Consider the following 48,507-nt stretch of genomic DNA (forward strand, 5'->3'; position numbering starts at 1 on the left):
CCCCCGGACGCCCCTGCGGCCCGTCCGGGGCCCGCGGCGGGGCGTTCCGGCGGACCTGCGGCCGCCCGTTGCGGTCCGGCTGTGTGGGCGGGCGCCCCGGACGCGGCGGCCGGGCCGGGGAAGGACGCGTGACCACCGCCGGTGCCGGGGGCGGGGGTGCCGGGTCCGGCCGCGGGCGCCGTGCCGGGAGGCCGGGGGGTGTCCGGCGGGGTCATGCGCCCTCCCCGGCGGGGGTGAGGAGGTCGGCGATGTCGAGGACGTGGCGGCCCGCCATCGCCGGCAGGCAGCTGCCGCGGACCGGGCCGATGGGGGCCGCCCACTCGTCGGGGATGGCGGAGATCCCGCAGGTCGCGCCGGCCAGCGCGCCCGCCACGGCGGCGGTGGTGTCGGCGTCGCGCCCCATGTTGACGGCGGTGAGGACGGTCTCCCGGAAGTCGCCCCCGGCGGCCGCGTACGCGCCGAAGGCGAGGGCCACGGCCTCCGGCGCCAGGTCGGTCCACGGGTATCCGGCGACCACCACCGCGGACCGCACGGCGCGTTCCCCGCGGTGGGCGACCGCGACCGCCCGGCGCAGCGAACGGGCGGTCCAGGAGTCGTCCGGGATCACCGCGAGCGCCGAGGCGACGACCGCCACCGTCGACGCGCCGGTCATCGCCGCGGCCACCCCGGCGGCCACCGCCTGGCCGCCGTAGATGCCCTCCCCGTCGTGGCTGACCGAGCCGTCCACCGCCACCAGCCGGGCCGCCTCCGCCGGGCGGCCCGCCGCGAACACCCCGAACGGGGCGGCCCGCATCGCCAGTCCGTCGCTCCAGGCGTGCCGGTGCTGGGCGGAGATCGGCGCGGCCAGGCCCCGGCGAAGGTTCTCCAGCGTCCCGCGCTCGCTGAACCCGGCCCCCTTGAACGGCCCCTCGTCGCGGTCGGCGATCCACTCGTGCCAGGCCGCCTCCACGTCCGCCGCGGTGAGGGCGAAGCCGTGGCGGGCCAGCAGCAGGCCGCAGAAGACGGCGTACTCGGTGTCGTCGGTGCCGGCCGGCTCGTCCTGGACGTACCCGGTGATGCGGCCCCAGCGGGCACGGATCTCCGACGGGCGCATGTTCTCCGCGGGCGCGCCCAGCGCGTCCCCCACGGCCAGGCCCATCAGCGCTCCACGCGCCCGCCCGCGCAGGTCAGGTGTGACGACGGCCGCCATGCGCGCCTCCTAGACGGGAGGACTCTCCCTTGTGCCCTTGTGACGATCTGTGCCACGCCGCCGCCCCGGACGACCCTCGGACACGCCGACGTCACCCGGACGACATGTGTGCGGATGCCTCCACGAATGAGCGAGCGGGACAAAGGCGCAGGTGAGGGCAGCCTTCCCTTGCTGGCAGGGGGCGGATGAAGAGCGTAGTTTGGGGAACATCGAAAAGTAGATCCAGTCCAAACTGGCGTGGTCGACGACGTCCGCGCACCCGGTACGACCCCGAGCGGGAGACATGGCTGTTCTCGAGATACAGGCGCCGCTGCACGAGGCGCACCGCGACAACCACACCCACCGCGACGTCAACGGCGGCTGGCTGCGCCCCGCGGTCTTCGGCGCGATGGACGGCCTGGTGTCGAACCTGGCGCTGATGACCGGCGTGGCGGGCGGCGCCGCCTCCAGCGGCGCCGTGGTGATCGCCGGACTCGCCGGCCTGGCGGCCGGAGCCTGCTCGATGGCGGCCGGCGAGTACACCTCCGTGGCGTCCCAGCGCGAACTCGTCGAGGCCGAGCTGGACGTCGAGCGCCACCAGCTGGCCCGCCACCCGCAGGCCGAGGAGGCGGAACTCGCCGCCCTCTACCAGGCCCGCGGCGTGGACGCCGCCACCGCCCGCGAGGTCGCCCGCCAGCTCTCCAGGGACCCCGAGCAGGCGCTGGAGATCCACGCCCGCGAGGAGCTGGGCGTCGACCCGGGAGACCTGCCCTCCCCGCAGGTCGCGGCGGTCTCCTCGTTCGGCTCCTTCGCCCTCGGCGCCCTGCTGCCCGTGCTGCCCTACCTGCTCGGCGCCACCGCGCTGTGGCCCGCCGTGCTGCTCGCCCTGGCCGGCCTCTTCCTGTGCGGCGCGGTGGTCGCCAAGGTGACCGCCCGCAGCTGGTGGTACAGCGGCCTGCGGCAGCTCCTCCTCGGCGGCGCCGCGGCCGGCGTCACCTACCTGCTGGGCAGCCTCATCGGCACCGCCGTCGGCTGACCGCCCCCGCGTCCGACCGCCCCGCGCCGCCCACCGGGCGCGCGACGGCCGCCGCCGGGAACCCGGCGGCGGCCGTCGCGCGTGCAGGTCCCCGCGTGACGCGCAAGAGTCCGGTGCAGGTCAGCGGCGTTACGGCGATGTGACATTCGTCCCCGCGACGCATCCGGACCGCGGCCGTATCATGAAGACCGCTCACCTGTGTGAGGGGCCGCACATCACGTGGCCACCCCCTGGTTTCGCATACGAGGCCACGGGGCATGAGCCGGAACGCGCCGGGCAAGGACGCCCGCGGCGCGCCTCTCCGCACGCGGGCGACGAAGCCCGTACCCAGGAAATCGTCAGGACACCTCCCCTGGCTCGCCTCCGCATGCCCGCCGGCACCCCGGCGGACGGCCGGCCACGTCCTTCGCGTCCACATGGTGGAACGGAGTATCCGATTCCTGGTCCCCGTTTCACTATGTAACGCGCAAGTATCTTCGCCCCACCTCAGCAGAGGGCCAACGTCGTCCCTCGGCACCGTGCCCCCAGAGCCGCAGAGCCTGGGAGGACCTTTCAGCCACATGACGACGACGGGAGAGCCGATGCGTACGCCGCGCCAGCCGTCCCAGCACTCCACGAACGACCGCACCTGGTCGTACATGGATGCTCGCCCTGCTGCCCAGGGCCTCTACGACCCGCGCGACGAGCACGACGCCTGCGGCGTCGGTTTCGTGGCCAACCTGACCGGCGAGGCGAGCCACACGCTGGTCGACCAGGCACTCACCGTGCTCCGCAACCTCGAGCACCGCGGCGCCACCGGCTCCGAGCCCGACTCCGGCGACGGCGCCGGCATCCTCTCCCAGGTCCCCGACGCCTTCCTCCGCGAGGTCGCCGGCTTCGAGCTCCCCGAGGCCGGCCGCTACGCCGTCGGCATCGCCTTCCTCCCGCAGGACGGAGCCGACGAGGCGGTCGCCCGGATCGACGCCATCGCCGCCGAGGAGAACCTCACCGTCCTCGGCTGGCGCGAGGTCCCCGTCGCCCCCGGCCTGCTCGGCGCGACCGCCCGCTCCACCATGCCGGCCTTCCGCCAGGTCTTCGTCACCGACGGAGCCGCCGCGGGCATCGAGCTGGACCGCAAGGCCTTCCTGCTGCGCAAGCGCGCCGAACGCGAACTGGGCGTCTACTTCCCGTCGCTGTCCGCCCGCACCATCGTCTACAAGGGCATGCTGACCACCGGCCAGCTCGAGCCCTTCTTCCCGGACCTCTCCGACCGCCGCTTCGCCTCGGCGATCGCCCTGGTCCACTCCCGGTTCTCCACCAACACGTTCCCGAGCTGGCCGCTCGCACACCCCTACCGGTTCATCGCCCACAACGGCGAGATCAACACCGTCAAGGGCAACCGGAACTGGATGAAGGCCCGCGAGTCGCAGCTCGTCTCCGAACTGTTCGGCGAGGAGAAGCTGGAGCGGATCTTCCCGGTCTGCACCCCCGACGCCTCCGACTCCGCCTCCTTCGACGAGGTCCTGGAACTCCTGCACCTCGGCGGCCGCTCCCTGCCGCACAGCGTGCTGATGATGATCCCGGAGGCGTGGGAGAACCACCCCACCATGGACCCGGCCCGCCGCGCGTTCTACCAGTACCACGCGGCCATGATGGAGCCCTGGGACGGCCCGGCCTGCGTCACCTTCACCGACGGCACCCAGGTCGGCGCGGTCCTCGACCGCAACGGCCTGCGCCCCGGCCGCTACTGGATCACCGACGACGGCCTCGTCGTCCTCGGCTCCGAGGTCGGCGTCCTCGACATCGCCCCCGAGAAGGTCGTCCGCAAGGGCCGCCTGCAGCCCGGCCGGATGTTCCTCGTGGACACCGCCGAGGGCCGCGTCATCGAGGACGACGAGATCAAGCACGCCCTCGCCACCGAGCACCCCTACCAGGAGTGGCTGGAAGCCGCCGAGATCGAGCTCGAGGACCTCCCCGAGCGCGAGCACATCGTGCACACCCACGCCTCGGTCACCCGCCGCCAGCAGACCTTCGGCTACACCGAGGAAGAACTGCGCGTCATCATCGCCCCCATGGCGAAGGCCGGCGCCGAGCCCATCGGCTCCATGGGCACCGACACGCCCATCGCCGCCCTCTCCCAGCGGCCGCGCCTGCTCTTCGACTACTTCACGCAGCTGTTCGCGCAGGTCACCAACCCGCCGCTTGACGCCATCCGCGAGGAACTCGTCACCTCGCTGCGCTCCCCGCTCGGCCCCCAGGGCAACCTGCTGGAGCCCACCGCGGAGTCCTGCCGCAGCGTCGTCCTGCCCTTCCCGGTCATCGACAACGACGAGCTGGCCAAGCTCATCCACATCAACGCCGACGGCGACATGCCCGGCATGAAGGCGGCCACCCTCTCCGGCCTCTACCGGGTCTCCGGCGGCGGCGCGGCCCTCGCCGCCCGCCTCGACGAGATCTGCGCCGAGGCCGACGCCGCCATCGCCGGCGGCGCCCGCCTGATCGTCCTCTCCGACCGGCACTCCGACGCCGAGCAGGCGCCGATCCCGTCGCTGCTGCTCACCGCCGCCGTCCACCACCACCTCATCCGCACCAAGCAGCGCACCCAGGTGGGCCTGCTGGTCGAGGCCGGCGACGTCCGCGAGGTCCACCACGTCGCCCTGCTCATCGGCTACGGCGCCGCCGCGGTCAACCCCTACCTGGCGATGGAGTCCGTCGAGGACCTGGTCCGCGCGGGGACGTTCCTGCCCGGCATGGAGGCCGAGCAGGCCATCCGCAACCTCATCCACGCCCTCGGCAAGGGCGTCCTCAAGGTCATGTCCAAGATGGGCATCTCCACCGTGGCCTCCTACCGCGGCGCGCAGGTCTTCGAGGCGGTCGGCCTCGACGAGGAGTTCGTCCGCCGCTACTTCGACGGCACCGCCACCAAGATCGGCGGCGTCGGCATCGACGTCGTCGCCGAGGAGGTCGCCGCCCGCCACGCCAAGGCCTACCCGGTCACCGGCATCGCGCCCGCCCACCGCGCGCTCGAGATCGGCGGCGAGTACCAGTGGCGCCGCGAGGGCGAGCCCCACCTGTTCGACCCGGAGACCGTCTTCCGCCTCCAGCACTCCACGAAGACCGGCCGCTACGACGTCTTCAAGAAGTACACCGACCGGGTCAACGAGCAGTCCGAGCGCCTGATGACGCTCCGCGGCCTGTTCGGCTTCAAGTCCGACCGCCCGTCGATCCCCGTGGACGAGGTCGAGCCGGTCTCCGAGATCGTCAAGCGCTTCTCCACCGGCGCCATGTCGTACGGCTCCATCTCCAAGGAGGCGCACGAGACCCTCGCCATCGCCATGAACCAGCTGGGCGCCAAGTCCAACACCGGTGAGGGCGGCGAGGACCCGGAGCGCCTGTACGACCCGGCGCGCCGCTCGGCGATCAAGCAGGTCGCCTCCGGCCGCTTCGGCGTCACCAGCGAGTACCTGGTCAACGCCGACGACATCCAGATCAAGATGGCCCAGGGCGCCAAGCCCGGCGAGGGCGGCCAGCTCCCCGGCCACAAGGTCTACCCGTGGGTGGCGAAGACCCGGCACTCGACGCCGGGCGTGGGCCTCATCTCCCCGCCGCCGCACCACGACATCTACTCCATCGAGGACCTCGCCCAGCTCATCCACGACCTGAAGAACGCCAACCCCAAGGCCCGCATCCACGTGAAGCTGGTCTCCGAGGTCGGCGTCGGCACGGTCGCCGCGGGCGTCTCCAAGGCCCACGCGGACGTGGTGCTGATCTCCGGCCACGACGGCGGCACCGGCGCCTCCCCGCTGACCTCCCTCAAGCACGCGGGCGGCCCCTGGGAGCTCGGCCTCGCCGAGACCCAGCAGACCCTGCTGCTCAACGGCCTGCGCGACCGCATCGTCGTGCAGACCGACGGCCAGCTGAAGACCGGCCGCGACGTGATCATCGCCGCGCTGCTCGGCGCCGAGGAGTTCGGCTTCGCCACCGCGCCGCTGGTCGTCTCCGGCTGCGTCATGATGCGCGTCTGCCACCTCGACACCTGCCCGGTCGGCATCGCCACCCAGAACCCCGTCCTGCGCGAGCGGTTCACCGGCAAGGCCAAGCACATCGTCAACTTCTTCACCTTCATCGCCGAAGAGGTCCGCGAGCTCCTCGCCGAGCTCGGCTTCCGCTCCATCGACGAGGCCGTCGGCCACGCCGAGGTCCTCGACGTCACCCGCGCCGTCGACCACTGGAAGGCCCAGGGCCTGGACCTCGCGCCCCTCTTCCACGTGCCCGCGCTGCCCGAGGGCGCCGCCCGCCACCAGGTGATCGCCCAGGACCACGGCCTGGAGAAGGCACTCGACAACGAGCTGATCAAGCTCGCCGCCGACGCCCTCGCCGTCAACGACGCCGGCGACGTCCGGCCCGTGCGCGCCCAGGTCCCGGTCCGCAACATCAACCGGACCGTCGGCACCATGCTCGGCCACGAGGTGACCAAGAAGTTCGGCGGCGCCGGCCTGCCCGACGACACGATCGACATCACCTTCACCGGCTCCGCCGGCCAGTCCTTCGGCGCCTTCGTCCCCCGCGGCATCACGCTGCGCCTCGAGGGCGACGCCAACGACTACGTCGGCAAGGGCCTCTCCGGCGGCCGCCTCGTCGTCCGCCCCGACCGCGGCGCCAACCACCTCGCCGAGGGCTCCGTCATCGCCGGCAACACCGTCGCCTACGGCGCCACCGGCGGCGAGCTGTTCCTGCGCGGCGCCACCGGCGAGCGGTTCTGCGTCCGCAACTCCGGCGCCCTGGTCGTCTCCGAGGGCGTGGGCGACCACGGCTGCGAGTACATGACCGGCGGCCGGGCCGTCGTCCTCGGCCCGACCGGGCGCAACTTCGCGGCGGGCATGTCCGGCGGCACCGCCTACGTCCTCGACCTCAACCTCGGGTACGTCAACGCCGGCAACCACGGCGCCGTCGAAGCCCTCGACGACACCGACCGCGCATGGCTGCACGACGTGGTGCGCCGCCACCAGGAGGAGACCGGCTCCACCGTCGCCGCGAAGCTCCTGGCCGACTGGGACGACGCCGTCCAGCGGTTCAGCAAGATCATCCCCAGCACGTACAAGGCAGTGCTCGCCGCCAAGGACGCCGCCGAGCGAGCCGGACTCGACGAGTCCGCGATCACCGAGAAGATGATGGAGGCGGCGACCAATGGCTGATCCCAAGGGCTTTCTCAACCACGGCCGCGAGGTCGCCCGGACCCGACCGGTCGAGGAGCGGCTGAAGGACTGGAACGAGGTCTACGTCCCCGGCTCCCTGCTGCCGATCGTCAGCAAGCAGGCCAGCCGCTGCATGGACTGCGGCATCCCGTTCTGCCACAACGGCTGCCCGCTGGGGAACCTGATCCCCGAGTGGAACGACTACGCCTACCGCGAGGACTGGCAGAACGCCTCCGAGCGGCTGCACGCCACCAACAACTTCCCGGAGTTCACCGGGCGGCTGTGCCCGGCGCCCTGCGAGTCGGCGTGCGTGCTCGGCATCAGCCAGCCGCCGGTCACCATCAAGAACGTCGAGGTCTCCATCATCGACAAGGCCTGGGACAGCGGCGACGTCCGCCCCCAGGCCCCCGAGCGGCTGTCCGGCAAGACCGTCGCCGTCATCGGCTCCGGCCCGGCCGGCCTCGCCGCCGCCCAGCAGCTCACCCGCGCCGGCCACACCGTCGCCGTCTACGAGCGCGCGGACCGCATCGGAGGCCTCCTGCGCTACGGCATCCCCGAGTTCAAGATGGAGAAGCGGCACATCAACCGGCGCATCGAGCAGATGCGGGCGGAGGGCACCAAGTTCCGCACCGGTGTGGAGATCGGCCGCGACGTCGACGCCGACAGCCTGCGCAAGCGCTACGACGCCGTCGTCCTCGCCGTCGGCGCCACCACGCCGCGCGACCTGCCGGTGCCCGGCCGCGAACTCAAGGGCATCCACCAGGCGATGGAGTACCTGCCGCTCGCCAACAAGGTGCAGGAGGGCGACTACGTCACCGCGCCGATCACCGCCGAGGGCAAGCACGTCGTCGTCATCGGCGGCGGCGACACCGGCGCGGACTGCGTCGGCACCGCCCACCGGCAGGGCGCGGCCTCCGTCACCCAGCTGGAGATCATGCCCCGCCCGGGCGACGACCGGGACCCGGTCAGCCAGCCCTGGCCGACCTTCCCCATGCTCTACAAGGTGACCTCCGCGCACGAGGAGGGCGGCGAGCGGGTCTACTCCGTCTCCACCACCCACTTCGAGGGCGACGAGGACGGCAACGTCCAGTGGCTGCACCTCACCGAGGTCTCCTTCGTCGACGGCAAGCTCACCCCGAAGCCGGGCACCGAGCGGCGGATCCCCGCCCAGCTCGTCACCCTCGCCATGGGCTTCACCGGCACCGACCGCGAGAACGGCCTCGTCGACCAGCTCGGCCTGGAACTCGACGCGCGGGGCAACATCGCCCGCGACAAGAACTTCCAGACCAACGTCCCCGGCGTCTTCGTCGCCGGTGACGCGGGCCGCGGCCAGTCCCTCATCGTCTGGGCCATCGCCGAGGGCCGCAGCGCCGCCCGCGGCGTCGACCGGCACCTCACCGGCACCAGCGCCCTCCCGGCGCCGATCCTCCCGGACGACCGCGCCCTGGTCGCCTGACCCGGGTCCTCCGGACCCTCACCCCGACCGCCCGGACCACCGGTCCGGGCCGTCGGTTCCGGCGACGCCGCGCCCCGCCCCCCCCCGCACCGGGGAGCGGGGCGCGGCCGGTTTCACCGGGCCGGCGGCGCGCGGGGGCGGAGAGCACCGGCCGGCGCCGTCCTCGGCGGGCCCCGCCGTCCCGTACCTTCCTGCGCAGGAGAGCGCCCCGCCGGACGGGACGCCGGGGGAGGGGAGCAGCGGCATGGCCGCCATCAGCCTGACCAAGGTCGAACGGACTGCGCCCGCGCTGGTGAACCTGTACAAGACCGCGGGGCGGACGGTGGCCCGCCACGGGCTGGAAGGCGAACGCGCCGCCGTCTACCTGGTCGTCGACCACAGCGGCTCCATGAGGCCCTACTACAAGGACGGCAGCGTCCAGGCCCTCGCCGACCGGGTGCTCTCCCTCGCCGCCCACCTCGACGACGACGGCACCGTCCCCACCGTCTTCTTCTCCACCGAGGTCGACGCGGTCACCGAGATCGAACTCGCCCGCCACCAGGGCGCGATCGACCGCGTCCTCGCCGGCCTCGGCCCCATGGGGAGGACCAGCTACCACCTCGCCATGGACGCCGTCATCGACCACCACCTCGACAGCGGCGCCACCGCCCCCGCCCTGGTCGTCTTCCAGACCGACGGCGGCCCGACCAGCCGCCCCGCCGCCGAACGCTACGTCTGCAAGGCGGCCAGGCTGCCCCTCTTCTGGCAGTTCGTGGGCTTCGGCGACCCGCACGGCAAGCAGTTCGACTTCCTGCGCAAGCTCGACGAACTCGACGTCCCCGGCAAGCGCGTCGTCGACAACGCCGGCTTCTTCCACGCCGGCCAGGACCCGCTCACGCTCTCCGACGACGACCTCTACGAGCGCCTCGTCGGCGAGTTCCCCGCCTGGCTCCGCGCCGCCCGCGCCCAGGGCATCGTGCGCTGACCGCGCGGTCGGCCCGCGAGCACGACCCCGCCCGCCGCCGCGGGAGTTCACGCGCGGTGTGTCGGTGCCCCGAAGTAGTGTCCGAGCCGTCGCATCAACTGTGAGGACCGAACCCAAGTGACCGAGCTGTCTGCCTTCCCCCTGCCCTTCTCCGCGAGACTCCACTTCCGGACGCCCCGAACCCTGCGGGAACTCCAGATGACGGAGTGCAGCGCCCACATCCGGTCGAAGCCCGAGTGGTTCGTCAAGATGCACGACGCCGACGTGGTCGCCCGCTGGACGCGGGAGGCGGTCGAACAGGGCCTGACCGAGGCGCAGACGCGGTACGTCCTCGCCGAGCTCGCCCGGTACGCCGCACTGCGGGACCCGCGCACCGGCATCGAGGTGTCCGCCGTGGACGGGGTGTGGCACTCGGACACCCTCGTCGAGGACGGGCTCAGGTCCAGGCTGCGCGAGGCCGTGCGCGTCCTGGAAGAGGTCCCCGACGCGCAGAAGGACTGGCACCCGGGCTCCGACGGACAGGTGCTCGACCTGGTGCACCCGTCGCTGTTCTGCCTCGTGCGCGAGGTGAGCGGCGGCCCCGAGCGCGCGTGGCGGCGGCCGGAGACCTACGGCCGCGGGTACGAGTTCTCCGAGCGGTTCCAGTGGCTGCCCACGGACGTCGAGGTCGGCGAGGACGGCGCCGTCGCCTTCCGCTCGTACGTGAACAACGTCCACCCGGTGGACCACCGCGACCTCGCCGCCGTCCTGCCCGAGCTGTTCGCGCGCGTGCGCCCGCTGTTCGAGAACGTGCTCACCGACCTCCGCCGTCCGCGGCCCCCGCGGATCGAGGCCGACCCCTACACCTGGTACGACGCCACGGAGCCGGCCGAGCCCGAGGGCGACGACGAGGACGCCCGGGCGGCGTGGGACGAGGCCATGGACGAGTGGTACGAGACCCGTCGCCCGGTCGTCCCCGACGCGCCGGACTACGTCCCGCCCGCCGCGCCCGACGAGACCGAACGGGTCGACCTGCGCGGCCGCGACCTCCAGGTCATCGTCAAGCTCGCCACCATCCACCTCACCCCGGACAAGCCCGAGTACGCCGGAGGCTCCTGGCACGTCGAGGGGATGCAGAACGAGCGGATCGTCTCCACCTGCCTCTACTACTGGGACAGCGAGAACATCACCGAGAGCCGGCTGAGCTTCCGGACGGCCGTCGACGAGCCGGACTACGAGCAGAGCGACGACACCGGGATCGGCGAGGTCTACGGCCTGGAGAACGAGGGCCCGCTGAACCAGGTGCTGGGCTCGGCCCCCACCCCGGCCGGCCGCTGCCTGGCGTTCCCCAACGTCCTCCAGCACCGGGTCGCGCCGTTCCGCCTCGCGGACCCCGCCAAGGCCGGACACCGCAAGATCCTCGCGTTCTTCCTCGTCGACCCCTCGCAGCGCATCGTCTCGACCTCCGACGTGCCGCCGCAGCAGCCGTGGGCCGAAACGTCCACCATGACGCTGGAGCAGGCCAAGAAGTACCGCGACGAGCTGATGAAGGAGCGCAAGTTCTTCGTCGACGAGCACAACCAGCAGATCTACGAGCGGGAGTTCTCCCTCTGCGAGCACTGACCGGCCCCGGCCCCGGCGCCGGCCCCGCCCCCGGCACCGGCGCCCGGTCGTCCGACGCGCCCGGAACGGCGGGGCCGGCAGCCGTTCCCGCGGGTGGCGGTTGCCCGCGAGCGGGCGCCGGCCTCACGCTGGTCCCATGACGCACGAGCAGGAAGCACTCACCGACCCGCCGCCGGGCCTCCCGCGGCGCGTGTGGTGCCGCCTGTGCGGATCCGAGCTCCGGGACGCGCAGTCGCGCCGCAGAGGCTTCGGACCGGAATGCGATCCGGACCGCAGGTACGAACACCGCGCCCACCACGTCGACCAGGAGCCGCTGCCGGGCCTCTGACCGGCCGGCCGGACCGTGGCCCGCGCCCCCCTGCGGTGCGGGCCGGAAACTCCCACGCTCCGAGCGGAGCCGCGTCGCCCGGGAGGCCGACCGCATGGAACCCCACCTCACCGAAGTCGTCGCCCTGCTGCGGCGGGCGTTCCCCGGAGGGATCGACGCGGACGACCGGCTGCCACTGCTCGCGGTGCTGTCCGAAGGGCTCTGCGAGGAGAACGCCGGACGCGTCGGGGCGGCGTTCCTGGGGACTGACCGGCACGCGGTGGAGAACGACGCCGCGCGCCCGGTGAACCGCGCGCGGCGGGAGCGCGCCGCCGTGCTGCGCGGACGCCTCGCCCGGCACGGCTGGGATCCGGACGAGGACTGAACGGCGCCGTACGGGCCACGGCGGCAGCCCACACTGTGGGACCCCGGCCCCGCGCGCCCGCCCCGCCGCCTACAGTGAGCGACCATGACGACCAGCAACAACGCCCCCGTCGACCCCGCCGTCCGCGAAGAGCTGAGCCGGCTGCGCGACAGCATCGACAACATCGACGCCGCCGTCGTCCACATGCTCGCCGAACGGTTCAAGTGCACCCAGCAGGTCGGCCTGCTCAAGGCCCGGCACCACCTGCCCCCGGCCGACCCCGCCCGCGAGGCCGAGCAGATCGCGCGGCTGCGACGGCTCGCCGAGAACGCCAAGCTCGACCCCGCCTTCGCGGAGAAGCTGCTCAACTTCATCATCGCCGAGGTCATCCGGCACCACGAGCGCATCGCGGACCACACGGACGACGCCACCGGCGACCGGCGCTGACCCCCCCCGCGCGCCCCGGCACGACCCGCCGTGACCCGGGCGCCCGCGCCGCCGCGTCACAACGCCCCTGCGCCGGGACCCCCGCATCAGGCAGCATGTGCCCATGTCCGTACTGACGCGCGACGAAGCGCAGACCCGAGCAGACCTCCTCACGGTGCTGCACTACACCGTGGCACTCGACCTCACCACCGGCGAGGACACCTTCGACTCCCGGACCACCATCCGGTTCACCGCCCGCGCCGACGCGGACACCTTCGTCGAACTCAAGCCCGCCGAACTGCGCGCCGCCACGCTCGACGGACAGCCGCTCGACCCGCAGACCCTCGACGACAACCGGCTGCCCCTCACCCTCACCGCCGGCGACCACGAACTCACCGTCGACGCCGCCATGCGCTACTCCCGCACCGGCGAAGGCATGCACCGCTTCACCGACCCCACCGACGGCGAGACCTACGTCTACACCCAGCTCTTCCTCGACGACGTCCAGCGCGTCTACGCCGCCTTCGACCAGCCCGACCTCAAGGCCACCTTCGACGTCACCGTCAAGGCCCCCGACCGCTGGACCGTCCTCGCCAACAGCCGCACCACCCACGACGGCCACGGCACCTGGACCGCCGCCACCACACCCCCCATCTCCACCTACCTGATGGCCGTCGCCGCCGGCCCCTGGCACTCCGTCCGCACCCAGCACCGCGGACTCCCCTTCGCCATCCACTGCCGCGCCAGCCTCGCCCCCCACCTCGACGACGACGCCGAGGAGATCCTCGACGTCACCACCCGGTGCTTCGACCGCTACCACGCCAAGTTCGACGAGCCCTACCCCTTCGACTCCTACGACCAGGCGTTCGTCCCCGAATTCAACGCCGGCGCCATGGAGAACCCCGGACTCGTCACCTTCCGCGACGAATTCGTCTACCGCTCCGCCGTCACCGACACCGAACGCCAGACCCGCGCCATGGTCATCGCCCACGAGATGGCCCACATGTGGTTCGGCGACCTCGTCACCCTCCGCTGGTGGGACGACATCTGGCTGAACGAGTCGTTCGCCGAGTACATGGGCTACCAGACCCTCATCGAGGCCACCCGGTTCACCGAGACGTGGACCGAGTTCGCCGTCGCCCGCAAGAGCTGGGGATACGACGCCGACCAGCGCCCCTCCACCCACCCCGTCGCCCCCGAACACGTCCCCGACACCGCCGCCGCACTCCTCAACTTCGACGGCATCTCCTACGCCAAGGGCGCCAGCGCCCTGCGCCAGCTCGTCACCTGGCTCGGCGAGAAGGACTTCCTGGCCGGCATCAACACCCACTTCGCCCGCCACAGGTTCGCCAACGCGACCCTCGCCGACTTCCTCGACTCCCTCGCCGCCCACACCGACCGCGACGTCCACGCCTGGGCCGACGCCTGGCTGCGCACCACCGGCGTCGACACCCTCACCGCCACCACCGGCACCGGGCCCGGCCGCTGGACCCTCGCGCTCCAGCACGAGGGCGGCCGCCCCCACCGCATCACCGTCGGCGTCTACGACCGCGTCCTCGGCTCCGACCGCAGCCTCGTCCTGCGCGAACGCCACGAGACCGACGTCCCCGGCGAGCCCGAGTCCCACACCGGCGTCCGGCCCGCCCTCGTCGTCCCCAACGACCAGGACCAGACCTACGCCAAGATCCGCCTCGACGAGCACTCCCTCGAAACCACCCTGCGCGGCCTCTCCCAGGTCCCCGACGGCCTCACCCGCGCCGTCCTGTGGAACACCCTGCGCGACATGGTCCGCGACGGCGACCTCGACCCGTTCGGCTACCTCGCCACCGCGAGCGCCCACCTGCCCGAGGAGAGCGACCTCGCCATCGTGCAGGGCGTCCTCACCTTCGCCCGCGGCCAGATCGCCGACCGCTACCTCGCACCCGGACGACGCGCCGAGGCCCTCACCCTCCTCGGCGAACTCTGCCGCGACCTGATGCGCCGCACCGAGGACGGCTCCCAGCCCGGCCTGCGCCTGACCGCCGTCCGCCACCGCATCAGCAGCGCGCAGCGGGCCGACACCCTCCTCGGCTGGCTCGCCGAGGACACCGTCCCCGGCGGCCCCGAACTCGACCCCGAACTGCGCTGGCGCATCCTCGCCCGCCTCGCCGTCCTCGGCGCCGTCGACGGCACCGCCATCGCCGGGGAACTCGAACGCGACCCCAGCGCCACCGGCCAGGAAGGCGCCGCCCGCTGCCGCGCCGCCCTCCCCGACACGGACGCCAAGAAGCGCGCCTGGGACGCCATGTTCCGCGGCGACGAACTGTCCAACTACCTGTTCACCGCCACCGCCCAGGGCTTCTGGCAGCCCGAACAGGCCGGCCTCACCGCCGAGTACGTCACCCGCTGGTTCACCGACGCCCCCGCCGTCGCCCGCCGCCGCGGCCCCGCCATCGCCGAAGCCGCCGGACAATGGGCCTTCCCCGCCCACGCCGTCGAGGAGGACACCCTGCGGCGCGGCCGCGCGTGCCTCGACAGCGACGACGTCACCCCCGCACTGCGCCGCAAGCTCGCCGACCAGCTCGACGACCTCGCACGCGCCCTCCGGGTCCGCGACGCCGGCTGAACCGCACCGGCCCGAAGCCGGGGACGCGGGGCCCCACCGCCCCGCGTCCCCGCACCCCCACGGCCGTCGGGACTCCGGACCGCACCGCCTCCACCACCTTCGGCCTGCGCCGACCCCGCCCGGGACGGTGCCGGAAACCGCCGGCGGCGCCGGCGGAGAACCCGCCGACGCCGCCGACCCGGCCCGGGGACCGGAAGCCCCGGGTACCGGAGGACCCGAAGCCCCGGGTACCGGAGGACCCGGAGACCGGAGGACTAGAAGACCGGAGGACTAGAAGACCGGAACCCCGTCCCGCGTCAGACGCCAGCCCACCGACGCGAAGTCCTTCGGGTCCAGCACGCCCTTCGCCGTGACCCACTCCGCGATCCGCGTCCGGATCTCCGTCGACTCCGCCCACACCTCGGGCGCCGACGCCACGTGCGGGTACGCACTGCCGCCGTTCGCCCGGTAGTTGTTCACCGCCAGCACGAACTTCCGGTCCGCCGCCACCGGGGCGCCCTCGAAGGAGAGGTTCCGGATCCGCGAACCCGCCGGCCGCGCGATGTCGATCTCGTACGTCACACCCGACACGTAGTCGTACGCGTAGTCCGGACGGTTGCCCGCGTTCGTCAGCGCGTTCACGTCCACCGGGGCGCCCGCCGGAACCTGCGCGTAGTACTCCGCCGAGAACTCCAGGTAGTCCTTCAGCTGCGCACCGGTCAGCACCTTCGCCACCAGCGTGTTGTCGTACACGTACAGGCTCGACAGGTCCCGGATCGTCACCTCGCCCGCCGGGATCTCCGACGTCCGCGAGAACGGCGACGCCTGCGCCACCACCGGCAGCGACGCGTACTCGGTGCCGGCCAGCGCGGCCCTCACCACGTCCTCCTGCACCTTCGCGATCAGGTCGATGACCGGCTCGTCCTTGTAACGCGCCTCCACCGTCGTCAGCGTCACCGCGGCGGTGCCCACCACCTGGTTGACGTACTCCACCACCGCGTCGTGCTGCTCCCGGAGCAGCGCCACGATCTCCGGGTCCTCCGCCACGTCCCTGGAGTTCCGCAGCGAGGCCGAGACCGACGCCACCGACCAGCGGCCCTTCTCGAAGACCAGCTCGATGTCGAACAGCGACAGCCGCTCGCCCCACATCAACGGCTCGGACAGGACCACCTCCTTGCCCGACTTCTCGTTGACCACGCGCAGCTCGGCTATCTCCTTGTGGGCGTGGCCCACCAGGATCGCGTCGATGCCCGGGACCAGGCGCGCCACGTTCGCCGCCGAGTTCTCCACGTAGGGAAGCTGGTCGCTCCACGAGGACGTGCCCGAGGTGCCCGAGTGCGCGGAGACGACCACCACGTCCGCGCCCATCGAGCGCAGCTTCGGCACCCACAGCGCGGCCTGCTCCTCCAGACCCGGGAACTTCAGCCTGCCCTGCACGTACGCCTTGTCCCAGATCGCGATGCCCGGGTTGGTCAGCCCCAGCACCGCCACCTTCACCGGCCTGGCGGAGCCCGGCACGCGGAACGTCTTGAAGAAGTACGGCGGGAACGCCGGCCTCATCGTCGTCGCGTCCACCGCGTTGGCGCCCAGCAGCGGGAAGTCGCACTGCGACTCGAACGTGCGCAGCAACTCGATGCCGTAGTTGAACTCGTGGTTGCCCAGCGCGACCGCGTCGTAGCCGATCCTGTTCATCGCCCGGGCCATCGGATGCACCGGCCCGCCCTCGGCGGTGATCGGATCCACCTTCGCGTAGTAGTACGCCAGCGGAGTGCCCTGGATGGTGTCACCCGCGTCGATCAGCATCGTCCGGCCGGCGCCCTTCTCCGCGCGCACCTCCTTCACCAGTGAGGAGATGCGCGCCAGGCCCAGCGCGTTGCCCGCCGCGTCCTTGTACTGCGCGTCCTTGTAGTAGTCCCAGTTGAAGACGTTGCCGTGCAGGTCCGTCGAACCCATCACCGTCACGGTGAAGCGCTTCCCCGGACGGCCCCCGGCCGCGGCCGCCTCCGGAGCCGCCTGGGCTGCCGGAGCCCCCGCCGCACCTCCCGCAAGCGCCACACCCGCACCCGTCACCGCAGACCTCTTCAGAAACTTCCGGCGATCCAACCCCATGCTCCCGTACCTCCCGACACCAATGCCAACGCGCGTAGATTCTTCACCACCAGGCCCGCTCCCGACAGGGCCGCCAGGTTGCGATCCGGTAAGCGGCACGCCAAGGGACGGGACGTCCTGGCAGGGTGATCCGCATGGAAGCCGAATCCGTCACCGGGCCCACGCGCCCCGGGAACCCGCGGCCGGGCGCCGAGCAGCCGAACGCCGGGCGCACGGGCGTCGAGCACCCGGGCGTCGAGCACCCGCGCGTCGCCGTCCGCGGCGAGTCCCACCTCGAGGTCGACCCCGAGATCGCCCGCATCACCCTCACCGTCACCGCCCGCGGCACCGACCGGCGTGACGCCGTCGCCAACCTCACCCGGCGCAACAACACCGCCCTCGAACTCCTCAAGAGCTACGGCGACGCCGTCGCCCACGTCGAGACCGGCTCCCTCTCCCTCACCCCCGAACTCAGCCAGCGCGGCCGCGGCGAACGCATCCGCGCCTACGACGGCCGGGTCACCCTCACCGCGGAGATCACCGACTTCACCGTCCTCGGGGAACTCACCACCCGCCTCGCCGACCTCGACCACACCCGCGTCAACGGCCCCTACTGGTCCCTGCGCCCCGAATCCCCCGCCCACCGGCGCGCCCGCCAGGAAGCGGTCCGGCAGGCCGTCGTCCGCGCCCGCGAATACGCCGAGGCCCTCGGCACCACCCTCACCGGCGTCGTCGACATCGCCGACATCGGCGCCGACACCGCTGCCGCCGCCACCCGCGCCGCCCCGCGGCCCGCGGGATCCGCCGGCCTGCCCGCCGCCCCCGGATCCGCGCCCGAACCCCCCGCCCTCGCCCTCGAACCCCGGCGCCAGCACGTCCGCGCCCAGGTCAACGCCCGGTTCACCATGGCGCCGCCGGCCCTGTGACCGCGGTGGCGCGGCAGCGGCGGCGACCGGCGGGCGGTCCGCATATCGAACCCCCATTCACCCCAACCACAGTTGCCGTGAAGGTTGTTGAACAGAACGCCAACACGAACGGCCTACCCGTCGGTAAGCCCTATGGTCGAACCATGCGCCGAGCAAAAATCGTCTGCACCCTCGGGCCCGCCACCCACGCCTACGACCGCGTCAAGGCACTCGTCGACGCCGGCATGGACGTCGCCCGCTTCAACCTCAGCCACGGCGGCCACGCCGAGCACGAGGAGCGCTACCACCGCGTGCGCCAGGCCGCCGACGACACCGGCCGCAGCGTCGGCACCCTCGCCGACCTCCAGGGCCCCAAGATCCGCCTCGGCAGCTTCCACGAAGGCCCCGTCCTCCTCGAACGCGGCGACGCCTTCACCATCAGCGTCGAACCCGGCGCCGAAGGCGACCGCCGCCTCTGCGGCACCACCTACCACGGCCTCGCCAACGACGTCACCGTCGGGGAACGCATCCTGGTCGACGACGGCAAGGTCACCCTGGAGGTCCGCTCCGTCGAGGGCCCGCTGATCCACACCATCGTCGTCGAGGGCGGCATGGTCTCCGACCACAAGGGCCTCAACCTCCCTGGCGTCGCCGTCTCCGTCCCCGCCCTCTCGGACAAGGACGAGGCCGACCTGCGCTGGGCGCTGCGCACCGGCTTCGACGTCATCGCCCTCTCCTTCGTGCGCAGCGCGCTCGACATCAAGGACGTCCACCGGATCATGGACGAGGAGGGCCGGCGACTCCCCGTCATCGCCAAGATCGAGAAGCCGCAGGCGGTCGAGAACATCGAGGAGATCGTCGCCGCGTTCGACGGCATCATGGTCGCCCGGGGCGACCTGGGCGTCGAACTGCCCCTGGAACAGGTGCCGATCGTGCAGAAGCGGGCGATCAAGCTCGCCAAGCGCAACGCCAAGCCGGTCATCGTCGCCACCCAGATGCTCGACTCGATGGTCGACAACTCCCGGCCCACCCGCGCCGAGGCCTCAGACGTCGCCAACGCGGTCATCGACGGCACCGACGCGGTGATGCTCAGCGGCGAGACCAGCGTCGGCAAGTACCCGGTGGAGACGGTGCAGACCATGGCGCGCATCGTCGAGGCGGCGGAGGAGGACATCCTCGCCAGGGGACTCCCGCCGCTCACCGAGCGGAACAAGCCCCGCACCCAGGGCGGCGCGGTGGCCCGCGCGGCGGCCGAGATGGGCGACTTCCTCGGCGCCAAGTTCCTCGTCGCCTTCACCCAGTCCGGTGACACCGTGCGGCGCCTGTCGCGCTACCGGTCCCCGATCCCGGTCCTCGCCTTCACCCCCGAGCCCGCCACGCGCTCCCAGCTCAGCCTCACCTGGGGCGTGGAGACGTTCCTCGGCCCGCACGTGGACTCCACGGACGCGATGGTCGAGCAGGTCGACGAGCTGCTGCTGAAGTACGGCCGCTGCCGCAAGGGCGACGTCGTGGTCATCACGGCGGGGTCCCCGCCGGGGGTGTCGGGGACGACCAACCTGGTGCGGGTGCACCACATCGAGGAGGACTGAGGTCCTCCAGCTCAGTACTTCGGCCCGATGCGGGCGTCCATCAGGGCGACGGACGCCTTGCGGGCGACGGAGACGTTGAGCGGGTTTCCGTTACGGACGCAGACCTTCCATTCGACGCCGACCTTGTCGAGAGTGTCGACGAACAGGCGGCGGATGTCGCCGGAGGTGTTGGTGAAGAAGTACCGCGGGTATTCGTAGCGTTTGGGCTCACCGCCCACGATGCGTGTGGTCCAGTTCGTGACGCGACACCCGTCGGAGTGGATCAGGCCCCGGAGGAACTCCCACGGATGCGCGTCCACGACAGCTTGCTGCCACGGGGCAAGGGCAATGGAGCGGTCATGCTTGCGTCCGGGGCCGTGCTGGGGGAAGAGGCAGGCCCAGTGTTTGCTGGCCATGGTCACCATGGTGCAGCCCTGGCGCCGCACCCGGAACACGCTGTTGTCGGGACGGACCGCGCGTAGCGCCTCCTCGCAGGCATCGATCAGCCCCGGCCAGGCGTCGGCGCATGCGATCCGCATGACGAGGCTGGAGTTGCGGCCCTTGCTGATGCAGCCGTCGCCGAGGTAAAGCCCCAGCAGGTAGGAGTAGGCGACACCGTTGTCGGGCGGTCCGGGGATCGGACGGCACCGTTCGCAGGCGGCCCCAGCGCGCTGCAAGGGGATCAGCCGCACCTGCCAGTCGCGGATCGCGGCCCGGGAGACGCCCAGTTCCCTGCTGACCGAATTGAGGCTGCGGCCCTGCGCGATGAGGGACAAGGCACGTCGACGTGTGCTGAGGTCGTACATGTGGCCACTGTCGGTGGCGATTTGCCGTCCTGCGCAGCGAAAGGCGGATGTTCACCGGAACGGGAACATCCGCCTGTTTCACGAGCCTTCGAATGGAAGGAAAAGTGCCCCGGGTCGGATTCGAACCGACACTGTATGGGTTTTGAATCCATTGCCTGCTGCCAGTTGGGCTACCGGGGCTCGAGGAATCGAAGGTTGGGCCTCCCCCTCTGCGCTCATACCTTACCGCAGCTAGGTAAGGTCTTGGCAGCAGTACTCTGCCCTGATGCCCGAGGAGCCAGCGTGACCGCCCCCGAGTCCCCGCAGCCCGTGGAAGACGACGACAAGTCTCACGTCCCCCCGATGACCACCCGCGTCGTCATCGCCGAGGACGAGGCCCTGATCCGGCTGGATCTCAAGGAGATGCTGGAGGAGGAGGGGTACACGGTCGTCGGCGAGGCCGGGGACGGGGAGCGGGCCGTGGAGCTGGCGCGGGAGCACCGGCCGGACCTGGTGATCCTGGACGTCAAGATGCCCAAGCTGGACGGCATCTCCGCGGCGGAGAGGATCGCGGAGGAGTCCATCGCCCCGGTGCTGATGCTGACCGCGTTCTCACAGCGCGAGCTGGTGGAGCGGGCGCGGGACGCGGGCGCGATGGCGTACCTGGTGAAGCCGTTCTCCAAGAGCGACGTGGTGCCCGCGATCGAGATGGCGGTGTCCCGGTTCACGGAGATGAAGGAGCTGGAGAAGGAGATCGCCGATCTCTCCCAGCGGCTGGAGACCCGCAAGCTGGTGGACCGGGCGAAGTCGATCCTGCAGACCGAGTACGGGCTGACCGAGCCGGCGGCGTTCCGGTGGATCCAGAAGACGTCGATGGACCGCCGGATGTCGATGCAGCAGGTCGCGGAGGCGGTCATCGCCGACTCCGAGGAGAAGAAGGCCGGGCGCGGCTGACTCCGGGCGCCGGACCGGACCGGACCGGAACCGGAGCGGACGCGGGCGAGGCCCGCACCCCTGTCGTCCAGGGGTGCGGGCCTCGTCGCGTGCCGGGCGGAGCCGGGAGGGCGTCAGTCCTCGCCGAGGTAGGCCTTGCGGACCGACTCGTCGTGGAGGAGTTCCTGCCCGGTGCCGGTGAGGGTGATCTTGCCGATCTCCATCACGTAGCCGTGGTCGGCGAGCGAGAGCGCCGCCTGGGCGTTCTGCTCGACGAGCAGGATGGTGGTGCCCTGGGCCCTGAGCTCGCTGATGGTGGCCATGATCTTCTGCATCATGATCGGCGAGAGTCCCATGGAGGGCTCGTCGAGCATCAGCAGCTTCGGCTGGGACATCAGGGCGCGGCCCATGGCGAGCATCTGCTGCTCACCGCCGGACAGGGTTCCGGCGGCCTGCTTCCTGCGCTCCCCGAGGATGGGGAAGAGGTCGTAGGCGCGCTGGATGTCCTTGGCGATGCCCGCCCGGTCGTCGCGGAGGAAGGCGCCGAGCCGCAGGTTGTCCTCGATGGACATGCGGGGGAAGATGTGGCGCCCTTCGGGGGAATGGGCGAGACCGACGCTGACGATCTTGTGTGCCGGGATCTTGCGGAGGTTCTTCCCGTCGAACCTGATCGTGCCGCCGGAGGGCTTGAGGAGCCCGGAGAGCGTGCGCAGCGTGGTGGTCTTGCCGGCGCCGTTGGTGCCGATGAGGGTGACGACCTGGCCGGCGTCGACCTTGAAGCTGATGCCCTTGACGGCTTCGATCTTGCCGTAGGAGACGCGGAGGTCCTCGACCTCGAGGAGTGCGGTCATCGGTCGTTCTCCTTGCCGGGCTCGGCGGCGGCCTGGTCCTCGTCCTGCGCCTGGGGGGCGGGGGAGGAGGGGGCGTCGCTGTCGGCGGCGGTGGCGGTATCTTCGTAGGGTTCGCCGAGGTAGGCGGCGACGACGCGTTCGTCGCTCTGGACGGTGGCGCTGTCGCCTTCGACGAGTTTCTCGCCCTGGACGAGGACGGCGACGCGGTCGCAGAGGTTGAAGATGAACCGCATGTCGTGCTCGATGACGAGGACGGCGATTCCCATGTCGCGGATCGCGAAGACGAGTTCTTCGGTGACGCGGGTTTCCTGGGGGTTCATGCCGGCGGTGGGCTCGTCCAGGAGGAGGAGGCCGGGTTCGCTGGCGAGGGCGCGGGCGATTTCCAGCTTGCGCTGCTCACCGTAGGGAAGATTCCTTGAAAGGTGGTCCCGCTTATGGGCGAGGCCGACGAATTCAAGGAGTTCCATGGCGCGCGCCTCGGATTCCTTTTCGGCCTTCTTGAAGCCGGGCCCGCGGAGAAGGGCTGACCAGAGGCCTTCCTTGGTGCGGGTGTGGCGGCCGACCAGGACGTTCTCCAGGACCGTCATGTTGCTGAAGAGACGGATGTTCTGGAAGGTGCGCGCGATTCCGGCGGCGGTGACCTTGAAGGACTTGGGCGGCAGGACCGTGCCCTTGTACCGGACCTCGCCCTCGGTGGGGACGTAGAGGCCGGTGAGGCAGTTGAAGAAGGTGGTCTTGCCGGCGCCGTTGGGTCCGATGAGGCCGACGATCTCGCCGCTGTTGACGTGCAGGTCGACGTTCTTGACGGCGGTGAGGCCGCCGAAGCGCATGGTGACGCCCCGGGCGTCGAGGACGGTCTCGCCCTGCTGGGTGGTGGTGTCGGTGGTCATGGAGGTCAGGCCCCTGTCTTGCCGAGGACTGTGGGTGCTTCGGCGTCCTCGTGGAATTCGAGCTTGCGGCGCCGGTCGGCGATGATGCCTTCGGGCCGGAGACGCATGATGAGGATGAGAGCGACGCCGAAGGCGAAGAGCTGGTAGTCGCCCATGAACTGGAGCTTGGTGGGGATGAGGTAGAGCAGTGCGGCGCCGAGGAGCGGGCCGGCGATGGTGCCCATGCCGCCCATGACCACCGCGGCGAGCAGGAAGGCGCTGTTCGGCGGGACGCTGTTGGCGAACATGTACTGCTCGGGGGTGACGACGAAGGTCACGTGGGCCTGGACGGCGCCGGCGAGGCCGGCGAGGGTGGCGCCGAGGGCGAAGGCGACCAGCTTGACGCGGAAGCCGTTGATGCCCATGGCGAGGGCCGCGGTCTCGTCCTCGCGGATGGCGACCCAGGCGCGTCCGATGCGGGAGTTGCCGCTGCGCCGGAAGACGAGGACGACGACGGCGGTGACCAGCAGCATCAGGAAGAAGTAGTTGGCGAAGCGGCCGATGGTGAAGCCGAAGATCTCGTGGGGTGCGCCGAGGTCGAAGCCGAGGATCTTGAGGTCGGGGATGCTGGTGATGCCGTTGGAGCCGTTGGTGATGTCGGGGCCGCTGGTGCCGTCGGTGTTCATGACGGTGATGCGGAAGATCTCACCGAAGCCGAGGGTGACGATGGCGAGGTAGTCGCCGCGGAGCCTCAGGGTCGGGGCGCCGATGAGCACGCCGAAGATCATGGAGGCGATGGCCCCGACGATGATCGCGGCCCAGAACGGCAGGTGGAGTCCGGTGGGGCTGGACGGGGAGCCGGAGACCAGGGCCGCGGCGTAGGCGCCGACGCCGAGGAAGGCGACGTAGCCGAGGTCGAGGAGGCCGGCGAGGCCGACGACGATGTTCAGGCCGAGGGCGACGGTGGCGAAGATCAGGATGTTGACGCCGATGTTCGCGAACCGGTCGTTGGTCTGGGTGAACGGGAACGCGGCGGCGGCGACGAAGGCCGCGCAGGTGGTGATGTTGGAGTGGCGCGCGGTGAGTGCGCCGAGCCGCGGGATCAGTCCGGCCTTGGCGAGGGCGGCGAAGCCGAAGCCGGCGCTGACCAGGAAGCCGATGAACAGTTCGTCGTACTCGGTGCCGATGCCGTAGGTGAAGATGCCGAGGCCGACGGCCAGGGCCGCGGTGATCAGCAGGATCTCGGCGTAGCCGGGGAGCTTGGGTGCCGGCGCGAGGGGACCCGTGGCGAAGGCGGCCTTGACGACGGCCCACTTCTGGCCGGCGTTGTGCTTGAACTGGTCCCAGCCGCTGTCCTCGGGGTCGGCCGGGTCGGCCTTCGGGCGTTCGAACGGAAGGGCGAGCGCGCCGAGAAGGGCGATCAGCGTGGCGGCGGCGACGACGAAGCCGCCCGGTTCCAGGTTGACAACCCCGCCGAGGGTGAGACTGATGGCCAGGACCGTGTACCAGGCGGTGACGAAGGCGCCCAGCGCGGCCAGGCGGATCGCCGGGTCGGCACCTGCGGGGGTGAGCCAGCGCAGGCCCTTGACCTGGTAGGAGGCGAGGCCGAAGAGGGCGGTCAGGGCTCCCAGGACCAGGACGAGCCACTGGAGGCCGCCGGGGTAGCCGTAGACGGTGAGGTCGCCGGGGAAGGCGTCGGTCCACGTCCAGGCGAGGAAGCAGGAGACCAGGCTGAGGGCGCCGCCGGCGGTGGCCAGGGCGCGGGCCGCGGGTGCGGGGATTCCGACGAGGCGCCCGGTGGGGCTCGGGGTGTCGGCCGCGGTGTTCATGTCGGTGCTGGTGGTGTGTGTCGTCATCGGTGTCACGCCCTGTCGGCCACGCGCTCGCCGAGCAGGCCCTGTGGCCGCAGCAGGAGCACGAGGATGAGGAGTACGAAGGCCCAGACGTCGGACCAGGACTGGCCGCCGAGCTGCTGCATTCCGGGAACTTCGGCGATGTAGGCGGTGGAGATGGCCTCGGCGACGCCGAGGACGAGACCGCCGATCATGGCGCCGTAGATGTTGCCGATGCCGCCGAGGACGGCGGCGGTGAAGGCCTTGAGCCCGAGCAGGAAGCCCATCTTGAAGTTGACCTCGCCGTACTTGAGGCCGTAGGCGACGGCTCCGACCGCCGCGAAGGCGGCGCCGAGGGCGAACGCGACCATGATGATGCGGTCGGTGTTGATGCCCATCAGCTTGGCGGTGTCGGGGTCCTGGGCGGTGGCCTGCATGCCGCGTCCGGTGCGGGTCTTCATGACGAACCAGCCGAGGATCACCATGCAGATCGGGGCGGCGGCGATCAGGAAGATGTCACCGCCCTGCAGGGTGACGGAGCCGATCTCGAAGGGGCCGAGGTCGAGTTCGGGGAAGGTGAGCGACTTGGTCGCGTCGGGGTACCAGGCCCAGACGGCCTGCTGCAGGGCGATGGAGAGGCCGATGGCGGTGATGAGGGGGGCGAGGCGGGGCGCGCCGCGCAGGGGCCGGTAGGCCAGTCGTTCGGCTCCGACGCCGACGAGGACGGCGGCTATGACGCCGCCGACGATCATCAGAGGCAGCGCGATGGCCATACCGGTGCCGTCGGGCAGGACGTAGAGGTAGACCGTGAGGGCGCCGAACCCACCGATCATGAAGATCTCGCCATGGGCGAAGTTGATGAGCTGGACGATGCCGTAGACCATTGTGTAGCCGATGGCGACCAGGCCGTACATGGCTCCTAGGAGCAGGCCGTTGACCAGCTGCTGCGGCAGTTCGTTCACCGCATTGCCTCCGAGACTTGGGACGGACAGGGCCGCGCGCGGCGCTGGGTGCAGCGCCCCGCGCGGCCCTGGGTGTGGCGGGTGGGTGGGTGGTGTCAGTCGGTGAAGGTGCCGGACTTCACGGCGACGTGCTCACCGTTCTTGACCTCGTAGACCGTCAGCTGCTTGTTGGTGGTGTCACCGAACTCGTCGAAGGAGACGGTTCCGGAGACGCCTTCGAAGCTGACGCCCTGGAGAGCCTCGACGACCTGCTTGCGCGCGTCCTCGGGGAGCTTGCCGTCGTTCTTCTCGGTGACGGCCTTGACCGCCTCGATGATCGACCAGGCGGCGTCGTAGGAGTAGCCGCCGTAGGCCTCGTAGGCGTCCTTGTAGCCCTCGGCCTGGTAGTTGGCGATGAACTCCTTGGCGGAGTCCAGCTTCTCCAGCTCGGAGCCCACCAGGGTGGCGAAGTCGCCTTCGCTGCTCTTGCCGGCGAGCTTGATGTACTCGGGGGACTTGAGGGCGTCACCGCCGACGAAGGCGACGTCGGCGCCCGCGGCCTTGATCTGCTTGCTGAGCGGGCCGCCGGCCGGGTACTCGCCGCCGTAGAAGACGACCTGGGCGCCGGAGGACTTGACCTTGGTGGCGACCGCGGCGAAGTCCTTGGCCTCGGGGTTGATGTGCTCGGTGCCGACGACCTTGCCGCCGAGCTTCTCGTACTCGCCCTTGAAGGTGGCGGCGAGGCCCGCGCCGTAGGTCTTCTTGTCGTCGATGATGAAGGCCTTGGTGAGCTTGGCCTCGTTGTAGACGTACTGGGCGGCGAACGGGCCCTGGATCGCGTCGGTGGTGGCGGTGCGGAAGTAGGAGGCGAAGGGGCGCTTCTTCTCCTTCTGCCAGTTCAGACCCTGGGTGAGGGAGGGGTTGGTGTTGGCCGGGGAGACCAGTGCGGTGTTCGCGTCGTTGAAGACCTTCTGCATGGCCTCGCCGACGCTGGAGTTCAGCGGGCCGACGACGCCGATGACGTCCTCCTGGCCGACGAACGTGGTGGCGTTCTGCTGACCGGAGGTCGGCTGGGCCTGGTCGTCGAGGGCCTTCAGTTCGAAGGTGACGCCCTTGACGTACTTCTCCTTGTTGGCCGTCTTGACCGCGAGGTCGACGGAGTTCTTCATGCCCAGACCCAGCGCGGAGAGGTCGCCGGTCAGCGGGGCGTCGAGGCCGATGACGACCTTGGTGTCGCCGTCGGAGCCGCCCTTGTTGCCCTCGTCGCGCGAGCCGCAGGCGGTAAGGGTGAGCGCTCCCACCGCCAGCGTGGCGGTCAGTGCGAGGAGACGTTGACGCACGGTGTGTCCTTTCCCTGGCACGGCCGTTCCGGTCCGGAGCGCGGCCGAGTCGAGGCGCTGGGCGGATTTGCTGTTCCCACGGCGCGGTGACTGGCGGTGACTCTAGGCGCGAGGTGGTTATAGGGAGGAGTGCCTGACCAATGCTGTGACGCTCTTGTTATGACACGAGGTAATGCAGAGCGGTAAGGAGTGGGTGGAAGAGGTTAATTCCGGCGGATTCGGCCGGTCCGCATGTTGAGAAATCGCAGGACGGGGCGTTTCTGGGTTCAGGTGTCTTCCCATTTTTACTCATTACCTGACAGCGTTGTCACGAGGTTGATGAATGCAGCATGCATTCATTTCGTTCGCGTTACGCAGTGTTACTTCCGGAAGAAGAAGACGCGAAAAAGGGGCGCCCCGGGCGGCGGTGCCGCCGGGGCGCCCCGGGAGGGTGCGCAACGGGCCGTCAGGCGTCGCGCAGGAGGCAGGTGAGGCGGGCGCTGCAGACGCGGCGGTCCTGGTCGTCGCTGATGACGATGTCGTAGGTGGCCGTGGAGCGGCCCCGGTGGACCGGGGTGGCCACGCCGGTGACCACGCCGGAGCGGAGGCCGCGGTGGTGGGTGCAGTTGAGGTCGACGCCGACGGCGATCTTGGAGGGGCCGCCGTGGAGCATGGAGCCGACCGAGCCGAGGGTCTCGGCGAGGACGGCGGAGGCACCGCCGTGGAGCAGGCCGTAGGGCTGGGTGTTGCCCTCGACCGGCATGGTGCCGACGACCCGTTCGGCCGAGGCCTCCTTGATCTCGATGCCCATGCGGGTGCCGAGGTGACCGGCGGAGAAGAGGGCGGGGAGGTCGAGGCCGAGGCTCGCGTACTCGTCGAGGACTTCCTGCGGGAACTTCACGGTGTGCTGCTCGCCCATGGGGCCGGCTCCAATTCTTTCGGGGGAGACCTGGTGCGGTGGCTGGTGCGGCGGTGCCGGCACCGGTACCGTCGCACCACCGGCTGAGCAAACGCTCAGTCGGTTCCGGATTGTTCCAGACGAATCACCACGGACTTGCTGGCCGGGGTGTTGCTGACGTCGGCGGTGGAGTCCAGCGGCACCAGGACGTTGGTCTCCGGGTAATAGGCGGCGGCGCACCGCCGGGCGGTGGGGTAGTGGACCACCCGGAAGCCGGGGGCCCGGCGTTCGGTCCCGTCGCTCCACTCGGAGACGAGATCGACGCAGGAGCCGTCGGCGATGCCCAGTCCGGCGGCGTCCTCGGGGTGGACGAGCACGACGCGGCGGCCGCCGTGGATGCCGCGGTAGCGGTCGTCGAGGCCGTAGACCGTGGTGTTGTACTGGTCGTGCGAGCGGAGGGTCTGCAGCAGCAGGCGGCCCTCGGGGATCACCGGGTACTCGACGGGCGCGGCGGTGAAGTTGGCCTTGCCGGTGGCCGTGGGGAAACGGCGTTCGTCGCGGGGCGCGTGGGGGAGCGTGAAGCCGCCGGGGCGCGCGATGCGGGCGTTGAACTCCTCGAAGCCGGGGACCACGCGCGCGATGCGGTCGCGGACGGTGGCGTAGTCCTTCTCGAACTCCTCCCAGGGCGTGGCGCTGCCGGGGCCGAGGACGCGGCGCGCGAGGCGGCAGACGATGGCCGGCTCGGAGAGCAGGTGGGGGCTCGCCGGTGCGAGGCGGCCGCGGGAGGCGTGCACCATGCCCATGGAGTCCTCGACCGTGACGAACTGCTCGCCGCCCGCCTGGAGGTCGCGTTCGGTGCGGCCGAGGGTGGGGAGGATCAGGGCGCGGGCGCCGGTGACGGCGTGCGAGCGGTTGAGCTTGGTGGAGACGTGGACGGTGAGGCGGGCCCGCCTCATGGCGTCCTCGGTGACGTCGGTGTCCGGGGTGGCGGCGACGAAGTTGCCGCCCATGGCGAAGAACACCTTGGCGGCGCCGTCCCGCAGGGCGCGGATGGCGTTGACGACGTCGAGGCCGTGGTGGCGGGGCGGGGCGAAGCCGAATTCGGCCTCCAGGGCGTCGAGGAAGGCGGGCGCGGGGCGTTCGAAGATGCCCATGGTGCGGTCGCCCTGGACGTTGGAGTGACCTCGCACGGGGCAGACGCCGGCTCCGGGGCGGCCGATGTTGCCGCGCAGCAGGAGGAAGTTGACGACCTCGCGGATGGTGGGGACGGAGTGCTTGTGCTGGGTGAGGCCCATGGCCCAGCAGACGATGGTGCGCTTCGAGGCGAGCACCATGTCGAGGGCCCGGTGGATCTCCTCGCGGGTGAGGCCGGTCGCGGCGAGGGTCTCCGCCCAGTCGGCGGCGCGGGCCGCCTCGGCGAACTCCTCGTAACCGTGGGTGTGTTCCCGGACGAACGCCTCGTCGACGGCGCCCTCGGTCTCCAGGACCAGTTTGTTGAGGAGGCGGAAGAGGGCCTGGTCGCCGCCGATGCGGATCTGGAGGAAGAGGTCGGTGAGGGCGGTGCCGGTGACGAGGCCCCTGGGGGTCTGCGGGTTCTTGAAGCGTTCGAGCCCCGCCTCGGGCAGCGGGTTGACGCTGATGACACGGGCGCCGGCGGCCTTGGCCTTCTCCAGGGCGGTGAGCATCCGCGGGTGGTTGGTGCCGGGGTTCTGCCCGGCGACGATGATCAGGTCGGCCTGGTGGAGGTCCTCGAGGCTGACGCTGCCCTTGCCGATCCCGATGGTCTCGGTGAGGGCGGAGCCGGAGGACTCGTGGCACATGTTGGAGCAGTCGGGCAGGTTGTTGGTGCCGAACTCGCGGGCGAAGAGCTGGTAGAGGAACGCGGCCTCGTTGCTGGTCCGCCCGGACGTGTAGAACACCGCCTGGTCGGGGGAGCCGAGGGCGTGGAGCTCCTCGGCGATCACGTCGAAGGCCTCGTCCCAGCCGATGGGCTCGTAGTGGGTGGAACCCTCGGCGAGGTACATGGGACGGGTCAGGCGGCCCTGCTGGCCCAGCCAGTAGCCGCTGCGGCCGGCGAGGTCGGCGACCGAATGGGCGGCGAAGAATTCCGGGGTGACCCGGCGGAGGGTGGCCTCCTCGGCGACGGCCTTGGCGCCGTTCTCGCAGAACTCCGCGGCGTGCCGCTCGTCGCCCTCGGGCCAGGCGCAGCCGGGACAGTCGAAGCCGTCCTTCTGGTTGACCCGCAGCAGGGTCAGGGCCGTGCGGCGGACCCCCATCTGCTGGTGGGCGATGCGCAGGGTGTGGCCGATGGCGGGCAGACCGGCCGCTGCGTGCCGGGGCTCGGAGACGCGGGGGGCGTCCTGCGCGGGATCGGCGGCGGGGGGCTTGCTCACCATGGCGCTCACCTCTTCTGCACCGGCGGTGCGGCTGTCGGGTCGGCTGTCGTCCAAGATCCTTGCACGGGGCCGCGGGCCGCGGGAGGGCTGTGGAGGAGGCTCCGCGGGACCTGTGGACAACTCTCGCCGGACGGCCCGGCCGATCACCGCCAGGAGTGACGGGGGGACGGTGCGGTGCGGGGCGGCCGGTGGGTGGGCGCTGGCTGTCCGTGGAGCGTGGCAGGATCGAGGGCGTGGTGGATACAGCATCGAAGAAGACCGAAACGACCCCCGGCGGTGAGCGTCCGCGGCTGATGCTCATGGACGGGCACTCGCTCGCGTACCGCGCGTTCTTCGCGCTGCCCGCGGAGAACTTCACGACGGCGCAGGGCCAGCCGACGAACGCGATCTACGGCTTCGCCTCGATGCTGGCCAACACGTTGCGCGACGAGGCGCCGACCCACTTCGCGGTGGCGTTCGACGTGTCCCGCAGGACGTGGCGGTCGCAGGAGTTCACCGAGTACAAGGCGAACCGGGCGAAGACGCCGGACGAGTTCCGCGGCCAGGTGGAGCTGATCGGCGAGCTGCTGGACGCGATGGGCGTGCGGCGGTTCGCGGTGGACGGCTTCGAGGCGGACGACGTCATCGCGACCCTGACGACGCAGGCGGAGGCGGAGGGCTTCGACGTCCTGATCGTCACCGGCGACCGCGACTCCTTCCAGCTGGTGTCCGACCGCACCACGGTGCTGTACCCGACCAAGGGCGTCTCGGAGCTGACCCGGTTCACGCCCGAGAAGGTCTTCGAGAAGTACGGCCTGACCCCGGCGCAGTACCCCGACTTCGCGGCGCTGCGCGGCGACCCGTCGGACAACCTGCCGGGCATCCCGGGTGTGGGCGAGAAGACGGCCGCGAAGTGGATCAACCAGTTCGGCTCGTTCGCCGAGCTGGTGGAGCGGGCCGAGGAGGTCAAGGGCAAGGCGGGGCAGAACTTCCGCGACCACCTGGAGTCCGTGAAGCTGAACCGCCGGCTGACCGAGATGGTCCGGGACGTCGAGCTGCCGGTGGGGGTCACCGCGCTGGAGCGGGCGGCGTACGACCGCAAGGCGGTCGCGATGATCCTGGACACCCTGGAGATCCGGAACCCGTCGCTGCGCGAGCGGCTGTTCGCCGTGGACCCGGGCGCCGAGGAGGAGGAAGGCCCCTCGCCCGCCGCGCAGAGCGGCGTCGAGCTGGACGGCTCGGTGCTGTCCACCGGCGAGCTGGCGCCCTGGCTCGCGGAGCACGGGCAGGACGGCCCGCTGGGCGTCGCGGCGGTCGGCGCGTGGGCGCTGGGCGAGGGTTCGGTGGCCGAGGTCGCGCTCGCCGCGGCGGGCGGCCAGGCGGCCTGGTTCGACCCTGCGCAGCTCGACGAGGCCGACGAGACGGCCTGGGCGGCGTGGCTGGCCGACGGGGCCAGGCCGAAGGTGTTCCACAACGTGAAGGCCGCGATGCGGCTGTTCGGCGAACACGGCTGGACGGTCGACGGCGTCACCATGGACACGGCGCTGGCCGCCTACCTGGTCAAGCCGGGCCGCCGGTCCTTCGACCTGGACGCGCTGTCCCTGGAGTACCTGGGCCGCGAGCTCGCCCCCGCCGAGGCGGCCGGCGGGCAGCTGGCCTTCGGCGCGGACGACGACGCCCAGGCCGAGGCGCTGATGGTGCAGGCGCTGGCCGTGCTGGACCTGGCGGCGGCGTTCGAGGGCCGGCTCGAGGAGGTGGGCGCCGCCGGGCTGCTGCGCGACATGGAACTGCCGACGTCGGCGCTGCTGGCGCGGATGGAGCGGCACGGCATCGCCGCCGACCGGGACCACCTGGGCAAGATGGAGCAGATGTTCGCGGGCGCGGTCCAGCAGGCCGTGCGGGAGGCGCACGCGGCGGCGGGCCACGAGTTCAACCTCGGATCCCCGAAGCAGCTCCAGGAGGTCCTCTTCGGCGAACTGGGCCTGCCGAAGACCAAGAAGACCAAGACCGGTTACACCACGGACGCGGACGCGCTGGCCTGGCTGGCCCAGCAGACCGAGAACGAACTCCCGGTGATCATGCTGCGGCACCGGGAACAGGCCAAGCTGCGGACGACCGTGGAGGGCCTGATCAAGACGATCTCCGCGGACGGCCGGATCCACACCACCTTCAACCAGACGGTGGCGGCCACGGGCCGGCTGTCGTCGACGGACCCGAACCTGCAGAACATCCCGGTGCGCACGGACGAGGGCCGGGCGATCCGCCGCGGATTCGTGGTCGGCGAGGGCTACGAGTCGCTGATGACGGCGGACTACAGCCAGATCGAACTCCGGGTGATGGCCCACCTGTCCGAGGACGAGGGCCTGATCGAGGCGTTCACCTCCGGCGAGGACCTGCACACCACGGTCGCCTCCCAGGTGTTCTCGGTGGAGCGGTCGCAGGTCGACCCCGAGATGCGGCGGAAGATCAAGGCCATGTCGTACGGCCTGGCCTACGGACTGTCGGCGTTCGGCCTGTCGCAGCAGCTGAACATCGACGCCGGCGAGGCGCGGGTGCTGATGGACACCTACTTCGAACGGTTCGGCGGGGTGCGGGACTACCTGCGCCGGGTCGTCGACGAGGCCCGGGCGACCGGGTACACGCAGACCATCCTCGGCCGCCGGCGGTACCTCCCGGACCTGAACAGCGACAACCGGCAGCGGCGGGAGGCGGCCGAGCGGATGGCGCTCAACGCGCCGATCCAGGGCACCGCCGCGGACATCGTGAAGATCGCCATGCTGAAGGTCGACGCGGCGCTGCGGGAGGCGGAGCTGAGGTCGCGGATACTGCTGCAGGTCCACGACGAAATCGTGCTGGAGATCGCGCCCGGCGAACGGGCCGCGGTGGAGGAACTGGTCCGGAGGGAGATGGCGGGAGCGGCGGCCCTGCGGGCGCCGCTGGACGTGTCGGTCGGCGTGGGCCGGGACTGGGAGTCCGCGGCGCACTGAGCGACCGGATGCGCCTGCTCCCCCCGGGGATGCCGGCGCCCGCACGGGCCGCGTCCCCCCGTCCGGGGGCGCGGCCCGTGCCGCTTCGCGGAGGCGGTACGGGACCGCCGCCTGCCGGGTGCCGCTGCGGGGTGCGGGGTTGCGGGGTTGCGGGGGTGCGGGTCGCCTGCCGGGCGGGCCGGTGTCGCCCGGGAGCCGCCGGGGCCGGCGGTTCGTGTCACCCGGGCGGACCCCATGGAAGCGACGTGGACCGTGGGCGGGGCGAGGATGCGGGGCATGGGTATACGCATGCTCGGCCGGACTCCGGTGGGAGCGGAAGCGGTCATATCCGCGCTGCGTCCGCCGGTGCGCCCCCTCGCCCCGACCGCGAGCACGGCCCGTCGTCACCCCGGCTGGACGGCCGGAGCGCGACGGCGGGCCCGTGACCTGTGGGAGGCGGTGGCCGGCCGGCAGCCCGTGGTGGTGCTCTCGCTGGCGGTGGGCCCCGCCCAGACGGCCGCCCGCCGCACCTGGGGACTGGTGGTCCGGCTGGTCCGCCCGGGCGCCTCCCGCCGGATCGCGGTCACCGTGGTGCCGCTGCCCGGCTTCCCTCCTCCTCCCGCGCCCCCGGCTCCCCGGCCGCCGCGCGCGGATCCCGGGACGGGCGCCGCCACACCCTGACGGCGGTCCCGTGGAGCAGCAGGCCGACCACGAGGCCCGCACCGGCGCCGAAGCAGAGCGTCGGGATGATCTCCCAGGGCTTGGCGACATGCCCCCAGTAGGCCCACCAGCGCACCACCCGTGCCGTCGCCGCGATCCCCGCGCACAGCGCCAGCAGCGCCCAGGCGGCCCAGCGGTCACGCCGTGACAGCGGCGGCAGCCCGAGCCCTCCGCCGTCGGGGGCCTTCCGCAGCGCGCGGGCCAGGAACCAGACGATGACCACCGCGGCGACCGCCGACCCCCCGTACTGCATGTACCAGTAGAGGGGCGAGCCCGCGATCTCCTCGCCCAGCACCGGGAAGACCCGCATCCCCCACTGGTCCAGGTGGGTGAAGGCGTCCCACACCACATGGGTGAGAGCCCCCAGCACGGCCGACAGGTACCAGGCGGCGGCCAGGGCGGGCCGGAGCCGTGCCCTGGGCGTCGCGCAACGGGTCAGCGCCGCGGCCCGCCCGCGGACCCGCCGCGGCAGCAACGCGACCAGCGGCTCCCGCAGCAGCAGCCAGGCGCCCACCAGCAGCCAGGCGATCGCCACGTCGACCGTCAGCACGCCGGCGAACGAGTGGGTGACGTCCCCGAAGGCCATCGCGTCGGGCAGCGCGCTCGCCGCGTAGTACGTCATGTCGGGGGCGAACGACCCGGCGACCAGCACCGACGGCACCAGCAGGGCGGCCCGCCCGGTGCCGTCGGTGCGGACCGCGGGCAGGACGGCGACGGCATGACTGAGGGTGAACGGCAAGGACGACTCCTGATCCCGGAGGGCACGGCACACGCCGACGGCGCGGCCACGGCACGGCGCGACCACGGCACCGTGACGGCCGCGGCAGCGCGACGGCCACGGCGGCGGCCGCGGCGGTCGGTACGACGACGACGCGGCGGCGACGCCGCGGAGCGCGGTACCGGGCCCGCCCGGTGGCGCGGCCGGGACCACGCCCGCGCCGACAAGGGACGTCACCGGCCACCCTTCGGTTCCCCGGAACCGGCCGCGTCCGAATTCCGCACGCCGCACCGCGCCCAAGTCCTTGCCAATCACCCGATATCGGACACCAACGGGTAGGCGGGCGACGCAAGTTGGCGTAGGGTCACCTGATTGCGGTATCGAATCTCTGTCCGCGAGGCGGACCGAGGGACCAGAAGTCGGTCGTCCAGGGAGGGAACGCTCGATGGCGGCGCATATCGGCAGGCATCTGCGCAGAGGGGCGGCGACCACGGCGGTGGCCGCGATCGCGGTCGCGGCGCTGACCGCTTCGCAGGCGCCGGGAGTGGCCGAGAGGCCCAGATCGGAGACCGGTGATTCCCAGCCGGTCCCCGACCTCGCCGAGAGTCCGGGCGACGACTCGTACTACACGGACCTCCCGCCGCTGAACTCCCCGGCCGGCGGCAGCGACAGCAGCGAATCCGGCATACCCGCGACGGTCCTCGACGCCTACAAGAAGGCCGAGGCGACCCTGAGGCAGGCCAAGCCGGACTGCAACCTGCCGTGGCAACTCCTCGCCGCCATCGGGCAGGTGGAGTCCGGCCAGGCCCGCGGCGGCCGTGTCGACAGCGCCGGCACCACCACCTCGCCCATCGTCGGCCCCGCCCTCAACGGCGAGGGCTTCGCGCACATCAGCGACACCGACAACGGCGCCTTCGACGGCGACGCCACCTACGACCGCGCCGTGGGCCCCATGCAGTTCATCCCGTCGACCTGGGAGTGGGCGGGCAAGGACGGCAACGGGGACGGGGCGAAGGACCCCAACAACGTCTACGACGCCGCGCTGGCCGCCGGGCACTACCTGTGCCGCTACAACTGGAACCTCGCCGAGCGTGAGGACCTCGAGCGGGCGGTCCTCAGTTACAACAACTCCCGCGACTACCTCAACACGGTGCTGCGGTGGATGGAGACCTTCCGCAAGGGCGTCCAGGAGATCCCCGACGGCACCGGCACCCTGCCGGTCCACCGCAACGACGGCGACACCATCACGCCCACCTCCCCGTCCGCCCCGCCGTCCGCGGGTCCGCGTGACGGCGTCGGCAATGGCGGCAGCGGTGGCGGTGGCGGTGGCGGCAACGGCGGCGGCAGCGGCGGCGGGTCCGAAACGCCCGGCGCGGGAGGCGGCGGTACGACGCCTCCGCCCGCCACGACGCCTCCGGCGAGCCCCCAGACGCCCACCGACTCGGTGCACCGCCTGGAGCGCGCGGCGGGCGGCTCGCTCAGCGCGGTGGCCGGCACGGCCTTCGGCGAGGACATCGCCGTCCGGGCGGAGACCTCCGCCGGGGCGGGCGTCGGCAAGGTGCGGATCCGGTTCACCGTCGTCGGCGACACCGGTACGGCCTTCGAGGGCGGCGAGACCATCGCCACCGTGCAGACGGACGGCAGCGGCGTCGCCACGGCGCCCGCGCTGGTCGCCGGGGAGAAGGCCGGTGCCTTCATGGTCCGGGCCACCGTCGTCGGCCGTGACGTGACGGCCGCCGAGTGGGACGGCGTCGTGACCGTCCGCACCGCGGACAAGCTCACCCTGGCCGAGGGCGAGCCCCTGGTGTGCCCCGTCGGCGGGGAGTTCGCCGGGAGGATCGCCGTCAGCGCCACCCGCGGCGGCGCGCCCGCCGCCAGGGTCGGCGCCACCGTCACGCTGATCAAGTCGGTCGAGGACGCCGGCGAGAACGACAAGGGCCCGTACTTCGAGGGCGCCGACGGCAAGCCGGTCCGCACCCTCGGCCTCACCGCCGACGCCGACGGCGTGCTGACCCTGCCCGCCCTGTTCGCGGGCGACACGGCCGGCTCCTACCTGCTGCTCGTGGACACGCCGGGAGCGGGCACCCTCACCGTGGAGCTGACGGTGGAGGCCACCGCGGAGGGCACCACCGGCGAGGTCTCCGGCACGGCCTGACCCCGCCCCTCCTCGCACCGCGTCAGGGCCGGCCCCCTTCCGGAAGGGGCCCGGCCCTGACGCGTGCGACCGCCCGCGCACGCGTCTGCCCGCACCCACCCCCGGCACCGCCCGCCCCGGTGGCGCTCCCGCGGCAGCACGGCCGCCCGCACGGGGCGCCCCGGTGCGGACCCGTGCGCCTGCCCGTCAGCCGCGTGCCTGTACGCCCCGCCGAGCGGCCGCCCGGCCGGTCCGGCCGCCTGACCGCCCGTCAGCCGCCCTCGCGCCGCAGCCGGGCGTTGGTGTGCCGGGTGGGCACGGCCGTCGCCGGGTCCTCGGGCCACGGGTGCCGGGGGTACCGCCCCCGCAGCTCCGCCCGCACGCCCCGGTAGCCCTCCCGCCAGAACGAGGCGAGGTCGGCGGTGACCGCGACGGGACGCCCGGCCGGTGACAGCAGGTGCACCACCACCGGCACCCCCGCCACCGAGGGCGACCCGGCCGACCCGAACATCTCCTGGAGCTTCACCGCCAGCACCGGCCGCTCGGGATCGGCGTAGTCGACCCTGATCCGCGAGCCGGACGGCACCTCCAGACGCTCCGGCGCCAGTTCGTCCAGCCGCGCACCCTCGCCGGACGCCCACGGCAGCAGGCGCACCAGTCCCTGCCCGGCGTCGATCCGGCCCAGGTCCGCCCGGCGCCGGGCCCGCCCGAGCTCCGGCTCCAGCCACTCCCGCGCCCGTGCCAGCAGCGCCTCGTCGGACACGTCGGGCCAGGGATCGCCCAGCCGCCCGCGCAGGAACGCCAGCCGCTGCCGGAGGACCTCGGCGTCCCGGGACCAGCGCAGCAGCCCCAGCCCCTCCCTCCGCAGGCCGTCCAGCAGCGCCGCGCGGATCCGCGCGGGCTCCGCGTCCCGCAGCGGCCGGACCGTCAGCTCCACCGCGCCCAGCCGTTCCACCCGGCGGGCCACCACGTCGCCGTCCGCCCAGCGGACCTCCTCGCCCTCCGCGAGCAACGGCGCCGCCGCGCGGCGGGCGACCTCCTCGTCGACCACCGCGGCCAGCCGGATCCGGGCGTGCCCCTGGCCCACCGGCCGGTCGGCCACCGCCACCGCCAGCCAGGAGGCGGCGCGCAGCGGCGAGCCCTCCGGAACCTCCGCGCGGGTGCCGCCGGCCATCAGGCAGGAACCGCCCTCCACCCGGCCGACCCGCTCCGGGAAGGCCAGCGCCGCCACCGCACCGGCCACCTGGTCGTCGGTGCGCAGCCGGACCGGCCCGGCTTCCCCGGCGGCGTCGCCGGCCAGGGAGCGCAGCCGGCGGGCCTCCGCGCGCCAGCGGGCCGCGTAGCCTCCCCCGGACTCCGCCGCGGCCCGCCCCCCGCCGCCCCGCGCGCTCCGCCAGGCGGCCGCGAGGTCGCGGGCCAGTCCGGAGTCCACCACCACGCGGACGCCCGGGACGGTCAGCGAGGACTCCGCCACCGAGGTGGCGAGCACGACCCGGCGGCGCCCACCGGGGGACAGCACCGCGTCCTGCACGGCGGCGGGGGCGCGGCCGTGGACCTGGAGGACGTCCACCCCGAGCGCCCGAAGGCCGTCGAGGGCCCCGGCGACCCGGGCGATCTCGCCGACCCCGGGCAGGAAGCACAGGACGTCGCCGTCCCGTTCCGCCAGGGCGCGGCGGACGACCGAGGCCACGTGGGCCAGCAGCGCCGGATCGACGCGCGTGCCGTGCGGCGGGCGCACCGGACGCGGCGGGGGAGCCCACACCGTCTCCACCGGATGGGCCGTGCCGTGCGCCTCCACCACGGGGGCGCCGCCCAGCAGCCTCGCCCAGCCCCCGGCGTCGGTGGTGGCGGAGGCGGCGACCAGCCGCAGGTCGGGGCGGAGGGTCTCGCGCACGTCCAGCAGGAACGCGGCGGCGGTGTCGGCGTCCAGATGGCGCTCGTGGCACTCGTCGAGGACGACCGTGCCCACGCCCGCGAGCTCCTGGTCGCGCTGGAGGCGCTGCAGCAGGACACCGGTCGTCACGACCTCGACGCGGGTGCGGGAGGAGACCGCGCGGTCGCCGCGGACCCGGTACCCCACCGTCCCGCCGACGCTCTCGCCGAGCAGCCAGGCCATGCGGCGGGCGGCGGCCCGGGCGGCGATGCGGCGCGGTTCGGCGACGATCACCCTGCCCCGGTCCGGGCCGCCCGCGGGGCCGGTCAGCCCGGCGAGGGCGAGGGGGACCAGCGTGGTCTTGCCGGTGCCGGGCGGTGCGCACAGGACGGCCGCGCCGTGGCCGTCCAGCGCCTCCTCCAGCGGTGGCAGGGCGGAACGGACCGGGAGCTCCAGGGCGGCGTCACGCATCACCCGCCCAGTCTCCCAGGGGTTCCGTGACGGTCCGGGGTCAGTCCCGGTCGCAGACGAAGACCGCCGTGCCCGGGATGAGCCCGCCCCGCAGCGGCGACCAGCCGCCCCACTCGGCGTCGTTCCACACCGGCCACTCCGGCTCCACCAGGTCGGTCAGCCGGAACCCGGCGCCGACCACGTCGCGCACCCGGTCGCCGACCGTCCGGTGGTGCTCCACGTAGACGGCGCGCCCCCGCTCGTCCTGCTCGACGTACGGGGTGCGGTCGAAGTAGGAGGCGGTCACGCTCAGTCCCTCGGGGCCGGGCTCGTCGGGGAAGGCCCACCGGACGGGGTGGGTCACCGAGAAGACGAACCGCCCGCCGGGCCGCAGCACCCGGTGCACCTCCCGCAGCACCTGCCCGGGGTCGGCGACGAAGGGGATCGCCCCGTAGGCGGAGCAGGCCAGGTCGAAGGAGCCGTCGGCGAACGGCAGGACCGAGGCGTCCGCCTCGACCAGGGGGAACGCGGAGCCGATCCGCAGCGCGTGCTGGAGCTGGCGGTGGGAGAGGTCCAGGGCGACCGGCCTGGCGCCCTGGGCCGCGAGCCAGCGGGAGCACTGGGCGGCGCCGGCGCCGATCTCCAGGACGTCCCGCCCCGCCAGCGTCCCGGCCGGGCCGAGCAGGCGGGCGTCCTCCTCGTCCAGCCCCTCGGGGCCCCAGACGAAGCGGTCGTCGCCGAGGAAGGCGCCGTGCTCCGTCTGGTACTCGTCGGCGTTGCGGTCCCACCAGCCCCGGCTGGCCCGGGAGCTCTCCGCCGCCGAGGTCTCACGGCGGGTGGCCTCCGCCTCGTCCGCCCCGTGGACGCCGGCCCCCGCGGCCGTTCCGGCCGGATCCGTGGCCGCCTGAAAACCGCTGGACTCTTGGATGACCGGCTCCTCACCGCTAATCTTCGAACCGTTCGCGCGACGTCCGCGCCGGGTGCAGAAGTCCTCCACGGACGCCTGCCGACGGGTGCCGCGCGAATCGCGGCGGCCACCTCGCACGACGAAATTTCTGCCGGGATTGTGGCATTTCGGCCGTGGTGCGCGCTTCGCGCATTGACCCTGCCCGGCTGCCCCCGTATGCTACAAGTTGCGCTGCGGGCCTGCGCACCTCAGACGTAGCAGGTCGCGCTCGCATCTGTTGTATGTCCCCTCGGTTGTCGAGGCGCTGCTGGAAAAAGCGGCGCTTCCTTGGCTGTCCGGCTTCTGCAGAGCGAAACGGGCTCCCGGCGTAAGCAGTACCTACGACTTCAATGTCCGTACCGGAGCCCTTTCCCACATGACGAGCAGCACCGAGACCACCGCCACCACGCCGCAGGTAGCGGTCAACGACATCGGTAACGAGGAAGCCTTCCTCGCCGCGATCGACGAGACGATCAAGTACTTCAACGACGGCGACATCGTCGACGGCGTCATCGTGAAGGTCGACCGGGACGAGGTCCTGCTCGACATCGGTTACAAGACCGAAGGTGTCATCCCGAGCCGCGAGCTCTCGATCAAGCACGACGTCGACCCCAACGAGGTCGTCAAGGTCGGCGACGAGATCGAGGCCCTCGTCCTTCAGAAGGAGGACAAGGAAGGCCGCCTGATCCTCTCGAAGAAGCGCGCCCAGTACGAGCGTGCCTGGGGCACCATCGAGAAGATCAAGGAAGAGGACGGGATCGTCACCGGTACCGTCATCGAGGTCGTCAAGGGTGGTCTCATCCTCGACATCGGTCTCCGCGGCTTCCTCCCGGCCTCCCTGGTCGAGATGCGCCGTGTCCGCGACCTCCAGCCCTACGTGGGCAAGGAGCTCGAGGCCAAGATCATCGAGCTGGACAAGAACCGCAACAACGTGGTCCTGTCCCGCCGTGCCTGGCTCGAGCAGACCCAGTCCGAGGTCCGCCAGACCTTCCTCACCACCCTCCAGAAGGGGCAGGTCCGCTCCGGCGTGGTCTCCTCGATCGTCAACTTCGGTGCCTTCGTGGACCTGGGTGGCGTCGACGGTCTGGTCCACGTCTCCGAGCTCTCCTGGAAGCACATCGACCACCCCTCCGAGGTTGTCGAGGTCGGCCAGGAGGTCACCGTCGAGGTCCTCGACGTCGACATGGACCGCGAGCGTGTCTCCCTGTCGCTGAAGGCGACGCAGGAGGACCCGTGGCAGCAGTTCGCCCGTACCCACCAGATCGGCCAGGTCGTTCCGGGTAAGGTCACCAAGCTGGTTCCGTTCGGTGCGTTCGTCCGCGTCGACGAGGGCATCGAGGGTCTGGTCCACATCTCCGAGCTGGCCGAGCGCCACGTGGAGATCCCGGAGCAGGTCGTCCAGGTCAACGACGAGATCTTCGTCAAGGTCATCGACATCGACCTCGAGCGCCGCCGCATCAGCCTCTCGCTGAAGCAGGCCAACGAGGCCTTCGGCGCCGACCCGTCGGCGGTCGAGTTCGACCCGACCCTGTACGGCATGGCCGCGTCCTACGACGACCAGGGCAACTACATCTACCCCGAGGGCTTCGACCCCGAGACCAACGACTGGCTCGAGGGCTACGAGAAGCAGCGCGAGGAGTGGGAGCGCCAGTACGCCGAGGCGCAGACCCGCTTCGAGCAGCACCAGGCCCAGGTCATCAAGTCCCGCGAGGCCGACGAGCAGGCCGCTGCCGAGGGTGGCGACGCCGCTCCGGCCGCGACCGGTGGCGGTTCGTACTCCTCCGAGGGCGGCGACACCTCCGGTGCGCTGGCTTCGGACGAGGCGCTGGCCGCGCTGCGCGAGAAGCTGGCCGGCGGCCAGAGCTGAACGCGTTCCGCGCGTCCGGTTCGGCAATGAGCTGACGCGAGCCTGACGGAAGGCCCCGTCCGCACCCGAGAGGGAGCGGGCGGGGCCTTTCCGCTGCCCGGGGCATCCCGCCGGCACCAGGGAGCCCCCAGCCGGGGGACGGCGGAGCGCCCGCCGACGCGGACGGCACGGGGTTCCGCCGCCCGGCCGGGAGCGGGGCCCGCCGCCTCCGGCTCCTGCCGGCCGTCCTCACTCCGGCGGTGCGGGAATGCCCGCGCCCCCGGACACGTTCTGTGATCGAGGAAAGACAGGAGGACCCCACAGTGCTTGATCCGCAGGGTTTGTACGCATGGGAGCCGAACGGCCTGGCCGTCGCCGAGATGGCGCTCGCCCAGGAGTCGGCCGGCCTGGTCATGCTCTACCACTTCGACGGGTACATCGACGCGGGCGACACCGGAGACCTGATCGTCGACCGCCTCCTCGACACACTGCCCCACCAGCTCGTCGCCCGGTTCGACCACGACCGGCTCGTGGACTACCGGGCGCGCCGCCCCCTGCTGACCTTCGACCGGGACCACTGGTCGGGCTACGAGGAGCCCGCGCTGGAGCTCCGGATCCTCCAGGACGCCACCGGAGCGCCCTTCCTGCTGCTGTCCGGTCCCGAGCCGGACGTCGAGTGGGAACGGTTCGCCGCCGCCGTGCGGGAGATCGTGGAGCGCCTGCGGGTCCGGCTCAGCGTCAACTTCCACGGCATCCCGATGGGCGTCCCGCACACCCGCCCGGTGGGCGTGACCCCCCACGGCAGCCGTGCCGACCTGGTGCCCGCGCCGCGCAGCCCCATCGGGGAGGCACAGGTGCCGGGCAGCGCCGAGGCCCTCGTCGAGTACCGGCTGACCCAGGCGGGGCACGACACCCTCGGCGTCGCCGCGCACGTCCCGCACTACGTCGCCCGCTCGCGCTACCCGGACGCCGCGCTCACCGTCGTGGAGGCGGTCACCTCCGCCACCGGCCTGGTGCTCCCCGCCGTCGCGCACGCGCTGCGCACCGAGGCCCAGCGCACCCAGACCGAGATCGAGCGGCAGGTCCGGGAAGGGGACGAGGAACTGGTCGCCCTGGTCCAGGGCCTGGAGCACCAGTACGACGCGGCGGCCGGCGCCGAGACCCGCGGCAACCTGCTCGCCGACCCGGCCGACCTGCCGTCCGCGGAGGAACTCGGGCGCGAGTTCGAGCGGTTCCTGGCCGAGCGGGAGGGCGGCGAGGGCTGACCGCCGGGCGTCCGCCCGCCCCCGGCCCCTGTTCGCGCGGCCGGAGCCGCGCACTAGGCTGCGGTCATGCTGACTGTGGGGCTGACCGGCGGAATCGGCGCCGGCAAGAGCGAGGTGTCCCGGCTGCTCGTGGAGCACGGGGCGGTGCTGATCGACGCGGACCGCATCGCGCGGGAGGTCGTCGAGCCGGGCACGCCGGGACTCGCCGCCGTGGTGGAGGCCTTCGGCCCCGAGGTGCTGGCCGCCGACGGCAGCCTGGACCGGCCGAGGCTCGGCGCGATCGTCTTCGCCGACCCCGGGAAGCGGGCCGTCCTCAACTCGATCGTGCACCCGCTGGTCGGGGAACGCTCCCGCGCCCTGGAGGCGGCCGCCCCGGCCGACGCCGTGGTGGTCCACGACGTGCCGCTGCTGACCGAGAACGGGCTGGCGCCGCTCTACGACCTGGTCGTGGTGGTCGACGCCGCCCCCGCCACCCAGCTCGACCGGCTGACCGGGCTGCGCGGGATGAGCGAGGAGGACGCCCGGGCCCGCATGTCCGCGCAGGCCACCCGGGAGCAGCGGCTGGAGATCGCGGACATCGTCATCGAGAACGACGTGCCGCTGCCGGAGCTGGAGCGGCGGGTCGCCGAGGTGTGGCGGGAGCTGACCCGGCGGGCCCGGCCGGCGCGATAGCGGTCCGTCGCACGAGTCGAAGCCGCCCACGGAGGGAAGGAACCAGACGTGCCCGACACTGGTGGAGCGTCCGGGAGGACCCCCGAGACGCACGTCATCGACTTCCGCGCCGCCGAGCAGCTGCTGGCCGCACGGGACCCCCGGGGTGCCGTGAAACTGCTCGACGCGGTGATCGACGCCCATCCGGAGAACACGGCGGCACGCCTGCTGCGGGCCCGCGCGTTCTTCGCCGCCGCGCAGCTCAGGCCCGCCGAGCTGGAGTTCGCCGTCGTGCTGGAGCGCGAGCCGGACAACGCCTACGCGCACTTCGCCCTGGGCCGCACCTACGAGCGGCAGGGCAAGCACGACCAGGCCCGCCGGCACTTCCGGCTGGCCGCCGCGCTGGACCCCCGGCCGGACTTCGTGCGCGCCGCGCGCTTCGACCCGCCGGCGGACGCGCCGGAATGACCCCGCGGGGGCGTCATTCCGGGTAGTGGTACGGGGGGACGTCCGGGCCCGGCTGGTAGTGCGGTCCCTGCCGCAGGTGGCGGACGACCACCACCAGGTCGACCAGGACGACCAGCAGCGCGGCTCCGCAGATCAGCGCCCAGCCCGGGTGCCCGGTGAAGACGAAGACCGTGATGCCGAACACCGAGGCGGCCACGCCCCACAGGCTCAGCCACAGCCGCAGGCGCAGGGCGCTGCGCGCATGCCTCGGTTCGTCTCCGGAACGACGCATCCTGCCTCACTCTCCCTGACGAACGGGCCACCACCGGCGGCCCGGTGACGGGCGCCCCACCGGACGTCCCGCCGGGCCCGCACCCGGACGCCCCTGTCACGCCGCGGCCGGGACACGTCCTGTCGTGCCGCGGTCCGGACGCCCCTGCCGCGCCGCCGTCCGGACACGCCCCGGCACGGTGGCCCGGACCCTCCCCCGCGGCCCCGCGCGGCGGGCCGGGCCCGGGAGGCGGGAGGCGGGTCAGCCCTGCGGTCCGGCGGCCGACGCGGCCCGGCGGGAGGCCTCCAGCCCGCGCAGCCGCTCCATCTCGCGCCGGTCCCGCTTGGTGGGCCGGCCCGCCCCGCGGTCGCGGATCCCGGCCGGGGCGACCGCCTCGCGCGGCGGAGGCGGCGGGCTGTTGTCCACGTAGCACTCGACGGCCACGGGAGCGCCGACCCGCTTGCGGATCAATTGCTTGACCACGACGACCCGTTCCCGGCCCTCCTGCCGGACGCGGACCTCGTCGCCGGTCTTCAGCGCGTGGGCGGGCTTGACCCGCTCCCCGTTCACCCGGACGTGCCCGCCGCGGCAGGCGGCGGCCGCCAGCGAGCGGGTCTTGACCAGGCGCACCGACCAGATCCAGACGTCCACCCGAACGCTCTCACTCATGCCGTCGACTCTACTGCGCACGGCCCGGCCCGCGGGGCCCGGGCGGGACGGCCGATCGGCCCACCCTGGCGTGCGCCCGCGGCGCGGCGGTCCCAGGCTGGGTGACGCCAGCGACGCCGGAGGGGAGCAGCCCGTCCATGAGCAGTGCCGTACCGCCGACCCGGGACGAGACCGGGGACGGGCAGCCGGGGCGCCGGCGGTTCGTCTTCCCCAGCGCGCCGACCGTGCTGGTGCTCGTCACCCTGGCGGTCTGGCTGCTGGCCTTCCTCATCCCCTCCGGCGTCTACGACCGGGACGAGGACGGTGCGCCGGTACAGGGCACCTACCACCGCGTCGATTCCGGGCTGAGCTTCCTCGACCGGCTGGAGGACCTCTTCCTCGCGCCGGTCAACGGCCTCTACGGCATCCGGGACGAGAACGGGGTGGTCGGCCCCGACCTGGCGGGCGAGCTGTACGGCGCGGCCGGCGTCTTCCTCTACGTCCTGGCGATCGGCGCGTTCATCACCATGGTGTTCGCGACCGGCGCCCTCAACCACGGCATCGAACGGCTGGCCCACCGGCTGCGGAACCGCGGTTCGCTGCTGATCGCGGTGATCATGCTGGTCTTCGCGGTGCTGGGCACGGTCTCCGGGTTCGCCGAGGAGACGCTGGGCTTCTACGGCCTGGTGGTGCCGCTGATGCTCGCGCTGGGCCACGACAGGATGACCGCGCTCGGGGTGACCGTCCTCGGCGCGGGCATCGGCGTGCTGACCTCGACGGTCAACCCGTTCGCGACCGGGGTGGCGTCCTCGGCCGCCGGGATCTCGCTGGGCGACGGCATCGTGCTGCGCTTCGTGATGTGGCTGGCGCTGACCTCGGTGACCGTCGGGTACGTGCTGCTCTACGCCCGCCGGGTGCGGCGGAACCCGGAACGCTCGCTCTCCGGCTTCCTGCCCGGGGACCGGGAACTGGCCGCCCAGTCGCGGCGCGAGGTGCCGCCGCTGGGCGGCACGGAGCGGGCGGTGCTGGCCGTCATGGTGCTGGTCTTCACCTTCATGATCTTCGCGGTGGTCCCCTGGTCCGCCGCGCTCACCGGCGACGCCGACGCCGAGCCGTACGGGTTCGAGCTGGGCTGGTACTTCCCGCAGCTCGCGGCGATGTTCCTGGTCGCGGCGGTGCTGGTGGGCGTCGTCGCGCGGATGGGCGAGCAGCGGGTCAGCGAGACGGTGGTGCGGGGCGCGGCGGACTTCGTCGCGCCCGCGCTGGTGGTGGTGCTGGCCCGAGGGGTCACCGTGATCATGAACAACTCGCGGATCACCGACACCGTGCTGCACGGCGTCGAAGGGGTGGTGGAGGGCACCTCGTCGGGGATCTTCGCGATCCTGGTGTTCGTGGTGAACCTGCCGCTGGCGTTCCTGATCCCCTCGACCTCCGGGCACGCCACCCTCGCCATGCCGATCATCGCGCCGCTGGCCGACTTCGCGGGCGTCTCCCGGGCGGTGGCGGTCACCGCCTGGCAGGCGTCCAGCGGGCTCATGAACCTCTGGGTGCCGACGAGTGCGGTGATCATGGGCGGCTGCGCGCTGGCCAAGGTGGGCTACAACCGGTACGTCCGGTTCGTGCTGCCGCTGCTCGGACTGCTGTTCCTGCTGGTCTGCCTCTTCCTGGCGCTGGGCGCGGCCTTCACCTGACCGGTGGTCCGGCCGCCCGCCTCCCCTACGCTGGGACGGTATGGACGACGACCTCGCAGCCCTCGACCGGCGTGTCTGCGCGTGCCGGGCCTGCCCGCGGCTGGTCGCCTGGCGGGAGGAGGTGGCCCGGGTCAAGCGGGCGTCGTTCGCCGACTGGGAGTACTGGGGGCGGCCGGTGCCCGGGTTCGGGCCGCCGGACGCACGGGTCGCGGTGATCGGGCTGGCCCCCGCCGCGCACGGCGGCAACCGCACCGGGCGGATGTTCACCGGGGACCGGTCCGGGGACGTGCTGTACGCCGCGCTGCACCGGGTGGGCCTGGCCTCGCAGCCGGCCTCGACCCACCGGGGCGACGGGCTGGAGCTGTACGGGGTCCGGGTGACGGCGCCGGTGCACTGCGCGCCCCCGGCGAACCGTCCCACCCCGCTGGAGCGGGACACCTGCCGGACCTGGCTGGTCCAGGAGCTGACCCTGCTGCGGCCCACCCTGCGCTCGGTGGTGGTACTCGGCGCCTTCGGCTGGCAGGCGGCGCTGCCGGCCCTCTCGGCGGCGGGGTGGACGGTGCCGCGCCCGCGGCCGGCGTTCGGCCACGGAGCCCGGGTGCGGCTGGAGCCCGCCGTCCCGGGGGCGGCGCCGCTGGAGGTGCTCGGCTGTTTCCACGTCAGCCAGCGGAACGTCTTCACGGGCAGGCTCACGCCGGAGATGCTGCGCGAGGTCCTGGCCGCCGCGGCCACGGCCGCCGGACTCTGACCGCAACGGACCCGCGGCGGACGTGCCGGGTCCACGGACGCGCCGGGCCCACGGGTGTGCCGGGTCCGCGGATCCGCCGGGTCCGCGGCGGCCGCACCGGTCCCGGCGGAGTCCGCGGCTGTGCGCCCGGCGGAGGCACGAGGGCGCACGTCCGTCAGGGGCGCCGGACGTACCGGACGTCGGGTTCGCCCTCCCCGACGAGGTTCCCGTCCGTCCAGCGGCACCGTTCCGGCGAGGAAGGCGAGCCCGGTCCGGGCCTCCACCACGCAGGCGTGGGAGCAGGAGGGCGGAGGCAGGAGGCCCGGGGCGGTCACGACGCGCTCGATCACGCGACCTCCGGTGCTGGGGGCCCCGCACGGTGCGGGGCACGCAGGTCATGGTGCGGCGCGGCCCCCCGCCGCACCCCGATCCACCCGTCACGCACTCGCAACACCGCTGTTCGCGCCGGTTCTCCGACGCTCGGTACGGTGAGTTCGTCCCGCCCGGCCGACGACGCCCGAAGACGTCCACCGCACCCGACGGGAGTCCCCGTGACCGTCCGCCCCCGCACCCCGCTGCCGCCCTGGCTGGAGCACGCGCTGCGCACGCGGCGCGAGCCCGTCCCGTGGGGGGCCGTGGTCCGGGGCGCCTGCGCCGCCGGGCCGCTGCTGGCGGCGGCACTGGCCGCGGGCCGGCCGTCCGCCGGGGT

36 protein-coding genes and 1 tRNA gene are annotated in these 48,507 nt (G+C 72.5%); 21 read left to right on the forward strand and 16 right to left on the reverse strand.

From position 1 onward, the window contains the following. Positions 1-211: 211 nt before the first annotated feature. Positions 212-1,189 carry an ADP-ribosylglycohydrolase family protein gene (locus A2U95_RS16215; protein ID WP_166023180.1) on the reverse strand — a complete coding sequence of 326 codons (978 nt, stop codon included), beginning with the start codon at positions 1,187-1,189 and terminating at the stop codon, positions 212-214. 283 nt (positions 1,190-1,472) lie between these two features. Here A2U95_RS16215 and A2U95_RS16220 point away from each other — a divergent pair, with 283 nt between their 5' ends. From A2U95_RS16220 to pepN, 9 genes are all read left to right on the forward strand, one after another. Continuing rightward, entirely contained in the window at positions 1,473-2,204 is a 732-nt protein-coding gene (locus tag A2U95_RS16220) for a VIT1/CCC1 transporter family protein (protein WP_166023182.1), read from the forward strand. Between the two features lie 581 nt (positions 2,205-2,785). Beyond that, positions 2,786-7,378 carry a glutamate synthase large subunit gene (gene gltB, locus A2U95_RS16225; RefSeq protein WP_476756106.1) on the forward strand — a complete coding sequence of 1,531 codons (4,593 nt, stop codon included), beginning with the start codon at positions 2,786-2,788 and terminating at the stop codon, positions 7,376-7,378. Beyond that, entirely contained in the window at positions 7,371-8,834 is a 1,464-nt protein-coding gene (locus A2U95_RS16230; RefSeq protein WP_166023184.1) for a glutamate synthase subunit beta, read from the forward strand. Before gltB ends, A2U95_RS16230 begins: the two co-directional genes overlap by 8 nt. 244 nt (positions 8,835-9,078) lie before the next feature. Next, entirely contained in the window at positions 9,079-9,798 is a 720-nt protein-coding gene (locus A2U95_RS16235; RefSeq protein ID WP_166023186.1) for a vWA domain-containing protein, read from the forward strand. A 117-nt stretch (positions 9,799-9,915) separates the two neighbouring features. Further along, on the forward strand, positions 9,916-11,400 hold the full coding sequence (locus A2U95_RS16240; RefSeq protein WP_166023188.1) for a DUF4246 domain-containing protein: 1,485 nt from the start codon (positions 9,916-9,918) through the stop codon (positions 11,398-11,400). A 136-nt stretch (positions 11,401-11,536) separates the two neighbouring features. Then, on the forward strand, positions 11,537-11,728 hold the full coding sequence (locus A2U95_RS16245; RefSeq protein WP_166023190.1) for a DUF6011 domain-containing protein: 192 nt from the start codon (positions 11,537-11,539) through the stop codon (positions 11,726-11,728). 94 nt (positions 11,729-11,822) lie between these two features. Then, positions 11,823-12,092, forward strand: coding sequence for a DUF3349 domain-containing protein (locus A2U95_RS16250; protein ID WP_166023193.1), 270 nt, complete (start codon positions 11,823-11,825; stop codon positions 12,090-12,092). Positions 12,093-12,176: 84 nt separating this feature from the next. Continuing rightward, positions 12,177-12,518, forward strand: a complete 342-nt coding sequence (locus A2U95_RS16255) for a chorismate mutase (protein WP_166023195.1) — start codon at positions 12,177-12,179, stop codon at positions 12,516-12,518. A 103-nt stretch (positions 12,519-12,621) separates the two neighbouring features. Continuing rightward, positions 12,622-15,102, forward strand: coding sequence for an aminopeptidase N (pepN, locus tag A2U95_RS16260; protein WP_166023197.1), 2,481 nt, complete (start codon positions 12,622-12,624; stop codon positions 15,100-15,102). A gap of 270 nt (positions 15,103-15,372) precedes the next feature. Here the strand turns inward: pepN and A2U95_RS16265 are convergent, their stop codons facing one another. Continuing rightward, positions 15,373-17,190: a bifunctional metallophosphatase/5'-nucleotidase gene (locus A2U95_RS16265; protein ID WP_166023199.1), complete on the reverse strand. Its 1,818-nt coding sequence runs from the start codon at positions 17,188-17,190 to the stop codon at positions 15,373-15,375. Between the two features lie 134 nt (positions 17,191-17,324). On the opposite strand from A2U95_RS16265, the gene A2U95_RS16270 reads away from it, so the two are divergent. Beyond that, positions 17,325-18,095, forward strand: a complete 771-nt coding sequence (locus tag A2U95_RS16270; protein ID WP_166023201.1) for an SIMPL domain-containing protein — start codon at positions 17,325-17,327, stop codon at positions 18,093-18,095. A 143-nt stretch (positions 18,096-18,238) separates the two neighbouring features. Beyond that, positions 18,239-19,663, forward strand: coding sequence for a pyruvate kinase (gene pyk, locus A2U95_RS16275; protein ID WP_166023203.1), 1,425 nt, complete (start codon positions 18,239-18,241; stop codon positions 19,661-19,663). 11 nt (positions 19,664-19,674) lie between these two features. Here pyk and A2U95_RS16280 read toward each other — a convergent pair whose 3' ends face one another. Further along, on the reverse strand, positions 19,675-20,448 hold the full coding sequence (locus tag A2U95_RS16280; RefSeq protein WP_166023205.1) for a helix-turn-helix domain-containing protein: 774 nt from the start codon (positions 20,446-20,448) through the stop codon (positions 19,675-19,677). 105 nt (positions 20,449-20,553) lie between these two features. Then, positions 20,554-20,628, reverse strand: a tRNA-Leu gene (locus A2U95_RS16285). Positions 20,629-20,730: 102 nt separating this feature from the next. Here A2U95_RS16285 and A2U95_RS16290 point away from each other — a divergent pair. Continuing rightward, positions 20,731-21,381, forward strand: coding sequence for an ANTAR domain-containing response regulator (locus A2U95_RS16290; protein ID WP_166023207.1), 651 nt, complete (start codon positions 20,731-20,733; stop codon positions 21,379-21,381). A gap of 113 nt (positions 21,382-21,494) precedes the next feature. Here the strand turns inward: A2U95_RS16290 and A2U95_RS16295 are convergent, their stop codons facing one another. The 7 genes from A2U95_RS16295 to A2U95_RS16325 form a co-directional block, all read right to left on the reverse strand. Next, a complete protein-coding gene (locus A2U95_RS16295) occupies positions 21,495-22,211 on the reverse strand; it encodes an ABC transporter ATP-binding protein (protein ID WP_166023209.1) in 717 nt (238 codons plus the stop codon). Further along, on the reverse strand, positions 22,208-23,101 hold the full coding sequence (locus A2U95_RS16300) for an ABC transporter ATP-binding protein (protein WP_166023211.1): 894 nt from the start codon (positions 23,099-23,101) through the stop codon (positions 22,208-22,210). Before A2U95_RS16300 ends, A2U95_RS16295 begins: the two co-directional genes overlap by 4 nt. Positions 23,102-23,106: 5 nt before the next feature. Next, positions 23,107-24,936 (reverse strand): branched-chain amino acid ABC transporter permease, encoded by a 1,830-nt coding sequence (locus tag A2U95_RS16305; RefSeq protein WP_166023213.1) that lies wholly within the window; start codon positions 24,934-24,936, stop codon positions 23,107-23,109. Between the two features lie 5 nt (positions 24,937-24,941). Then, positions 24,942-25,874, reverse strand: a complete 933-nt coding sequence (locus A2U95_RS16310) for a branched-chain amino acid ABC transporter permease (RefSeq protein WP_166023215.1) — start codon at positions 25,872-25,874, stop codon at positions 24,942-24,944. 95 nt (positions 25,875-25,969) lie between these two features. Next, complete coding sequence (locus tag A2U95_RS16315; protein WP_166023217.1) at positions 25,970-27,193, reverse strand: branched-chain amino acid ABC transporter substrate-binding protein; 1,224 nt, start codon at positions 27,191-27,193, stop codon at positions 25,970-25,972. 445 nt (positions 27,194-27,638) lie between these two features. After that, the gene (locus A2U95_RS16320) at positions 27,639-28,091 is read right to left on the reverse strand and encodes a PaaI family thioesterase (RefSeq protein WP_166023219.1); all 453 of its coding nucleotides are present in this window, start codon (positions 28,089-28,091) and stop codon (positions 27,639-27,641) included. Positions 28,092-28,186: 95 nt separating this feature from the next. Then, positions 28,187-30,466, reverse strand: a complete 2,280-nt coding sequence (locus A2U95_RS16325) for an FdhF/YdeP family oxidoreductase (protein ID WP_166023221.1) — start codon at positions 30,464-30,466, stop codon at positions 28,187-28,189. A gap of 233 nt (positions 30,467-30,699) precedes the next feature. Here A2U95_RS16325 and polA point away from each other — a divergent pair, with 233 nt between their 5' ends. Both polA and A2U95_RS16335 read left to right on the forward strand, forming a co-directional pair. Further along, positions 30,700-33,432 carry a DNA polymerase I gene (gene polA, locus A2U95_RS16330; protein ID WP_166023223.1) on the forward strand — a complete coding sequence of 911 codons (2,733 nt, stop codon included), beginning with the start codon at positions 30,700-30,702 and terminating at the stop codon, positions 33,430-33,432. 276 nt (positions 33,433-33,708) lie between these two features. Continuing rightward, positions 33,709-34,092 (forward strand): hypothetical protein, encoded by a 384-nt coding sequence (locus A2U95_RS16335; protein ID WP_166023225.1) that lies wholly within the window; start codon positions 33,709-33,711, stop codon positions 34,090-34,092. Here A2U95_RS16335 and A2U95_RS16340 read toward each other — a convergent pair. After that, positions 33,995-34,870 carry a DUF4184 family protein gene (locus tag A2U95_RS16340; RefSeq protein WP_166023227.1) on the reverse strand — a complete coding sequence of 292 codons (876 nt, stop codon included), beginning with the start codon at positions 34,868-34,870 and terminating at the stop codon, positions 33,995-33,997. The two genes, A2U95_RS16335 and A2U95_RS16340, sit on opposite strands and share 98 nt — an antisense overlap. Positions 34,871-35,294: 424 nt before the next feature. Here A2U95_RS16340 and A2U95_RS16345 point away from each other — a divergent pair, with 424 nt between their 5' ends. Continuing rightward, the gene (locus tag A2U95_RS16345) at positions 35,295-37,004 is read left to right on the forward strand and encodes a lytic transglycosylase domain-containing protein (RefSeq protein WP_166023228.1); all 1,710 of its coding nucleotides are present in this window, start codon (positions 35,295-35,297) and stop codon (positions 37,002-37,004) included. Positions 37,005-37,254: 250 nt separating this feature from the next. Here A2U95_RS16345 and A2U95_RS16350 read toward each other — a convergent pair whose 3' ends face one another. Together A2U95_RS16350 and A2U95_RS16355 are read right to left on the reverse strand one after the other, a co-directional pair. Beyond that, the gene (locus tag A2U95_RS16350; protein ID WP_166025284.1) at positions 37,255-39,327 is read right to left on the reverse strand and encodes an ATP-dependent RNA helicase; all 2,073 of its coding nucleotides are present in this window, start codon (positions 39,325-39,327) and stop codon (positions 37,255-37,257) included. A gap of 40 nt (positions 39,328-39,367) precedes the next feature. After that, positions 39,368-40,303, reverse strand: a complete 936-nt coding sequence (locus A2U95_RS16355) for a class I SAM-dependent methyltransferase (RefSeq protein ID WP_166025286.1) — start codon at positions 40,301-40,303, stop codon at positions 39,368-39,370. Positions 40,304-40,628: 325 nt separating this feature from the next. On the opposite strand from A2U95_RS16355, the gene rpsA reads away from it, so the two are divergent. The 4 genes from rpsA (at position 40,629) to A2U95_RS16375 (ending at position 44,482) form a co-directional block, all read left to right on the forward strand. Beyond that, the gene (gene rpsA, locus A2U95_RS16360; protein WP_151772746.1) at positions 40,629-42,119 is read left to right on the forward strand and encodes a 30S ribosomal protein S1; all 1,491 of its coding nucleotides are present in this window, start codon (positions 40,629-40,631) and stop codon (positions 42,117-42,119) included. A gap of 302 nt (positions 42,120-42,421) precedes the next feature. Then, positions 42,422-43,363, forward strand: coding sequence for a PAC2 family protein (locus tag A2U95_RS16365; RefSeq protein ID WP_166023230.1), 942 nt, complete (start codon positions 42,422-42,424; stop codon positions 43,361-43,363). Between the two features lie 66 nt (positions 43,364-43,429). Then, on the forward strand, positions 43,430-44,035 hold the full coding sequence (gene coaE / locus A2U95_RS16370; RefSeq protein WP_166023232.1) for a dephospho-CoA kinase: 606 nt from the start codon (positions 43,430-43,432) through the stop codon (positions 44,033-44,035). Positions 44,036-44,083: 48 nt separating this feature from the next. Further along, the gene (locus tag A2U95_RS16375) at positions 44,084-44,482 is read left to right on the forward strand and encodes a tetratricopeptide repeat protein (protein ID WP_166023234.1); all 399 of its coding nucleotides are present in this window, start codon (positions 44,084-44,086) and stop codon (positions 44,480-44,482) included. A gap of 13 nt (positions 44,483-44,495) precedes the next feature. Here the strand turns inward: A2U95_RS16375 and A2U95_RS16380 are convergent, their stop codons facing one another. Next, positions 44,496-44,753: a DUF6343 family protein gene (locus A2U95_RS16380; RefSeq protein ID WP_166023236.1), complete on the reverse strand. Its 258-nt coding sequence runs from the start codon at positions 44,751-44,753 to the stop codon at positions 44,496-44,498. Between the two features lie 240 nt (positions 44,754-44,993). Further along, a complete protein-coding gene (locus A2U95_RS16385; protein WP_420857026.1) occupies positions 44,994-45,497 on the reverse strand; it encodes an RNA-binding S4 domain-containing protein in 504 nt (167 codons plus the stop codon). A gap of 41 nt (positions 45,498-45,538) precedes the next feature. On the opposite strand from A2U95_RS16385, the gene A2U95_RS16390 reads away from it, so the two are divergent. Together A2U95_RS16390 and A2U95_RS16395 are read left to right on the forward strand one after the other, a co-directional pair. Continuing rightward, positions 45,539-47,071: a YfcC family protein gene (locus tag A2U95_RS16390; RefSeq protein WP_166023240.1), complete on the forward strand. Its 1,533-nt coding sequence runs from the start codon at positions 45,539-45,541 to the stop codon at positions 47,069-47,071. 40 nt (positions 47,072-47,111) lie between these two features. Beyond that, the gene (locus A2U95_RS16395) at positions 47,112-47,819 is read left to right on the forward strand and encodes a uracil-DNA glycosylase (RefSeq protein WP_166023242.1); all 708 of its coding nucleotides are present in this window, start codon (positions 47,112-47,114) and stop codon (positions 47,817-47,819) included. Positions 47,820-48,507: the final 688 nt, after the last annotated feature.

It is taken from the genome of Streptomyces chilikensis (genome assembly GCF_001642695.1).
Classification (GTDB): domain Bacteria; phylum Actinomycetota; class Actinomycetes; order Streptomycetales; family Streptomycetaceae; genus Streptomyces; species Streptomyces chilikensis.

Bases quoted from the DNA above. Each gene is read 5' to 3' on its own strand.
- A2U95_RS16215 (WP_166023180.1), bottom strand. From the start codon at position 1,189: ATGGCGGCCGTCGTCACACCTGACCTGCGCGGGCGGGCGCGTGGAGCG.
- A2U95_RS16220 (WP_166023182.1), top strand. From the start codon at position 1,473: ATGGCTGTTCTCGAGATACAGGCGCCGCTGCACGAGGCGCACCGCGAC.
- gltB (WP_476756106.1), top strand. From the start codon at position 2,786: ATGCGTACGCCGCGCCAGCCGTCCCAGCACTCCACGAACGACCGCACC.
- A2U95_RS16230 (WP_166023184.1), top strand. From the start codon at position 7,371: ATGGCTGATCCCAAGGGCTTTCTCAACCACGGCCGCGAGGTCGCCCGG.
- A2U95_RS16235 (WP_166023186.1), top strand. From the start codon at position 9,079: ATGGCCGCCATCAGCCTGACCAAGGTCGAACGGACTGCGCCCGCGCTG.
- A2U95_RS16245 (WP_166023190.1), top strand. From the start codon at position 11,537: ATGACGCACGAGCAGGAAGCACTCACCGACCCGCCGCCGGGCCTCCCG.
- A2U95_RS16250 (WP_166023193.1), top strand. From the start codon at position 11,823: ATGGAACCCCACCTCACCGAAGTCGTCGCCCTGCTGCGGCGGGCGTTC.
- A2U95_RS16255 (WP_166023195.1), top strand. From the start codon at position 12,177: ATGACGACCAGCAACAACGCCCCCGTCGACCCCGCCGTCCGCGAAGAG.
- pepN (WP_166023197.1), top strand. From the start codon at position 12,622: ATGTCCGTACTGACGCGCGACGAAGCGCAGACCCGAGCAGACCTCCTC.
- A2U95_RS16265 (WP_166023199.1), bottom strand. From the start codon at position 17,190: ATGGGGTTGGATCGCCGGAAGTTTCTGAAGAGGTCTGCGGTGACGGGT.
- A2U95_RS16270 (WP_166023201.1), top strand. From the start codon at position 17,325: ATGGAAGCCGAATCCGTCACCGGGCCCACGCGCCCCGGGAACCCGCGG.
- pyk (WP_166023203.1), top strand. From the start codon at position 18,239: ATGCGCCGAGCAAAAATCGTCTGCACCCTCGGGCCCGCCACCCACGCC.
- A2U95_RS16280 (WP_166023205.1), bottom strand. From the start codon at position 20,448: ATGTACGACCTCAGCACACGTCGACGTGCCTTGTCCCTCATCGCGCAG.
- A2U95_RS16295 (WP_166023209.1), bottom strand. From the start codon at position 22,211: ATGACCGCACTCCTCGAGGTCGAGGACCTCCGCGTCTCCTACGGCAAG.
- A2U95_RS16300 (WP_166023211.1), bottom strand. From the start codon at position 23,101: ATGACCACCGACACCACCACCCAGCAGGGCGAGACCGTCCTCGACGCC.
- A2U95_RS16305 (WP_166023213.1), bottom strand. From the start codon at position 24,936: ATGACGACACACACCACCAGCACCGACATGAACACCGCGGCCGACACC.
- A2U95_RS16320 (WP_166023219.1), bottom strand. From the start codon at position 28,091: ATGGGCGAGCAGCACACCGTGAAGTTCCCGCAGGAAGTCCTCGACGAG.
- A2U95_RS16325 (WP_166023221.1), bottom strand. From the start codon at position 30,466: ATGGTGAGCAAGCCCCCCGCCGCCGATCCCGCGCAGGACGCCCCCCGC.
- A2U95_RS16335 (WP_166023225.1), top strand. From the start codon at position 33,709: ATGGGTATACGCATGCTCGGCCGGACTCCGGTGGGAGCGGAAGCGGTC.
- A2U95_RS16345 (WP_166023228.1), top strand. From the start codon at position 35,295: ATGGCGGCGCATATCGGCAGGCATCTGCGCAGAGGGGCGGCGACCACG.
- A2U95_RS16350 (WP_166025284.1), bottom strand. From the start codon at position 39,327: ATGCGTGACGCCGCCCTGGAGCTCCCGGTCCGTTCCGCCCTGCCACCG.
- rpsA (WP_151772746.1), top strand. From the start codon at position 40,629: ATGACGAGCAGCACCGAGACCACCGCCACCACGCCGCAGGTAGCGGTC.
- coaE (WP_166023232.1), top strand. From the start codon at position 43,430: ATGCTGACTGTGGGGCTGACCGGCGGAATCGGCGCCGGCAAGAGCGAG.
- A2U95_RS16380 (WP_166023236.1), bottom strand. From the start codon at position 44,753: ATGCGTCGTTCCGGAGACGAACCGAGGCATGCGCGCAGCGCCCTGCGC.
- A2U95_RS16390 (WP_166023240.1), top strand. From the start codon at position 45,539: ATGAGCAGTGCCGTACCGCCGACCCGGGACGAGACCGGGGACGGGCAG.
- A2U95_RS16395 (WP_166023242.1), top strand. From the start codon at position 47,112: ATGGACGACGACCTCGCAGCCCTCGACCGGCGTGTCTGCGCGTGCCGG.